This is a genomic window from Pseudomonas viridiflava (assembly GCF_900602065.1).
Taxonomy (GTDB): Bacteria; Pseudomonadota; Gammaproteobacteria; order Pseudomonadales; family Pseudomonadaceae; genus Aquipseudomonas.
The window spans coordinates 401,195-448,799 of the sequence record NZ_UWFN01000095.1 but is presented as its reverse complement, the minus strand read 5'-3'; the positions used below and the strand labels follow the sequence as shown (position 1 = coordinate 448,799).

The window sequence follows — 47,605 nt, the reverse complement described above, 5'->3', positions numbered from 1 at the left end:
ACACCCAGACCGTACTCAAAACCCAGAGCAGTCCGGGCGGCGCAGGTTTTAACGAACTGCGCATCGAAGACCGCAAAGGTGCCGAGTCCATTTCCATCCGCGCCCAACGCGACTGGTCCGAGCATGTGCTCAACGATCAGTCGATTCAGGTGGATAACCAGCGCAAGGTTAACGTCACCGGGCTGTCCAGCCATGAGTTGCATGGCGAAGAACACCATCTCACTCATGGGGCACGCAAAACCCAGGTGCTGGCTGATGACTCGTTGACGGTAGTCGGTAATCAGCACATCAAAGCGTCCAATCATCTGGTCAGCGCAGCCACACAGGTGCATCTGCATTCAAACCTGGATGTGGTGATCAATGCCGGACTTGGCGCAACGATCAAGGCAGGTGGTCACTGGATAAGTATCAGTTCGGCGGGGATTTTCAGCAGCGTGCCTATTCAGCTCGGCGGCGTTCCAGTGCCGGGAATGCCTGCAGCTCCTGGCTTACCTGCGGCGTTGATACCCCAAGTGGCATTGCCCGCGAATCCATCCTTGATTCCAGATGTACAACTCAAGGCTATCGAAGGCGGTACTTCGTTCTGCCAGGCGTGTGCTAACGCCAGGAAGGAATTGTCATGAACGACGAGCGCTCTGTGCAATCCAGGCTGCCTGACGATTTCCATTGGGACCAGACGGTCGGGCTTCTGCTTGATGCCATTCAGGTCAAAAACCTGCTTAAACGCCTGTATCAGTGGAACCCAGCACCTAAGGTGAGCGTGCTTTATCACGGGACCCGGTGGGCTGAAATCAGTCGGCTTTCACCGTGTCTGGTGCGCGTGCATGATGCTGATGACCCCGTTCTTCTGCAGTTTCTGGCCAACACTCAGGCGTTGTGGGGGTATCTGTTGATCAGCGATGGTTCATGGGATGAACTGTTGGCGCACATGCGCTGGCTGACCTGTTTCAAGCCCCCTCAAGGCGAAGACATGTATTTGCGCATCTCTGACCCTGCAGTAGCGCGTGCGTTATTTGCAGCAGAGCGTGATCCGGACCTTTTTGGCCCCTGCCAACAGGTTGTCGTCAGCAACGCGCCCCGAAATGGGTGGACACAAATCAAGCGTCCCGGCGACAAGTACATCCCGCAGTACGACAAACCATTTATGGTAAGCGACGCGCAATGGATGGCGCTTAAAGGCGTGGCTTTTGACAAGTCCATGGGCGCGCTCTACCAGCACATGCAGCGCTTTTTTCCCGACTATTGCGCAGAGCTCACGCCTGAGCTGCGTTTGGAACATATTCATCGGCTTGCTCGCTCCGCCATCGATAAGGGTTTCGAAACCGAACAGGAAATCTGGTTGTACGCCAATGTCTTCGGATTTCTGGGCGATGACGTTCTGGAACAGCATCCGGATATCGCTCAGTTACTTACAGTCCGTTCGCAGATGAGCTCGCTGGAGCGTGTTGATCGTGCAGCGACGATTGCGGCAAAGGTAGCTGAAGCTGGCAACTTGTAGAAGCTCGCGAAAGTTGTGAGTCCAGCTCCTGCAGTGTGGGGTTGTAGGAGCCGTCGGAGTTTACGACGGCCGCGATGGCGTTGTGTCAGATAGAACGCAATAGCTGTCTCGCTGTGCTTTTGAGCACCTACATGGGCTTCGTCTGCTGTACCTCAGTAAACCGCGCTGCAATGTGTTGATCGGGCTTTTGCCTGTGCAGCGTTTTGACCGCTTGGGTCATGCGTTTTAACTTTTCACTGGGCTTGGCCCATTGCTCCTCTGGCAGTGGCTCAGACCAGCTTTGCATCGCTTGCGGAATGACGGCGCGGCCGATGCTTTTGATGCGGCGGATCTCCCACTCGGTGAGGTAGTTTGGCAACGTCCACAAAGTCAGCACGTGGTACGTGTACCACCAGAACGGATAGAAAAAGCCAACCTCGCGATTCTTGCGCCGACGGCGCATGCGCGCTCTTGCGTTGTAAAACGTGTGCAGACCTTCGTGGGGCGGATCGCCGGGGTTTTGCAGGTCCAGCGGGTCCTGAATTTCCTTCAGGGTGTGAACCTCATATTCCATGTACGCTCGAATCGCCTCCCAGTTGCACACCGCCAGATCAAACCCGGCACAGAAAAACTCCAGGCTGTAATGCTCGTCGTGGGGCGGATGATAGAAGCCGACGCCCATGGCATAGCGGATGTCCATGCCGTATTGCGTGACTGATTGTGCCTGAACGACCCAGGCGGATAGCGATTCCCAGGGGACGAAGATGGGCTCTGTGTGGCCTTCAGGGACAAAGCAGACTTCTCGGCGTTGGCGGTTGAAGCGGGTGGGGATGACTTCGTGGTATTTGTCGAGGTGGTGGAAGGTGATAGCGAGGTAGAGGGTGAGGGTAGCAGCGGCGGCCCAGCTCCCGACTTTAAAGCCATAAGGCATCACCTGCATTGCGAACTCTGTTGCGAGCTCCACGCCTTCGCCGTCGATTACTGTCAGTAACCAAGCAAGTGCAGGTCCGACAAGGCCGAAAAACCATATGGCCCAGAAGGGACCCCCCAATGTCATTTGCCAGCCGAACACTGCGGGTAGCCCAACTCCGAAGTCCAGGTAGGTTTTATTAACGTCACCTACGGCATGGCCGTAATCCTGGGCGGGCAATTCGGTGGGCAATGGTAGAGGGGCCAGATACACGACTTGACCGGTTGGAAATGTTTCAACCATTCCGGCATGAGGCGCGTTATGGATCGGAGACGGTAAACTCACTATATCCCCTGCTGTATTTCGCTAAAACGCGCGGCGATATTCATAGCAGGCCTGCGCGCGTGCAGAGCTTTGACGGCCTTGCTCTGGCGCTGTAGCTCTTCACTGGGCTTGGCCCATTGTTCCTCTGGCAGTGGCTCTGACCAGCTTTTCATCGCCTCCGGAATGACGGCTCGACCAATACTTTTGATACGGCGGATTTCCCATTCGGTGAGGTAGTTGGGCAAAGTCCACAAGGTCAGCACGTGGTAGGTGTACCACCAGAACGGATAGAAAACCCCAACCTCGCGATGCTTGCGCCGCCGACGCATGCGCTCCCTTGCGTTGTAGAACGTATGCAGACCTTCATGAGGCGGATCACCAGGGTTTTGCAGGTCCAGCGGGTCCTGGATTTCCTTCAGGGTGTGGACCTCATATTCCATGTAAGCGCGAATCGCCTCCCAGTTGCACACCGCCAGATCAAACCCGGCACAGAAAAACTCCAGGCTGTAATGCTCATCGTGGGGCGGATGATAAAACCCGATGCCCATGGCGTAGCGGATATCCATGCCGTACTGCGTGACTGACTGTGCCTGAACGACCCATGCTGATAGCGATTCCCACGGGACGAAGATGGGTTCTGTTTGGCCTCTGGGTACGAAGCAGACTTCTCGGCGTTGGCGGTTGAAGCGGGTGGGAACGACTTCGTGGTATTTGTTGAGGTGGTTGAAGGTGATGAAGAGGTAGAGGGTGAATGCGGCAGCTGCCGCCCATGAACCTACTTGAAAACCGTATGGCATGTAGTCCAAGGCAAGCTTTGTGGCCATGTCTGCGCCATTACCTTCTGCGATGGTCATCAGCCAGACGAGTGCCGATGCGAACAAGCCAAAAAACCAGATGGCCCAAAACGGTGTTCCTAAACCCATCTGCCAAGCGAACACTGCGGGTAGCCCGACGCCGAAGTCCAGATACGTATCGTTCACTTCACCGACCGCGTGTCCGTAATCCTGAGCAGGTAGTTCAGTGGGCAGTGGTAATGGGGCGAGGTATACGATCTGCCCTGTGGGGAAGGTTTCTCGCATGCCCGCGTGAGGTGCGTGATGAATCTCCGGCGGTGCTTCAGGGGCTATTTTCGCCATCTCAGTTTTTTCCCGACGGCATGGTCGCGGGGTAGATACCGAAGTGAGGGCACTCATCTCCCTGATGCTCAATGTCGACAGAGGGAAAGTCGCCGTTCTCACCGGTAAGTTGAAAACGCACGTCATACGGATGGCCTTCGTACAGGCCTTCCTGTGTCCGATAGCCCAGTAGTATTGACAGCATGAAGTCGCAGCGTCCTGGAGTGGGAGAGGTGAGCAGTCCACTAATATCTGTCAGCCGCAGAATCAACGGTGTTTCTTGATAAAGCTGAAAGCTTTCTTGCAGTCTCTCCTTTAAAGGTGTCCATCGTTCGGGGCTGTAGTCGCGTCCGTGTTGGGCCCGAACAATCTGATAGCCGCCAATTTTGAGCAAGGCTCCGCTGGCGTAGCTGCCGATAGGTAGGGCTAGATCATCGGCGGACAGCTTTGGAAAGTGCAGTAGAAAGAGCCTGGGTTTAGGGTTGCTCGGATCATCATCCGACGGAACAATCTGCATGCGCGGGGCCTGAATATGGCCATGAAGTTCTTTTAGGTACTTGCCTAGAGGAAGTGAGCGACGTCGTTCAGCATCCTGGCTCCAGGGTGTACTGAGCAACCAGCGATCATGGCGGCTGAGGTTGTTGCGGTTGTAGAACCAACTGCCGGACAGTTCTAATGCCGTAAATAAGATCCCGGCTACGTTGAAGCGGAAAAATACAGTGGAGAGGCGTGTGCCTGCCAGAGCCCATGCGGCGGTTCGGGCTGAGGAGCCAGCTTCAGTGGCGAGTACATGCCTGAAGGCTTGAGTGGACTGAGCGAAGCCATAGCTGTTGCTAGCGAGAAAACCACTGTTGCCGAGCATACTGATCGCGGCGCCGGTTTGGGCATCGCTATTGCCATTGCGTACGGCGTCTGACCAATTTTTGTGGGAGCTATACAAGCTCATTGCGGCGGCCACCGTTCCAGATGTATACCCAACCATCCCAAGCCCGATATGCAATTTCCCCATCTGGACATGCACGCCCAACAGTTCAGCTTTCTGCAGATTTTTCGCTAGTACTGTTGCGTGAGCACTGAGAGCCGTGTCTGCAATACCTTGTGCTGCGCCAAAGCCTGCGGCGACGGTGGCTGCAAGCGAACTTACAAATGGCGCCCAGCTTTTAGCGTCTTCTGGTTGCAGGTTCATTTCATGTTTCACCTGCACAAAATTCACCATCTGCGCTACAAACACCAACAACCCGGCCCCATCCCCCAGCAATCCGGCCTTCGGCGCAACCGTCACCCCGCGCCGATAGTTATCCAGCACGGTTTTAACTTCCTGATGCTGCTGCGCCGGAAACACCAACGCCAATCCCGGTTTACCCGATGACGCGGCCTGAAGATGCGCCGTATCTGAAGGCAGGTCGGCCAGTGGGCTCATGGCCTTGGCCAGTTGCTCCTCCAGTTTATTCAACCGTTGCTGTGTGGCTTGCCGGGAGATTTTGAGGTTCTCGGCTGCGGTGCTGGTGTGCCAGAGAGGATGTCTGGCTCGGGATTCTTGTGCTTCGTTGTTCAGATAACGCAGGTATTTACGCTCTTTTTGTACCGCTTTAACGGTCTCGCCCAATACCTTCAGATCTTCGGCACTGGCGATCTGGAAGGCGACGTTCTCTCGTCGTGCTGCGTTGAGGATGGTGACGCCCGTAGCCTTGGGCAGGCTGCGAAACAGGGCCTCCATGTCGGGCAACTGGCCTTTGTCCATCTGTTGCAAAAATACCTGCAAGGCCTGTTGGATGCCCATATGCAGCGCCGGAGCGAGGGTGCCCCAGGCGGCTGCGATGTTGACTTGGGTGCTGGCCGATAGCCGCTCGGTATTGAGCAAAACCCCAGCGCCCCATTGCTGCAGACGTTCGAGCGAGCCAGGGGTATCCTTGATCAGAAGCCAGCCAGCGTTGACGAAGTAGGCAAACTGCACGCCCAGTTCGGTTTGCGCGCTCAGGGGGGCGGCGTAGAACATCGGGCGGGTCATGGCCGGGTTGGTATTGAGCCAGGTGAGGACATTGTCGAGCGCGTAGTCGCTGCGGCAGATGTCTTTCAGGCAGGCGTATTCGGTGATTGCCGCGTGGTCGACCTGGTCGCTGTCCTCGACGTCGTAGTACCAGATGGCGCGATGCAGGCGGTTTTTGATCAACAATTCAACGCGGTCGTGGGTGATCTTTTCCAGTAACTCATTCAGAGGTTGCAGGATGGCGCGTTGCTTCTTGAGGAAGGCATCCATGGCCGGACGGTCAATCAGCTCATTAATGCCCCGCTGGCCAAATTTAGCGCCGTACAGCAGGTCCTTGGTGGGTTTGTCCATCTGGCGATACAGCCGCCACAGCGGTTGGCGATGTCGGGCAATAAATGCCGGGCTGGTCTTGGGAAAGCGCTGCTCAAGGTAATACTGCTGAAGGGTGCGTATCCGATCCGCCTCCCCGGCATACAGGTTCCGTGGATCGTTGCTGGGCGGTATCTGTTTGAGCCTGGCTTGCAGCTCGGCGGGCAACGCTGGGTCATCGACGCTGGGCGCAGGATGCTGACTGTTATCTTCGCTCATCACTTCCCGCAAAGTTTCGCGGGTATCACTGCGCTCCGGCTCGGCAAGTTGCTCAATATCATCGAGCATGGCGGCAAATGCGGGATCAGTCTCGGCCCGCTTGCCGAGGTCAGCCTCGCTGATCTGAGTGAGAGATTCGATGTAACAACCCAGCAGGTAGTCGCGCTCGACCTGACCTTCCTCGGTTCCGCTGTTCGCCCAGGTCTCGATTTGGCCGACCACCTGATCCTGATAATGCGCCAGATCACGCATGACCCCGACGTCATCGCGGACCGCCAGGAACAGAAAGTCACGTTTGTGAGCTGTGGTGATCTGGCTCGTGAATTCTTCAATGATGGTCTGGCGATACAACGGTGTGTGTTCCCAGGCGTAGGGAATCTTCGTCGAGGTATCGTCCGGTTTATCTGCCCAACTGCCGCTGCTTTCCGCCAGCCACACAGCCATTTTTCGGTCGTCGATCAGGTCCCGGGCATCGCCGCGCTGAATACTTTCAAAGCTGACTCGCAGCATGAAGTACTCACGCTCGGCGGCAACCTTCATCACCTGTGCGCATTTGAAGGCTGTCCACTGGACCTCGGAAAAGGCGACGTGCAGCACGCTCCTGCGAGAGAACGCCAGTGCAGGATCCGCTTCGACGACGTCGGCGCGCCGGTCGCCAGTGACTTGATCACCCTTGAACAGCAGCGCAGTCGCTGAGCCATCCGCTATCTGGTACTCATGCAGCAGGCCGGTAGCGCTGTCGATGATGTACAGATAGCCATTTCGCAGCAGACGAAAGCCCAAGGGCAAGGCCTGCAATTTGTACGGCATGGTGATTTCGATGGACGGGTCGAGGTCTTCCACCAGCCCGTATCGCACCGGCAGCAGTTGCAGGGTCTGACTCATCAATGGACAAAATCCGCCCGCATCAGGTGCTTCGGCGGGTCTGGCTTTGGCAACCAGATTGGCCATATGGCCACGCGGCGTACTATGAGGGGCGGTCATGCAGGCTCCTTGCCTTGGGCTGGCGAGTAGAGGCCAGGATCCAGATGGCGGAGCACTAATCTCAAGCCCGACCCTGAGCGAGGGCGGGAGAGTGGCTGATGCGCGGCGGGCCCTCAATGCCCGGAAAGCACTTTGGGAAAAGCCCTACGCAGTATGTCGTAGATTCATACCCCCGCTAACCAACCTGCGGCTTGCGCCAGATTTACTCACAGCCAAGCAAATCCGCGTGTCATTACGCTATAATCCCGCCCTTTAGCTGTTCCTCGCCCCGCTGCGAGGGCACATATTTTTCTCAGGCGTTTGCCGCCTGCATGCAGACTAAAGAGGCTAGACCCCAGTGGCATTGACGATTCTTGGCCTGTCCGGCGCCCTTAGCCATGATCCTTCCGCGGCGCTGTACATAGACGGCAAGCTGGTGGCAGCGGCTGAAGAAGAGCGCTTCGTTCGCGATAAACATGCAAAGAACCGCATGCCCTACGAGTCGGCGAAGTTCTGTCTTGAGCAGGCTGGCATCAAGCCATCGGACGTCGATGTAGTGGCGATTCCTTTCGCGCCGATCAGCTTGTTCGGTAAGGCACGCTGGCACTACGCCAAGCGTTACTGGTATGCCCCGGATCGTGCGCTAGACGCGTTGCTGATGGGTAACCGTCGCTATAAGCGTTATCGCAACAAGATCGTCTGGTGCCTTGAGCAACTGGGCTTTGACCCGAAGAAGATCAAGATCGAGCCGGTTGAGCACCACTTGGCTCACGCCTCCAGCGCCTACCATTGCTCCGGTTTCAAAGAGAAAACCGCGATCCTGGGTATCGATGGCAAAGGTGAGTACGCGACCACCTTCTTTGGCTACGGCGAAAACGGCAAGATCCACAAGATCAAGGAGTTCTTCGATCCGGACTCCCTGGGCGGTCTGTATGGCGCGATCACTGAATTCCTCGGCTTCGAGATGCTCGACGGCGAGTTCAAAGTGATGGGCATGGCACCGTACGGCGATGCCAGCAAATACGATTTCTCGCGTCTGGCGACCTTCGAAAACGGCGAGCTGGTGATCAACACCGAGCTGGCCAACGTCATCGGCCTGCGCCGCTATAAAGAGAAGGGCAAAGGTTTCTACTTCTCGCCAAAACTGATCGAGTGGCTGGGTCCGAAGCGCGAAGGCGACATCGCCGACGAGCCTTACATCCACTATGCCGCAAGCATGCAAGCGCTGTTCGAGAAGTTGGCGCTGCAGATGATGGATCACTACCTAGGTGACATCCTCAAGGAAACCGGCAAGATTGCTTTCGCTGGCGGCTGTGCGCTGAACGTCAAGTTGAACCAGAAAATCATTGCTCGTCCTGAAGTCAAAGAGCTGTTCGTGCAGCCGGCTTCGGGTGATGCGGGCACTGCGGTCGGTGCTGCGGCTTATGTTTCCCACGCTCGTGGTGTGCCGGTCGAGAAGATGGAACACGTCTACCTCGGCCCGTCTTACACCAACGAAGATGTGATCGCGGCCTGTGCACGTCACCCGAGCAAACCGGTCTGGCGTCAGATCGAAAACACCCCGGAGCGCATCGCGCAGATCATGGTCGCAGGCAATCCTGTAGCATGGTTCCAGGGGCGTATGGAGTTTGGTCCTCGTGCATTGGGTGGCCGTTCGATCATCGGTTGCCCGAGCGTGGCTGGCGTGGCCGATCGCATTAACCATCAGATCAAGTTCCGCGAGCGCTGGAGGCCTTTCTGCCCGTCGATGCTCGATACCGTAGCGCCACAAATGATCAAGATTGATCACCCGGCGCCGTTCATGACCTTCACCTTCGAAGTGGCTGAAGAGTGGAAGACCCGCGTGCCTGAGGTTGTCCATGAAGATGGCACCTCGCGCGCTCAGGTCCTTAAACGTGAATACAACCCGCGCTATTACGACATGATGAAAGCGCTGGAAAACCTGACCGGTAACGGCGTGTCGCTGAACACGTCGCTGAACCGTCGCGGCGAGCCGATGATCTGCTCGCCTACCGATGCCCTGAACATGTTCTTTGGCTCGGACCTCGAATACCTGATCATGGAAGATATTCTGGTGGTCAAAGACGGCGTGGAAGCCTATGACACGCTCGGCTGAGCGCCATGTGCTGCAGTTTTGTCACGGTTATGATGGCCCGTTTCTAGACTGTGCCCGGCAATACGCGAGTCTGTTCGTTGGCAAGGGATACCGGGTGACTACGGTATTCCTGACCGGCGCGGCTGATGCTGATGTTGCTGCCGGTTGTGCGTCCGATGAAGTGTTGTTCATGGAGTACCGCTCTGCGGCGATCCGGGGCCTGAAGCTGCGCGCTATTCGTGATTTGCGTGAGATCGTTGCTTCACGCAATTTCAGCTTCTGCATCGCGCACCGCTTCAAGCCGGTATACATCGCGCTGCTGGCTACTCGTTTGCCGGTCATTGGTGTGCACCATGCATTCGCTGACTATCGACGTCGCGGCCGCAAACTCTTTGCACACCTGTTCCGCAGGCGTTTGAGTTTGCTCGGCGTGTCCAACGCCGTGCGTGACGACATGCAAAAAAGTCTGCCTGCATGGCCGACCGGTCGTATTCAGACGCTCTACAACCGTGTAGATATCGAACACTTGCAAGCCAGCCAGCTTAGCGCCGAACAAGCTCGTAATGAGCTGGGTCTGTCGTCATCTGCCTGGATAGTCGGCAACGTTGGAAGGCTGCATCCGGACAAGGATCAAGCCAGTCTGCTGCGTGGCTTTGCGAAAGCGCTGCCAAGCCTGCCATCAAACAGCCAACTGGTGATTCTTGGCAAAGGCCCGCTCGAACAGCAGCTCAAGGCTTTGGCGCTGGAGCTGGGCATTGGTTCTCAGGTGCTTTTCCTGGGGCAAGTGCCTCAGGCAAGCCTCTATTACAAAGCCTTTGATGTGTTCGCCCTGAGCTCCGATCACGAACCGTTCGGGATGGTGCTGCTTGAAGCGATGGTGGCAGGTGTGCCTTTGTTGGCGACATCCTGTGGCGGGGCGAAGGAAGTGGTCGAGGGCGTGGGCGTGTTGTTCCCGCTTGGCGATACTGAACGTCTTGCCCACGGGCTGATTCATTTATCGGCGCTCGATGCCGACCAGCGTCGCGAGTGCGCTGAACTGATGCTGCTGCGTCTGCGCGAACGCTTTTCCGATCAGGCGGTGCGTGAAGTGTTCTGGCGTTTACCGCAGGTCACCAGCCTGGTTGCGGAGTCCTGATGTTTAATCGATTTCAGGGCTGGCGCGAGCGTGGCTGGACGCTGATCGATGCGGCTGCTTATCAGCTGGCATGGCACCGTTATGGCGGTAGCGTGGCGACTCATCCTGTGGTGGTCGAGCGTCTGGCGGGTCTGGCGCAAATCCCGGTGCGTTACCTCGGCTGGGAAAAAGACGGTGAGATAAAGGCGGCGATCCCTACATGGGGTCGGTCGCTTGCATTGTCCAAAGACGTGCTGAAAAGCCATGGTAAGAAAGGTCTTTTTGATCTCGGTAATGCAGAGTTGATATTGCCGATTGCCGCCGATGTGCAGGTACCGGTTCGTCACCGCGGGCGCTATTTTTCTGCCCTCAATAAAGGGCGCATCAGCACCCTCAAGCCTCAGGCCGAATCGTTGGCCATGGCCCGCACACCAGAAGAACTGTCGAAGAAGTTCCGCTACAACCAGCGTCGTGAGCTGCGGCTGCTGGAGGAAGCTGGCGGCGTTGTGCGTCCAGTAACCGATTTCAGCAGTGCCGAGCTGGCCCGTATGTACTGCGACCTGTTTCAGCGCCGTTGGGGTTTCCCGGCTACCGGTGCCGAACGCATGGCCGAGGTCATTGAACTGTTGCGCGACCTGTTGATTGGTTCGGTGGTTTTTCTCAATGATTCGCCGATTGCCATCCAACTGGTTTATCGGGTTGAGGCACCAGAGTGGATCAGCGTCGAGTACATCAACGGTGGGGTTGACCCCGAAACCCGTGAGTTCAGTCCTGGCAGCGTGCTGAGTTTCCTGAACACGCAGAGCGCTTGGGAAGATGCTCGCAATCTGGGCAAGCCGCTGCGTTTTTCATTCGGTCGCTCAGACCGGGAGTACAAGGATCGTTGGTGTAACCCCGTGCCGGTATTCCAGATTTGAGCCGCAAGCAGGCTTTACTCAAGCGCCATCGCCGTAACAAGCGCCTGGCGCTGTTGGTCGGGCTGCTTTTATTGATTGTCGTCGGTGTGCTGGTTGCCTGGTGGCTGCCGCTGCTGTTGGCTGTCATCGGCTGGATCGCCCACGAAGCCTGGTTTGCCGATCATCTGTTCTATTCGCCGAAGGACGATTATCGCTACGACTTTCCGGCAGAGGCGGAGGTAAAGGGGGTCAGTCTTCAGGCTCAGATATTGCACCTGCAAACGCCTCTTGAACTGGTCGGGGATGAGACCCTTGTTCTGGGCGTTGATGTTCAGAGTTCCTGGCTGGGGCGTTTTTTTGATCCTTGCGTTGAGCTGACTGGAACAGATGTCGCGGACAGTCAGGCCTTCGAGCGGGGCGTTGGCGGTATGCGCTACCTCAATCTGACCGGCCTTGGGCGGGCGCTGGCCGAGGGTTCGTTGCGCTTGCGCGGTCGCTTCTGCACCCTGCGCGGTGAGCCTAGGCTTTGGGTGTTCCGGCAGACAGATGCCCGCCAGCAAAGGGTCATGGTCATCGCGCCTCACGCCGATGACGCAGAGCTGGCTGCTTTCGGTTTGTACAGCCAGGCCGCCGACACGTGGATTGTCACGCTGACTGCGGGCGAAATCGAAGCGGGGCATTACCGGCAAATGGGTATGGATCAGGCCCAGGCTGCGCGTATCAAGGGGCGGCTGAGAGCCTGGGACAGTATCGCCGTGCCGCGGTGGGGCGGAGTGCCTGAAACTCAGTGTGTTCAGCTGGGTTATTTCTGTCTGCAGTTGCCAGCCATGCAGGCAGCACCGGACCAGCCCGTTGCTTCACGTGAAGCGGAGCTTGCCGATACGCGGATGTTTCGTCAGTTCAACAGCATGACGCTGCCCGGCGATGTCGACGGCGCGCCGACCTGGCACAACCTGCTGGCAGATTTGCGGGCGCTGCTTTTGCAGGCGCGACCACAGGTATTGGTGATGCCTCACCCGGCCATCGACCCTCATCCTGATCATATTTGCGCTCAGGCTGCGGTACTTGAAGCACTGGAAGGACTGGAGTGGCAGCCTGAAGTGATCCTGGGGTACGCCAATCATTTGCACGACAATGACCGCTGGCCCATGGGGAATGCTTATAATGGTGTCGGTTTGCCGCCATTGTTTGATGCCTCATTGCAGATGATCCCCTACAGCCTTGAACTGTCGGTTGAGCAGCAACGCGATAAAGCCATGGCGCTGGGCATGATGCATGATCTGCAGCCGCCAATGCCGCTCAAGCGGCGTGTGCGCCGCTGGTTGCAAAAAGTGCTGGCCGGGCGGCGCTGGCCCGCCGAGGGCGAAAACGAATTTTTCAGAAAGGCCGTTCGCCGACATGAGCTGTTCTGGCGCAGAGATATCTGATCAGTAGCCTGCGGTACTGCAAGGAAAAAAATGAAAGTTTTACTTTTGGTTCAGAAAGAACAACGAGCCATTCTGGATCGCCTCTATGAGGGCATTGCCGCCAATTGCGAATGTGATGTGCGCTGGCTGACTTCCGCGGAACAACGCAATCTGCGCAGTTATTTCCGCCGCGAGGTGGACGTTACTCAATACGATCGCATTGTGTTCTTCCTGCGCTTCAAGCATGAAATCCGCCAGGTCGGTTTCATTCGCACCATCCCCAATCTGGTGATCCTCGAACACGATGCCTACCAGAACTACATCACCTGCAAGTACACCGGAAAGTTCAGCGCCCACTACCGCAAACTGCCGTGGGTGCGGGTTATGTGCTCCGGCTTCAATGTCAGTGAGCGGCTGCGCGAAGAAGGTTTTGATGCAGTGTTTGTCCCGAAAGGCTACGACCAGAGCCTGCTCCAGTGGCGTGATCGCGAGCGGGATATCGAGTTGGCGTTTGTCGGCAGCACCAACAGTGTGGCTTACAGTGGTCGCAAGGCGTTACTGGACGAATTGGGCCGTGTTGAAAAGCTGGTCGTGACCCGTACCAAGTCAGGTGAGGAGTATTGCGAAACCCTCAACCGGATTCGCTTTTTCGTCAGTGCCGACGTGGGCATGGGCGAATACATGATCAAGAACTTCGAGGCCATGGCCTGTGGGTGCGTGTTGCTCGCCTACGACCAAGGCGCTGAAGAGAATCGCGCGCTGGGTTTTGTCGACATGCACAACATCGTGTTTTACAGCGACATCCCACAGCTTCAGGAAAAGCTGCGACGACTAAGGGACAACCCGGAGTTGGCAGATGAAATTTCGCGTAATGGGCAGACTTTGGTTGAACAACGCTTTACATTCCACGCCCTAGGGAAGGCCATTGTTGAAGAAATGCGTCCGCCACTGCGTGCCATGCCTGCCATGAGCTGGGTGGATCGTTTGAAGTCCCGGTTGGGGTTTTGATCGCCTTTTTCAAATTTCAATGATTGAGTACACATGATGGTGTTAAGCGAAAGTAGCGATATCACACTGGTGGTCACCAGCTGTGGGCGGTTTGATTTGTTAAAACGCACGCTTGAGACATTCGACCGCTTCAATACCGCGCCAATACGCAGTGTTCTGATTACCGAAGACTCGGGCGACGCTCAGGTTGAAGACTGCATCCCAGAACACTGGCGACCATTTACTCGCTTCATTATCAACAATCCGAAGCTTGGCCAGATGCGTTCGGTCGATGCGGCTTATGAGCTGATCGAGACGTCCTGGGTGTTCCACTGTGAAGACGACTGGGACTTTTATCGTCCGGGCTTCATCGAAGAGTCGATGACGCTGCTGGAGCACGACCCGCAGGCTTTGCAGGTATGGCTACGCAGCTTCAATCACGATCTTCAGGTTCACAGCCCTTACGTTTATCTCAATGAGCGTGAAGTGTTTCAGAACATCCCTTTCTACAAGCTTGGCTCGCACAAGCCCGAGTGGCAGGGGTTTTCTTTCAACCCTGGACTGCGCCGCCTGGTTGACTACAAGCTGCATGCGCCCTATGCCTCTCATGGCGGCGAGAAAAAACTGTCGGGTCTCTATGCCGCAGAAAATCGCTACGCATTGATTCTGGAGAACGATGCGGTGCTGCATACCGGTTTTGGAAATCACGTAGAGATTCCACAAGAGCGTGTAGACAAGCAGCGGCGCAAGCGTCGTGATCGCATTAAATTATTGGGGACACTGGTCCTCGGTCTGGTCATAGGTTGGGTCTTAAGTAATGTCGTCTGAGAAGTTCGGTATAAATCCTAAAACGGCAGCCTATTTCAGTGGTGCGCTGGTCCTTTTCCTATTGAGCTTCATACTTGGGGATTCCTCCAAGTTCACCAACAACCTGTTCTATGCCCTGATCGCTCTTCCCGGCTTGATCTTTCTGATTGTTAATCGTGGTGCCAGCCTGTTTTCGGATCGGCTTGGCTGGCTTTGGCTGGCGTTCATGTTGTGTTTTCTGGTGCCTGCTTTTTATGCAGGAGATTTCCAGTTCTATAAGCACATCGCGTACGTCTCGTTGTTTGTTTTTGTTCTGGCCGGGTTGGTCAATGTTGATTTTTTCAGTAGTGGCGTCTTTGTTCGTAGCCAGTTCTGGGTTGTTTTCCTGTACATCCTGCTGTCGGGAGTCTACGGGTGGGTCACCGGAAAGTTCGAGTTTGGCCATCGGGTAGACATCCTTCCCTCACGTCTGGACAACGTCATCTATGCCAGTATCTGGCTGTTCTGTGCGTTGGGGCTGGCACTGCCTGTCCTGAAGAAAGAAAGGCGTTGGGTGGAGTCTGCTGCCGCAGTTGTCTTATCGCTCTTTATAGTGTCTTTTGTCGTCCAGACCCGCACAGCCTTGGTAGGCGCGGTTTTTCTGGGGGGGCTCTGGGCGTTAAATGCGATGCGCCATCATAAGAAGCAGGGTGCAATTGCCGTGGTCGGCCTTGCGCTGCTGGCTTTGCTGGTCATGTGGCTGGTAAAGGACGAGGAGTGGGTAACCCTGCTGTTCAAAAGAGGCGACTCTCATCGTATCGAACTGTTGCAGATCATGGTCGGAGAATGGCGCAATTGTGGATGGCTGATGGGTTGCGGGGTTGATTTTCATACCACCCAAACACTCACCGGCGGCATGCCTATTCAGCATCCTCACAATATCTTTGTCGCGATGGGGCTCTATACCGGTACTGTCTCGCTAGTACTGTTCGTCGCCGTCATGGTCCATACCCTCTGGCATGCGTGGCGCATGCGTAGTGCATGGGGTGTCTATTTGGCGAGCGCGTTGGTCATGCTCAACTTCGACGGTAGCAAGTTGGTCGGCAACCCTGACGAACTTTGGGTGCTGGTGTTGTTCCCTGCGGTAATGATCTACGCCGGTGTCGTGCGCGAGCGCAGGCTTGAACGGCAGTAAACCAAACAGAAATGGCCCTTCGAGGGCCATTTTTTTCATCTGATGAACTGTAGGGAGCGCTTAGCTTATCGCCAGGCTCAGTTCGTTTGCAGCGCAGAGTGTCTGTGCCCCCAGATATCCGTTAATAAACGCCTGATTGTTTTGCCCCAGCAGCCACTCGCGATCTTCGGTATAGCGCAGCATATGTTTGAAGTTGCGCAGCCGAAGACTTTTGCGCAGTGGCCCGCGGAAGGTTTTCATGTCGGCTATGTCGATCAGGCCCAACGTGCCCTCCGGGGTAAGTATCACGTTCCCCAGATGCGCTGAGCGGAAGTAAATTCCTTTCTCGTGCAGCTCGGCGATGAAGCGTCCCAGTTGCGCGCGCAGTTTGTCATCGCTCTCGGGAGCGTGCATGACCTGGCGCAGCGTCAGGCCTGCCAGCGGCGTGTAATGCACAGCATCGCGCTGGATCTGTGCAACTCTGACGACGCTCAGCACTGTGGGGCAGGGGATTGCTCGTGCTGCGAGGGTGATGCAATTGTCAGCAAAACGTCGTGCATACGGGTACCAGGCTGCCGAGCTGATCAGCCGCTTGCGGCGAAACAGCTTCAGCATTGATCCATCGGTCAATCGCAGGACTTTATCACCTGAATGATCTGCTTCGAGGACTTCCGCCCCCGCGACCAAGGCAAGGTAATGTGCATGATCAAGCGCTTGCATCGATACTCCGGTTTCTGTGCCCTAGGGCTTGGACAGCCGCCTATGTTACCGCAGCAAGCCGTAGCAAAATGCGCTTGTGATACAATTCGGCCTCTTTTTATGCATGACGGATTCTCATGACATCCTCCGAATCGTCCAGCCAATCAAGCATGAAGATTTACTTCCGCTTGTTGTCCTATGTGCGTCCATATGTAGGGATATTCCTGCTCAGTATCATCGGCTTTGTCATGTTTGCGTCGACCCAGCCTATGCTGGCGGGCATTCTGAAGTACTTCGTCGATGGGCTCAGTAATCCTGAGGCGGTATTGTTCCCCCATGTTCCGTATCTGCGCGATCTGCAACTGCTTCAGGCAGTGCCGCTGATTATCGTGCTGATCGCAGCCTGGCAAGGTCTGGGGTCCTTCCTGGGTAACTACTTTCTGGCGAAAGTCTCGCTGGGTCTGGTCCATGACTTGCGCGTCGAACTGTTCAACAAGCTGTTGATATTACCTAATCGTTATTTCGATACCCATAATTCGGGGCATCTGATCTCACGCATCACGTTCAATGTAACGATGGTGACAGGTGCGGCCACTGACGCAATCAAAGTGGTGATTCGCGAAGGTCTTACTGTGGTGTTTCTGTTCATCTATCTGCTATGGATGAACTGGCAGCTGACGCTGGTCATGTTGGCGATTTTGCCGGTGATTGCCGTGATGGTAGGCAGCGCCAGCAAGAAATTCCGCAAGCAAAGCAAAAAGATTCAGGTGGCAATGGGTGATGTAACCCACGTCGCGTCCGAAACTATTCAGGGGTATCGCGTCGTCCGCAGCTTCGGTGGCGAACATTACGAAGAAACCCGTTTTGCCGATGCCAGTAACGACAACACCAAAAAGCAATTGCGCATGACCAAAACCGGCGCGATCTATACGCCGATGCTGCAGTTGGTGATCTACACGGCGATGGCTGTGCTGATGTTCCTCGTACTTTATCTGCGTGGCGATTCCACTGCCGGTGATCTGGTCGCGTACATCACGGCGGCCGGTTTGCTGCCCAAGCCTATCCGTCAGCTATCTGAAGTCAGCTCAACCATTCAAAAGGGTGTGGCTGGCGCGGAAAGCATATTCGAACAGCTTGATGTCGAGCCGGAAGCCGACAATGGCACGATTGAACGTGATCGGGTCAGCGGGCATCTGGAAGTCAAAAACCTCAGCTTCACGTACCCGGGTACGGAGCGGCAGGTGCTGGACGACATCAGTTTCTCGGTGGCGCCGGGCCAGATGGTTGCTCTTGTAGGGCGCTCGGGAAGTGGCAAGTCGACGCTTGCCAGTCTGTTGCCGCGTTTCTACCAGCACAGCAATGGGCAGATCCTGCTTGATGGCGTGGAAATCAGCGACTACCGGTTGCGTAACCTGCGTCGCCATATTGCTCAGGTTACCCAGAGCGTGACGCTGTTCAACGATACCGTCGCGAACAACATCGCTTATGGCGATTTGAGTGGCGCACCGCGTGCCGATATCGAAACGGCGGCTGCCGATGCCTACGCCAAAGAGTTTATCGAGCAGCTTCCGCAAGGTCTGGATACTCAGGTCGGCGAAAACGGTGTGCTGCTTTCCGGTGGCCAACGTCAGCGCTTGGCGATTGCCCGTGCTTTGCTCAAGAACGCACCGGTTCTTATCCTTGATGAAGCCACTTCGGCGCTGGATACCGAGTCTGAGCGCCACATTCAGGCTGCACTGGATCACGCCATGAAGGGGCGTACGACGCTGGTGATTGCCCACCGTTTGTCGACCATTGAAAAAGCTGATCAGATTCTGGTGATGGATGCCGGGCGCATCGTTGAGCGTGGTACACATGCGCAACTGTTGGCGCAAAATGGCTATTACGCACGTCTGCACGCGATGGGGCTCGATGAGCCTGCGCCGGTTGGCGCGATCTGACCAAGTCAGGCTGTGTGGGAGCGAATTGACTCCCACACAGCCTGCACAGATAACCGCGTTCGCAATTCTCAATGTTGCGCAATCCCAAGCCTGCGCTAACCCTGTGCTAAGATTCCGCCCCTGTTCATTCTAGTTACGGGTTGTTCGATGAAGTTGTCCATGCCGCGTTTCGATCAAGCTCCAGTCTTGGTAGTGGGCGATGTCATGCTCGACCGCTATTGGCATGGCGGCACCTCGAGGATTTCGCCAGAGGCGCCCGTGCCAGTGGTCAAGGTGGAACAGATTGAGGACCGCCCGGGCGGAGCCGCCAACGTTGCCTTGAACATCGCTGCACTGGGTGCGCCTGCGTCGCTTGTGGGGGTTACCGGTGAAGACGAGGCTGCCGAAAGCCTGTCCAACAGTCTCAAGGCTGCTGGTGTTCTGGCACGCTTCCAGCGTATTGCCAGTCAACCGACTATCGTCAAACTGCGTGTGATGAGCCGCCACCAGCAATTGCTGCGTATCGACTTCGAAGAGCCGTTTGCTACTGACGCTGAAGCCCTGAGTGCCGAAGTGGAAGGGTTGCTGGACGGTATCAAGGTGTTGGTGCTGTCTGATTACGGCAAGGGCGCGCTGAAAAACCATCAGGCGCTGATCAAGGTTGCCCGTGAGCGCAATATCCCGGTGCTTGCCGACCCCAAAGGTAAAGACTTCGCGATTTATCGTGGTGCCAGTCTCATCACCCCGAATCTCAGCGAGTTTGAAGCAATTGTCGGTCACTGCGTCGATGAGGCCGAGTTGGTTGCCAAGGGCGCACAATTAATGGCCGAACTGGATCTGGGAGCCTTGCTGGTGACACGCGGTGAACACGGCATGACCCTGTTGCGTCCGGAACACCCGCCGTTGCATCTGCCCGCCCGAGCCCGTGAAGTGTTCGATGTCACTGGCGCTGGCGACACTGTTATTTCTACCCTGGCGGCCGCCATTGCTGCCGGTGAAGACCTGCCCCACGCGGTGGCGCTGGCTAACCTGGCTGCTGGCATTGTGGTCGGCAAGCTGGGTACCGCTGCCATCAGCGCTCCGGAGTTGCGTCGCGCTATCCAGCGTGAAGAAGGCTCGGAGCGCGGCGTGCTGGGCCTGGAACAACTGCTGCTGGCCATTGATGACGCCCGTGCGCACAACGAGAAGATCGTTTTCACCAACGGCTGTTTCGATATCCTGCATGCAGGGCACGTAACCTATCTGGAACAGGCACGCGCTCAAGGTGATCGCCTGATCGTAGCGGTCAATGATGATGCGTCAGTCAGCCGTCTTAAAGGCCCTGGCCGTCCGATCAACAGTGTTGACCGACGCATGGCTGTGCTTGCCGGGCTGGGCGCAGTGGATTGGGTGATCAGCTTCCCTGAAGGCACACCGGAAAACCTTCTCGGTTACGTTAAACCGGATGTACTGGTCAAAGGCGGGGATTACGGCATTGACCAAGTGGTCGGCGCGGACATCGTTCAGGCCTACGGCGGTGAAGTACGGGTGCTGGGGCTGGTGGAAAACAGCTCTACTACTGCGATTGTCGAGAAAATCCGCGGGCAGTAACTTTGTAGGATCGAGCTTGCTCGCGATTCGGTTTCTGGGTCGACGAATTTATCGCCTGACCTGGCGCCATCGCGAGCACGCTCACTCCTACAGGTCTAGTGGCTTATCCGCGACTTTGCGGCACCACTGAGGCTCAACTCTTGAACGTCACCAGCTTCAACAACTGTCGGGCCTTGCCGGTCAGGCGTTTTAGCCCGGTTTTCTTCGGTGGTGGCGTCATTCCTTGCTGGCGTAGCCAGTCCTTCCAGCGAATTCGTTCGTCGCGCACCACCCAGCCTTCCTGCGCTGCAAAGCTTTCCGCCAGATACAGGCCGCGGGTTCCCGCAGGCGTCAGCTTGTCGCGCTTCAAGGTATAAAGCTCGGGCAGTGGCACACCGTTCTCGAGCGGCATCAGGTAAAGGTCAGGTTTGCTGCGGTTCAGCCGTGCAACCAGTTGGTCTTTTTCCAGGCTTTCATCCACATGGAAAAGGCTGAGTGGCCTGGCCTCCCGAGGGACTTCCAGGCGCATGTCATAAATGAGCTGCAGCGATGCGGTGGGAAGGTGTACATAAGCCCGGGGTCGTTCGATCAGGGTCATGCTCCCGCAACGTACCGGCCGCGCAGCACCCGACAACGGGCTGAGGCGAAACGGCATCGCTTCGCGGTAATGCAAAGCTGCTGCGTAAGGCGCTGGCAGCCAGATGTCATTGAAGCGTCCGCTCAACCAGCCCTGAGGCGTTTCAATGAGGCATTCCTCGGCAACCTCCTGGATGGCCGTATGCAACGGCAGGTTCAGCTCATGCGCCGGGACGTAACCCGAGATCAGCTTGAGCACCACATCACCACGATCCTGACGGCGTTGTCGAACCAGCACCCAGTAATCACGATTTTGCCAGTTCAGCGTCAGCCTTACTGAAACCCCAAGATTGGCAAGCTCGGTAGAGAAGCGCTCGGTATCGGCCACCTCTATCTTGCGGCGGCGCTGCAGGGTTTGTGAGAAGTTCAGCGGCATCCCGATGCTCTGGTAATTCAGGCCTTCGGGAGTGGCTTCAACGAATAACGGCAGGGTTTTGAAGTTGCTGGGATTCTTCCGAATCAAGGTTCGCGGCATATCGGCTCCTTCTTGCGTTGGGGTCGGCCGCCTACATCAGGCTGGACGGCGAATCACGGCAGCGGCAGTCGCTACGTTATGAGCCAGATGTAGCGGATTGATGGTCCCGACAATAGCACTGGCAACGCCCGGATGGGCAAACAGCATTTCAAAACTGGCTTGAACCGAGTCAACGCCAGGGCTCAGGCAGACGTGACCGCTGGCCAGCGCCTTCTTGACCAGAATGCCTTTGCCGTGAGCAGCAGCGTAGTCGAGCACAGGTTTTTCGCCCTGCTCGGTGAGGTTGTAGGTCACCATGGCACAATCGCCGTCACGTAATGCCAGCAGGCCTCCCTCGACCGTCTTGCCGGAAAAACCAAAGCCGCGGATCTTGCCTTCGCGTTTGAGGTCAGCCAGCGTCTGGTAAACATCACTGTCGTTGAGAATGGCCAGATCATTACCGTCTGAATGAACCAGCACCAGATCAATAAAATCGGTTTCCAGGCGTTTCAGGCTGCGCTCCACTGACATTCGAGTGTGGTCTGCACTGAAGTCATGGCTCGACTGACCGCTCTCGAATTCTTCTCCGACCTTGCTGACGATCACCCAGTCCTGACGCTGGCCACGCAACAACGGCCCCAGGCGTTCTTCGCTGGTGCCGTAAGCGGGCGCGGTGTCGATCAGGTTGATGCCCATGTCGCGAGCCATCCGCAGCAGCATCTGTGCCTGCACGTCGTCCGGAATCGTAAAGCCGTTAGGGTATTTAACACCCTGATCCCGACCCAGCTTGACGGTGCCAAGGCCCAGCGGCGATACGTTGATGCCGGTGCTGCCCAGTGGGCGGTGGAGCTCGTGAAGGGTTTTTACGCTCATGGCAGTAGTTGGTCCCATACAGGTATGGCCAGCGGTGGCTTGGGCAGATCTGTCAGCAATGGCTGTGGAGTCGGATGGATTTCCTCGTAGGACAGCGCCGCCAGCACCCGGTCAGAAAAGTCCGGCGCCAAAGCCAGCTTTGTCGGCCAGCCGACCATCAGGCGGTTCTGCACGCTGAGGAACGCATTGTCGGGGCGTACCAGTCCGGATTGCGCCGGCTCTGCCCGATCAACCCGCAAGGTGGCCCACTCGACCTGACTGAGATCAACCCACGGCAACAAAGTGCCCAGTTCTTTTTTCACCGCCGCAATTTGCTGTGCCGGATCCCGGGCGACGCCATCGGCCTCTGCTACATCGCCGCCCACGTACCATACCCATTGACCATTGGCGGCCGGATGAGTCGTGACGGTCAGGCGCGGCTTGGGTCCTCCGCCCAGGCAGTGAGCATACAGCGGCTTCAGGCTCGGACCTTTGGCAAGCACCATGTGCAGCGGTCGACGTTGCATCGCTGGCTGTGCTACACCGAGCTTTTTCAGCAGGTCAGCATTGCCCGCGCCGGCGCACAGCACTACGCGCTGGGCGAAAATATCCAGGCCATCTACCTGCATGCCCACCAGTTCGTCGCCATCCATCAGCGGTTCCAGGTGGGTGCCTGCCAGCAAGCTACCATTGGCCAGTTCAGCCAGACGCTCAATCAGGCTCGGGACATCAATGACCAACTCGGCCAGACGGTAGACTTTGCCTTTGAATTTCGGGTCTTGCAGGGCTGGCGGCAAGTCAGTGCCTTTGACTTGATCAACGCGACCGCGTACGGCTTTGCTGGCAAAAAAACTGGTGAGGTTGCCCGCCAGGGTGCCTGGCGACCACAGGTAATGAGCCTGGGAAAGTACACGTACGCCGCTCAGGTCCAGTTCTCCGGTGCCGGCCAACGCTTCACGCCAGCGGCGCGGCATATCGGCAATCGCTTCCGATGCACCCGACAAGGCGCCATGCAGCGCGTATTTGGCGCCACCGTGAATAATGCCTTGCGACTTGAGACTTTGCCCGCCGCCCAGGCTGGCGTTCTCGACGAGTACGGTCGAGAACCCTTGGCCACGCAGTCGGGCGTTGAGCCAGAGACCAGCAACGCCGGCACCGACGATCAGGACGTCAGTGGAAATAACGGAAGGCATGAGCACCTCTGTGGCCGGAAGAATGCGGCCATTATAGAGGAACGCGTTTTCAATGCCCGGCGGTTTTCGAAAACAACTGAATCACCACGACGCCCAGCACAATCAACCCCATGCCGAGCATGGCCGGAATGTCGAGTTTTTGGCCGTAGATGAAGAACGCGGCAACGCTGACCATGACAATCCCCATGCCTGCCCAGACTGCATAAGCGACGCCCACCGGAATCGTGCGCACTACCAGAATCAGCATCCAGAAAGCGATAGCGTAGCCGCAGATCACCAGCATCAGCGGGATTGGTGTGCTCAAGCCTTTCACGGCTTTCATGGAAATGGTGCCGATGACTTCGGCACAAATGGCGATGGCCAGCAGGTAATAAGCAGGCATGACGGTAACTCCTCTTCGTATGCTGCGCATTTTAGACCGTGGTGAGATGGGGTATAGTCATTACCTATCTTCATTAGAGATAGGTTGGCGGGCGATGCAGTGGAACCTCGAACAAATGCGTTTGTTTGTCAGCGTGGCCGAGCAGCGCTCGTTCTCTGCCGTCGCCCGGGATATGCATCGGGCGCAGTCTGCGGTCAGCAGCGCCATTGCCATGCTGGAGGCTGATCTGGGTGTCAGCCTGTTTGAACGCAGCAGCGGTCGCCAGCCCCGCTTGACCGAGGCGGGTACAGCGCTGCTTGAAGAGGCGCGAGAACTGCTACGCCAATGCGAGCGTATCGACGGCCGCGCCTTGGCATTGATGCGTGGTCAGGAGGCGCAATTGCGTGTGGCACATGATGAGGCCATGCCTTATCAGCCCGTACTCGACAGCCTGGAGGCGTTGGCAGATCGCTTCCCCACGCTTGAAGTCCAGTTAGCCAGCGGTGCGCAGGGCGATGTTGCGCGCAAGTTGCTTGAGCGTCGCGCAGATCTGGGCCTCCTGTTTCATCATGAACAGATGCCTGCCGCGCTTGAGCGAAGAGGGCTTGGCAGTGTGGAAATGGTCACGGTTTGCGCGGTGGGCCACCCATTGGCGAACGAGACGCGCGTTACCCGGCAACAACTTGCGCGCCATCGACAGTTACTGATTGCTCCGCAACAGAGTGGTTATCCCGGTGGTGAACAGCTGAGCCCGCACGTATGGCGGGCCGACAGTTTCTATGTGATGGCTGAATTGCTCATGCGTGGCCTGGGCTGGGCATGGCTGCCTCGGCATGTGGTGCAATATCCAACCTATCAGAGCCAGATGACCGAGCTGGTCAGCGAATGGACACCGCCACCTCTAGTGGTGGAGATGGTCTGGCGTCGCGACGAACCTCTGGGGCCAGCTGCGCAGTGGTTGTCCGAAAGTTTTGCCCGGCATTTGCGGGCCATTGGCTGATAAACTCCGCGCCCATGAATAGAACCTTATATACCTTGCTGTTTCATCTCGGCCTGCCACTCGTGGCCGTTCGGCTATGGCTTCGAGCGCGCAAGGCGCCTGCCTATCGACAGCGGATCGGCGAGCGCTTTGCCATCGGCCTTCCTGCGATGCAGAAGGGCGGTATCTGGGTGCATGCGGTATCGGTGGGGGAAAGCATTGCCGCTGCGCCGATGATTCGTGCGCTGCTGGCACGTTATCCACAGTTGCCGATTACTGTTACGTGCATGACGCCGACCGGTTCGGAGCGGATCAAGGCGATGTTTGCCAACGAGCCACGCGTTCAGCATTGCTACCTGCCTTACGACTTGCCGTGGGCAGCCGGTCGTTTTCTGAATCACATTCAGCCTGTGCTTGGCGTGATCATGGAAACCGAGTTGTGGCCTAACCATATTCATCAGTGCAGCAAACGTGGCATTCCCGTGGCCCTGGCCAATGCCAGGCTGTCGGAGCGCTCGGCGAGAGGTTACGCACGGTTTGCCGGGTTGACCCGGCCGATGCTCGAAGAAATGAGTTTGTTCGCGGTGCAGACCGAAGCCGAGGCTCAGCGCTTTCTTGGGTTGGGGGCGCGCCAGGAATGCGTGGCCGTTACCGGCTCGATCAAATTCGACCTGACGATTGATCCGCAACTGCTGAGCAGCGCCGCACAGCTACGCGAGCAATGGCAGGCGACCGAACGCCCCGTCTGGATCGCGGCCAGCACACATGCTGGAGAGGATGAGGTTGTGTTGGCGGCTCATCGGCAGTTGCTTGTCAGCCATCCCGACGCATTGCTGGTGTTGGTGCCTCGCCACCCGGAGCGCTTTAACAGCGTGCATGATCTCGCCGTGCAACAAGGTTTCGCGACAGTGCGGCGCTCAACCGCACAACCCGTTACCGCTGAAACCGCCGTGTTGGTGGGCGACACCATGGGCGAGCTGCTGTTTCTCTATGCGTTGGCTGACATCGCTTTCGTCGGTGGCAGTCTGGTGCCTAACGGCGGACACAATCTGCTGGAGCCTGCTGCGCTGGCCAAGCCTGTTTTGAGCGGCCCGCACCTGTTCAACTTCCTGGAAATCGCCACGATGTTGCGCAATGCCAACGCATTGATCGAAAGCAGCGACGCGGCAAGTCTTTCGGCTGCCGTGCAGCGACTGTTCGACCAGCCGCAAAAGGCGCGCGAGATGGCACAAGCAGGGTTGGCGGTGATGAAGGCTAATCAAGGCGCATTACAGCGATTGCTGGATGGGCTTGGCCAGCTAGTTAAATAAAGGTCTGTTTGCGATGCACTTTTCCGTGGGGTCAGCTTTTAGCCTGGAAGGTGCGGTACATTCACAGCATCTTTATCGTCAGGAATACTGTCTTCCCGGCTATTGCCGGTCCCACGGCATCGCGATGGATTTGAGGCTGGCGCAAACTCTGTGGGAGCGAATTTATTCGCGAATTCGGTATTTCAATTGATACAGAGGCTGCGGATGTACTGGCCCCTTCGCGAATAAATTCGCTCCCACAGGGATTTGAGCTAGCAGGCATAGAATCTCTCACAGAGACGGCGCTTTCCCGGCCGGTCCTGCAGGATCGCGCCTGCAGGCAGTCACAGATCCTCCGCAGGGTTTTGTAAGAGGCGTCTTAACGCTGTGGCGGCCTTTCGAAGTTCTTTTTCGCAGCCGCTGCCAGATCTGGCGGCAGGAAGTCCTTGTCCGGGTTGTAGTCGGCTTTCAGGTAGCGCGACAGGTCTTGCAGGTCGCCCGGGTTCAACGTTCCCGCAGCTTGCTTCAAGCGCAGGTTATCGAGGATGTAGTCATAGCGGGTGTTGTTGTAATCACGCACTGATGCGTACAACTGACGCTGCGCATCCAGCACGTCGACGATGTTGCGAGTGCCCACCTGATAGCCGATTTCCGTGGCTTCCAGCGCGCTCTGATTGGAGATAATCGACTGTTTGCGAGCCTGAACCTGCTCGACATCGGTGTTGACCGCACGGTGCAGGTTGCGGGTGTTTTCCACTACCTGACGACGAAGCCCCTCGCGGCGCTGCTCGCTCTGGCTCAGTCTTGAATACGCTTCGCGCACTTGCGAGCTGGTCAGCCCACCGCTGTAGATCGGGATATTCAGCTGCACGCCAATGCTGCGTTGCTCGACGTCGCCACGGTAGTTCTGTCCGGTGTAGTTCGGATTGCTGAAGCCCAGCGCGTCGTTATCGCCACGCTGATACTGAGCCACCGCATCAAGCGTTGGGGCGTGCCCGGCCTTGCGCTGGCGTAGGGTTTCTTCGGCGGCGTTCACTGCGTAGTTGCTGGCCAGCAGATTAAGGTTCTGTTGCGCCGCGGTATCGACCCAGGCTTTGGCGTCGTTAGGCATCGGCGCCAGGATCGGCAAGGTGTGGACGATGCCTTCAATGGAGTTGTATTCACGATTGGTCAATGTCACCAATGCCTGGAATGCATCATCCACCTGACGCTTGGCAACGATCCGGCTGGCTCGGGCGGTGTCATAGCTCGCCTGGGCCTGCAGCACATCGGTCTTGTCGGAGAGGCCGACATCGAAGCGCTCGTTGGCTTGGTCCAGCTGACGCCTGAAGGCCGCCTCTTCAGCCTTGGTCGAGGCCAGATTGTCTTGGGCGCGCAGCACGGTGAAGTAACTTTGGGCGCTTTGCAGAATCAGGTTCTGCTCGGTGGCCGATAGCTCCAGCGCCGCCTGCTCATTGACGGCTTCTGCGGCCTGCAACTGGAACCAGCGATCTGCACGGAAAATCGGTTGGCTCAGCGTCGCCTGATACACCGTACCGCTGCGGGTGGCAATGGCGTTGGGCTGGTCAATGCTGGTGCGAGTATTGTTGACGTTGGCACCGCCAGACAGATTGGGCAACAAGCCTGCGCGCGCCTGAGGCACGACTTCTTTTCGGGCTGCATAATCGGCACGTGCGGCCGCAAGATCGGCGTTGTTGTCGACCGCTTCCTGATAAACGCTGACCAGACCGGTTTTGGTCGGCAGCGGCAAGTCGGCTGCCCAGGCAATCGGACTGCAGGCACATGACACGGCAATGGCCAATGAAAGTTTGTGCAGCATGGGGCGTTCCCTGTTCATGATTATTGTGCCAGTCCGATATCCAGGAAGCTGGCTAGCGAGTGTAGAGGCTGGGGGGCTTGGCAACAATCCGTCAGATCGGCCATTTATCCAGCGTTTGAAAACGTGCTTGGCGTTCCGGCCCCGTCCCGACTAGACTGGCGACGTTCTTGTCGGGGTGCCTTGATTTGAGGCTGAGATCGGTTAAACCGGATCCCGTTGAACCTGATCAGGTTAGCGCCTGCGTAGGGAACAAGATTTCTCGTCTCCCGGCGAGTCCTCTTGAGTGTCGTCCGGGGTCGATGGTTCATTTCTGAAACTGAAATGAATCAAACACTCTCCGCTCGATACTCAGCACCAGTCTTGGTGCGTCTTTCCGTCTTCAGGTTCGCTCCGACAATTAATCCGCCGCTGGATGATGTCTGGAGAGCCCGTGATGAGTACAAATCTAAAAAATGCCGCCAACCTGAGTGAGTCCGCACAAGTCGACTCTGGATCGGTGCAGCCGTTTACCCGCTCGCAAAAAATCTACGTTCAGGGCTCGCGCCCGGACATTCGCGTACCCATGCGCGAAATCCATCTCGATGTCACACCGACCGATTTTGGCGGTGAGATCAATGCGCCGGTCACCGTTTACGACACCTCCGGCCCTTACACTGATCCCAACGTCATCATCGACGTGCGTAAAGGCCTGGCCGATGTGCGTTCGCCGTGGATCGACTCGCGCAATGACACCGAGCGTCTCGACGGCCTGACGTCGAATTTCGGGCAGCAGCGACTGGCCGATGCCGAGCTGACTCGTCTGCGTTTCGCTCATGTGCGCAACCCACGCCGTGCCAAGGCCGGGGCCAATGTCAGCCAGATGCACTATGCGCGTCAGGGCATCATCACCGCGGAGATGGAATATGTCGCCATCCGCGAAAACATGAAGTTGCAGGAAGCCCGCGCTGCCGGTCTGCTCACTCAGCAACACGCCGGGCATAGCTTTGGCGCGAATATCCCGAAGGAAATCACCGCTGAGTTCGTGCGCGAAGAAATCGCCCGCGGTCGCGCGATCATTCCTGCCAACATCAACCACACGGAGCTGGAGCCAATGATTATTGGCCGCAACTTCCTGGTGAAGATCAACGGCAACATCGGCAATAGCGCACTGGGTTCTTCCATTGAAGAAGAAGTCGCCAAGCTGACCTGGGGCATCCGCTGGGGCTCGGACACCGTCATGGACTTGTCCACTGGCAAACACATCCACGAAACCCGTGAGTGGATCATTCGTAACTCGCCGGTTCCGATTGGTACGGTGCCGATCTATCAGGCGCTGGAAAAAGTTGGCGGTGCCGCCGAAGACCTGACCTGGGAGCTGTTTCGCGACACGCTGATCGAGCAGGCCGAGCAGGGCGTCGATTACTTCACGATTCATGCCGGTGTGCTGCTGCGCTACGTGCCACTGACCGCCAAACGCGTGACCGGGATTGTCAGCCGTGGCGGATCGATCATGGCCAAGTGGTGCTTGGCGCACCACAAAGAGAACTTCCTCTACACGCACTTTGAAGACATCTGCGAAATCATGAAGGCCTACGACGTCAGCTTCTCGCTGGGCGATGGCCTGCGTCCGGGGTCGATTGCCGATGCCAACGACGCCGCGCAATTCGGCGAGCTGGAAACCCTGGGTGAATTGACCAAGATCGCCTGGAAGCACGACGTGCAGACCATGATCGAAGGCCCGGGCCATGTGCCGATGCAGTTGATCAAAGAGAACATGGACAAGCAGCTGGAGTGCTGTGACGAGGCGCCGTTCTACACCCTCGGCCCGCTGACCACTGACATAGCCCCCGGCTACGACCACATCACTTCGGGTATTGGTGCGGCCATGATCGGCTGGTTCGGTTGCGCGATGCTTTGTTATGTCACCCCCAAAGAGCACTTGGGTCTGCCGAACAAGGATGACGTGAAGACCGGGATCATCACCTACAAGATCGCGGCGCACGCGGCGGACCTTGCAAAAGGGCATCCGGGCGCGCAGATCCGTGACAACGCATTGAGCAAGGCGCGTTTTGAATTCCGTTGGGAAGACCAGTTCAACCTTGGCCTCGATCCGGACACTGCACGTTCGTATCACGACGAAACCTTGCCAAAAGACTCCGCCAAAGTCGCGCATTTCTGCTCCATGTGCGGGCCGAAATTCTGCTCGATGAAAATCACCCAGGAAGTGCGTGAGTACGCGGCCAATCAGAAGATTGAAACGGTCGACCTGGACGTCGCCCAAGGGCTGGCGGAGCAGGCCGAACGCTTCAAGCAGGAAGGCAGCCAGCTGTATAAAAAAGTGTGATTTGAAATAGATCTGCTTGGCGGTGCTCTCCTGTGGGAGCGAATTCATTCGCGAAAGCTCTGTTACAGCCAACAAATATCTGTTGAATGTACCGGCCTCTTCGCGAATGAATTCGCTCCCACAGGAGGCCGACATGCATCCAGCCACCCTGTCGTTACGGCCTCAAATATGACCACCCCCAGCACCTACTCTCCCGATACCCCTGTCCCCGAAGGCAAACGTGTCTTCGGCGGGCGCGATCTGTTTTCTCTGTGGTTTTCCCTCGGCATTGGTCTGATGGTCCTGCAAACCGGTGCGCTGCTGGCGCCGGGGCTGGGCATGTCGGGTTCGCTGCTGGCGCCGGGGCTGGGCATGTCGGGTTCGCTGCTGGCGATCTTCCTCGGCACACTGGTGGGCGTGTTGTTGCTTGCCGCCGTCGGTGTGATCGGCAGTGATACCGGTTTATCGTCCATGGCCGCGCTCAAACTCAGCCTAGGCAGCAAAGGCGCGACGCTGCCCGCGTTGCTCAACCTGTTGCAACTGATCGGTTGGGGCTCGTTTGAAATCATCGTCATGCGCGATGCCGCGAGCTTGCTGGGCTCCCGGGCTTTTGGCGACAACAGCCTGTGGACCAGCCCATTGCTCTGGACCTTGTTTTTCGGTGGTCTGGCGACGTTACTGGCAGTCAGTGGCCCGCTCACGTTTGTGCGACAGATTTTGCGTAAGTGGGGTATCTGGCTGTTGCTGGCGGCTTGCTTGTGGCTGACCTGGAATCTTTTTGCCAAGGCCGATCTGGCGGCGCTATGGGCTCAGGCCGGTGATGGTTCCTTGCCATTTGCCGCGGGGTTCGACATCGCTATCGCCATGCCGCTTTCGTGGCTGCCATTGATTGCCGATTACTCACGCTTCGGCAAACGCGCAAGAAACGTCTTTGGCGGCACCGCGCTGGGCTTCTTCATCGGTAATTTCTGGCTGATGAGCCTGGGCGTGGCCTATACGCTGGCGTTCGCCCCGAGTGGCGAGGTCAATGCCTTATTGCTGGCGCTGGCGGGTGCAGGCTTGGGGATTCCGTTATTACTTATTCTGCTGGATGAGTCTGAAAACGCGTTCGCCGATATTCACTCGGCAGCGGTATCCAGCGGAATTTTGTTAAAGCTGAAAGTCGAGCATCTGGCCTTGGCCATCGGTGTGATCTGCACGTTGATCGCCTGCTTTGCGCCCTTGGCGCAATACCAGAACTTCCTGCTGCTGATCGGCTCGGTATTCGCGCCGTTATTCGGCGTCGTGCTGGTGGATCACTTTGTATTGCGCAGGCGCACCAGCCAGGTGGCTAACGTCGGATTTCACTGGATGACCTTGCTGGCCTGGCTAGGCGGAGTCAGCACCTATCACTTGCTGGCCAATCTATATCCGGATGTCGGCGCAACACTGCCAGCGCTCATTGTCGCTGGCGTGCTGCAGTTGTTGCTGGGTAAGAACCTCAACCGCGACCGGGGAACAGTTCCGGTTTGAGGATGCCATTGAGCTGCGGATAAGGAATCTTCAGCTCGATGTGGCCCATCGAGTAAGGCGCGATAGTGTCCACCTGGTACTTGAGGATGAACGCGCCGTAGGTCAGGGCGATATGCGGCGTGCGTTTGAAAGGCCAGGTCTTCATGAAGTCGGCGTCTTCATTCATCTTGGTCGACAGCAGCCAGCCTTGATGCGCGAGTTCGGCCTTCTGCCAGAACTCGCCTTCTTTGCCCGGTACGATCATGTCGGCCAGGGTCAGCACTTTCTCTTGCTGGCGTGAATAGTTGATGAATGCGCGGCCTGGGGCGCCGTGTGCGCCGCCGGTATCCAGATAACTGGACAGCTCGACGACTACGATACCGTCATGTTGCTCGCGTACCTTTGCCTGCAGATAGCTGGCATTGCGGCCTTGGGAGTCACGCAGGTATTGCTCCTGATAAGCTTTGAGCGAAACGGGCAGCGGTCCGCTGGCGTCAGTGCGAGTCAGTTGCAGCAAAGTCTTCTGCACGATGGCGTCCAGCTTTGGCTCATCGGGGAAGTGCACGGTGTCGATGTTCACCAAGGGGCAGTCAGCGGCGGTGCAGCCCGGTTTGATCAGTTCGGAGGCATCACGCTGCACCTGCAGGGGCGCACGGTAATTGGGTTGGAACAGGCTCTGACAAGCACCCAGCATAAGTGCCAGACAAGCCAGTGAAGCGATCCTCAATAACGACATGTTGATCCTTTGCGGTGGCAATGAAGACGGTTACGTTGTTCGAGTTCAGGCTGCTTGGACTGCAAACGATGACATCGGTTCGCCGCCGGGCGGATTAGAGTTCGTTTCGCTATTGGCCGTCTACCCTGCATGTTCAAGGGGGCTGCATCTGGTTGGCGATGCGCGTTAGGATGGCATCACGTTACGACTTGCCCAAAGCGAGAAACACATGACCGAACAGACCCGATCGACCCCGACTGCTTTTGAAATCACCCGGCGTGAAAACTGCTTTCAGGGCTTTTATAGACTCGACAAAGTCTTCTTGCGTCACGAACAGTTTGTGGGTGGTCTGGGCAAGGAGATCAGTCGCGAGCTTTTTGTGCGTCATGACGCGGTCTGTGTGCTGCCGTACGACGCCAAACGCGATGAAGTGGTGTTGATCGAGCAATTCCGTGTAGGTGCGCTGGAGAAAACTGCCAATCCCTGGCTTATTGAACTGGTCGCAGGTTTGATCGACAAGGCTGAAGAACCTGAAGAGGTTGCTCACCGCGAAGCAGAAGAGGAAGCTGGAATTGTCTTCAGCGCCTTGTGGCCGATCACCAAGTACTTTCCTTCACCGGGTGGCAGCGATGAGTTTGTTCATCTGTACCTGGGGCGCTGTGAAAGTGAGGGCGCGGGGGGATTGCATGGACTGGAGTCCGAAGGTGAAGATATCCGCGTTACCGTCTGGTCGTTTGACGATGCACTGCAAGCGGTACGTGACGGGCGAATTATCAATGCTTCGACGATTATTGCGCTGCAATGGCTGGCGCTGAACCGTGTCGAAATCAGGGGGTTATGGTCGTGAGTCCATTGCGCGAGCGCTATCGTGTTGACCTTGCCGGGCTGCAAGCTGCCTGCGAGGCCAACTACGCGCGCTTGATGCGGTTGTTGCCGGACATGCGCAACGAACAACGCTCACGCCGGGTCGCAGTGACTCAAGGCGATCAAATGCTCGGCGTACTGGCGGTCGAAGTGCTCCTCGATTGCCCGTATACCACCACCCTGCAAGTGCGTCAGGAACATAGCTTGCCATGGCTGCCAGTTCCCAGTCTGGAAGTGCAGGTCTACCACGATGCGCGCATGGCCGAAGTGATCGGCGCTGAACATGCGCGGCGCTTTCGGGGGATCTATCCGTATCCCAATGCGGAGATGCATCAGCCGGATGAAAAAGCCCAGTTGAATCTGTTTCTCGGGGAATGGCTGAGCCATTGCCTGGCGTGCGGGCATGAATTTGAGGCGGTGCGCTAACTGCGGTTAAGTTTCTGCGGGCAATGCCGGGTATGAAGGCCTGCATGTCTAGGTTATGTCGCACCGAATCGTTGTCACCTATCAAGTTTTTTTGCCAGGTCTGTCCTCTTGTACGTCAAAGGTTCCGAGGCACTGTATTGTTTGACCATAAGCCCAAGCGTGATATTCAAATGAACCCTTGATACGGAAGTGCTCTTGATTGCTGTCGTCGAGCGTGATGGTTCCCCTCAGAATATCGAATGAAGTCATATATGACCCATTAGGTCCTTCGCGAATCAGAAAATAATTCGCGAAGGGTGCGTGTCCATCATGCCCAACATTGTAAGTACCGGGTTTGGCATCTAGCGGTAAACCAATTCCCACCCCTCTGCGGGTCAGGGCTTCTACGGGGGTAGTTGCACTTACGCTCATGTAACAACCGGGCGGCGTGCAGCCCATGAAAACGCTAACCTTTCCTACAAACATGGGTTCGCCAGCGATGAAGAACTCATACGTGCCGGTCGCTTGCCTGCCAAAGTCAGGCGGCTGCAACGAATGAACTTCTTTCTTTTCGTCGTTTGTTTTTTTGGTGCTCATTTTTGAAGGTCCTTTTCAAGTTGGGTATCGCCGATTGCCGTCTTTGGTGAGCGGCCTGCCATTCTCGACGAGGTTCAGGTTACTGCAGGTAGGGTCCCTTGGATAACTGTCACTTCTGACAGGTTTTGATTGTTTATTTAGATGGGTTAATCAGAGCATCAAGCCTCTGTCAATCGTCTGCCTGGCTTGTGACTCAGTACTCATCCAATTATTTGCCGAGGACTTCGCTTCACCCCATAATCGCCAGACTCTGCCCAAGGAGATGGCTTTTGCCGAACGTTCCCGTTAAAGACTCAGTCCTGTTGGTCCAGCTGTCCGACAGCCATTTGTTCGCCAATGCGGACGGTACGCTGCTGGGGATGTGTACCCGCTACAGTCTGCAAAAAGTCATTGAGTTGGTGTTGGCCGAACAGCCGCAGGTGGATCTGGTGGTTGCCAGCGGCGATGTTTCCCAGGACGGCAGCGTTGAGTCTTATGAAACGTTCCGTCGGTTGAGTGGGGAAATCGATGCGCCTAAACGCTGGTTCCCCGGCAATCATGATGAATCCCGGGAAATGCTCCAGGCCGCGCAGCAAAGCGACTTGCTCGACCCGGTCATCGATATTGGCAATTGGCGAGTGACTTTGCTGGACTCCTCGGTACCGGGTTCCGTACCCGGTTATTTGAGCGATCAACAGCTGCAGTTGCTGGTCCAGTCATTGAGTGAAGCGCCCGAGCGACATCATCTGGTGTGTCTGCATCACAATCCGGTGCCGATTGGCTGCGAGTGGATGAACCCTATCGGCCTGCGCAATCCCGAGGCGCTGTTTGCGGTGCTGGAGCGTTTTCCACAAGTGCGAGCAGTGCTCTGGGGGCATGTTCATCAGGAATATGACCAGATGCGCGATACCGTCCGGCTGCTGGCGTCGCCTTCAACCTGCATTCAGTTCGCGCCCGGTAGCGTTGATTTCAAAGTTGATACCACCGCTCCGGGCTACCGCTGGTTGCGTCTTTACGACGACGGGAAGCTGGAAACGGGTGTGTCCCGGGTGGTTGGCCTGGATTTTGAGGTGGATTACGGCGGCAAGGGCTACTGATCTTTTTGTCGTGATACACACCGGTGCGAGTCTTTCAGCGTTAGTCCCTGTAAACTGCGCGGCTTTGTACCACTCAGTGATCCAGGAGCGGACGGCGTGACCAGCGAAAACCCTTCACTGCTTTATATCCACGGCCTGAATAGCTCGGCGCTGTCGAAAAAAGCCACTCAGCTGATCGCGCTGATGCGTTCGCTTGGGCTGAGTGAGCAGGTGCGAGTCCCTGAATTGCATCATCATCCGCGCCAGGCCATGGTTCAGCTCGAGTCCGCTATCGAAGAACTCGGGCGGCCATTGCTGGTCGGCAGCTCGCTCGGCGGCTACTATGCGACACACTTGTCGCAGCGCCATGGCCTGAAGGCCGTGCTGATCAATCCGGCAGTCAATCCGCACCAGCTGTTCGACGGCTTTGTAGGTACGCAGCAAAACCTTTATACCGGCCAAACCTGGGAACTGACCCACGACCACGTAAAGGCCTTGGCCGAACTGGAAGTGCCCGCACCCCAAGACCCAAGGCGTGTTCAGGTCTGGCTGCAAACCGGTGATGAGACCCTTGATTATCGCCGCGCCGAATCGTTCTATCGGGCATGCGCCTTGCGTATTCAGGCTGGCGGCGACCACAGTTACCAAGGATTTGCTGAGCGATTGCCAGCGCTGTTGAGTTTTGCCGGATTTGCCCCTGAGTTGTTGCAGGCGGTGGATATTTCCAAGCTTTGAATGTATAGCCGGATTAAATGTAGGAGCTGCCGTAGGCTGCGATTGGTTCGAAAGCCTGGCTTAGGCGGATCGCAGCCTTCGGCAGCTCCTACAGGTTTTCAACTCTGTAACCCCACGAACAACTGATGACGAGACCCCATGGCCAATCCCAGCGCTAGCTCTTATAACGCAGACGCCATCGAAGTCCTCTCGGGCCTCGACCCGGTTCGCAAGCGGCCGGGCATGTACACCGATACCTCGCGGCCGAATCACCTTGCCCAGGAAGTGATCGACAACAGCGTCGACGAAGCTCTGGCGGGTCATGCCAAATCGGTGCAGGTGATTCTGCATGCCGATAATTCGCTGGAAGTGTCCGACGATGGTCGTGGCATGCCTGTGGACATCCACCCGGAAGAGGGCGTTTCCGGTGTCGAGCTGATCCTCACCAAGCTTCACGCGGGCGGCAAGTTCTCCAACAAGAACTATCAGTTCTCCGGTGGTTTGCACGGTGTGGGTATTTCGGTGGTCAACGCGCTGTCGACCCTGGTCAAGGTCCGGGTCAAGCGCGACGGCAACGAATACGAAATGAGCTTCACCGATGGCTACAAGGCCTCGGAGCTGGACATAGTCGGCACCGTCGGCAAGCGCAACACCGGGACCAGCGTTTACTTTGCGCCGGACCCCAAGTATTTCGACACCCCCAAGTTTTCGGTCAGCCGCCTCAAGCACGTGCTCAAGGCCAAAGCCGTACTGTGTCCGGGACTGCTGGTCAGCTTTGAAGATAAAGCCACTGGCGAAAAAGTCGAATGGCATTACGAAGATGGCCTGCGCTCCTATCTGCAGGATTCGGTCAGTGATTTCCTGCGTCTGCCGGACGAACCGTTCTGTGGCAGTTTTGCCGGTAATAAAGAAGCCGTCGACTGGGCATTGCTCTGGTTGCCGGAAGGCGGCGACAGCGTGCAGGAAAGCTACGTCAACCTGATCCCGACGGCGCAAGGCGGTACTCACGTCAACGGTTTGCGTCAGGGCTTGCTGGATGCGATGCGCGAGTTCTGCGAATACCGCAATCTGCTCCCGCGTGGCGTGAAGCTGGCACCGGAAGATGTCTGGGAACGCATTGCTTTCGTCCTGTCGATGAAAATGCAGGAGCCGCAGTTTTCCGGCCAGACCAAGGAACGCTTGTCCTCTCGTGAGGCGGCAGCGTTTGTGTCAGGCGTAGTCAAGGACGCCTTCAGTCTTTGGCTTAACGCAAACTCCGACCTGGGCATGCAGTTGGCTGAACTGGCGATCAACAACGCCGGTCGTCGCCTCAAGGCCAGCAAGAAGGTTGAGCGCAAGCGCATCACGCAGGGTCCGGCATTGCCTGGCAAGCTGGCTGATTGTGCCGGTCAGGATCCGATGCGCTCCGAGCTGTTTCTGGTCGAGGGTGATTCCGCTGGTGGTTCCGCCAAGCAAGCGCGGGACAAGGAGTTTCAGGCGATCCTGCCGTTGCGCGGCAAGATCCTGAATACCTGGGAAGTGGACGGCGGCGAAGTGCTTGCCAGCCAGGAAGTGCACAACATTGCCGTCGCCATTGGTGTTGATCCGGGCGCTGCGGACATGAGCCAGCTGCGTTACGGCAAGATCTGCATCCTCGCCGACGCCGACTCTGATGGTTTGCACATTGCGACGCTGCTGTGCGCGTTGTTCGTCCAGCATTTCCGCCCGCTGGTGGATGCAGGCCATGTGTATGTCGCCATGCCTCCGTTGTATCGCATCGATTTGGGTAAAGAAATCTACTACGCGCTTGATGAAGCCGAGCGCGACGGGATCCTTGACCGTCTGGTGGCCGAGAAGAAACGCGGCAAGCCGCAGGTCACACGATTCAAAGGTCTGGGTGAGATGAATCCGCCGCAGTTGCGTGAAACCACGATGGACCCGAACACACGGCGTCTGGTGCAATTGACCCTGGACGATTTTGAAGTCGCGTCGGAAATGATGGACATGTTGCTGGCCAAAAAGCGCGCTGGCGACCGCAAGAGCTGGCTGGAGTCCAAAGGCAACCTCGCCGAGGTTTTGACTTGATGCGAGGCCCCACGGTGTCCTCGACACCGCGCGATTTCTTCGCTGCCCCTGTAGGAGCGAGCTTGCTCGCGATAGCGTCAGTTCAGGCACTGCATTCAGCGCTTGGCAGACCCCATCGCGGGCAAGCGTACGCTCATCAAGCAGCATGCAAGTCACTGAGTAGATGCGATTTTTATGTGGGAGCGGTGCTTGCCCGCGATATGAACACCGCGGTGTATCCTTCATACCGCGTCGCCTTTATCGCGGGCAAGCACCGCTCCCACATGAAACCGAGTCTTCTGCGCGACAGCACGGCGTCTGGAGGGCGGGTTCATTCTTGCAGGAGATCTGTGTGGGCCGGACTGCTTGCAACTCTGCTGGCGGCTCCGGCATTCGCAGCACCACTGCCAGAACTGGCGCTCGTTTCGGAGCATCCGGTGGACGGTATGGTGGGTGGCAATCTTTCAGGTTTGGCGGTCTGCAGTGGCCAGTTGTGGGCCATCTCGGACCGCGACGACGACTTGCTCTACCGCATGGATATGACCAATACCGTCTGGCTGGCTCAGTCGGAGAAGATTGATGTCCCGCCTGCGCCGCAGAGTGATCTACCGGCCAACTTGCGTTCGCTGGCAAAACTGTCGTCCTTCGTGCGCGGCGGCAGTCTTGATTTCGAAGGCATCAGCTGTGATGCGGCGGGCAATAAGTATGTCGTCAGCGAGGCCCACGCCGAGGTGCTCAAAGTCCCCGTCGAGGGGCCACCCGTCTGGCTGAAATTGCCGAGCGAGCTGGTTGCACAGGCGCGGGCCAAGGGCATGTTGCAACACTTCAACGCTATTTTTGAAGGCTTGGCCATTAGCCCGCAAGGTGACCGTTTGTGGTTGGCTGCCGAGCGCAGTCAACGCGGATTGCTAGTGGTCAGCCGCGACAAGGATGCCTGGCGCTGCAAGGGCAGTTGCGTATTGCGTACCGAGCCCGGCAGTGAAGTTTTGCCACCGCAGGTAGGGGGTAAATCGGTATCCCGTGATTTTGCTGATCTGTCGCTGTTCAACGGCAAGCTGTTTACGCTGGAGCGCTCGGCCTATCGCATTTGCCGGCGCGCCCTGGATACTGGCAAGAGCGAGCAATGCTGGTCGTTCGCCAAAGAGGCGTTGATGCCAAACCGGCTTTACGACCAGCCGTTCGCCCTGACCGAGGCGCTGGTGGTGGACGAGACCGGCGCCTGGGTCGGCATCGATAACAATTTCGATGAGCGCGCCGATGGCGAGAAGCGCCCGATTGTGTGGCGCTTCGCAGCACCTGCTGGCGGCTGGAGTGCATCGAAATGACTCAGCAACCTCCCGGCAGACGTGCGGGCAAGGTGCTGATGATCATGGCCTGGGGCGCTGGACTATTTCTGGCGACGCGCTTTTTTGGCGATTGGGAAGATCGCCAGGAAAACCCTAACGCAGTGGTCACTTCGCAGCATGGTGATGGATATATAGAAGTGCAACTGGTGGGCAATCGTCAGGGGCATTTTGTCAGCTCGGGCAAGATCAATGATCACCCTGTACAGTTTTTGCTGGATACCGGTGCCACAGACGTGGCGATTCCGGGTGAGATGGCCGACACCTTGAAGTTACAACGGGGTGCGCCGGTTTGGGTCAGCACCGCCAATGGCCGCAGCGAGGGCTTTCGAACGTCAATCGAACGTCTGCAACTGGGCGATATCGTCCTGCACAACGTGCGCGCCCTGGTGGTGCCCGGTCTGGACGGGGAGCAGGTGCTGCTCGGTATGAGCGCAATGAAACAACTCGAATTCACTCAGCGCGGCGGCACCATGCTGCTGCGCCAGACCACGAAATAATGAGGCACGCATGAGCGACTCCCTTGACCTCAGTCTGGATGGTGTAGAACGCCGGTCACTGGCTGACTTCACCGAACAGGCCTACCTCAACTACTCCATGTACGTGATCATGGACCGTGCTTTGCCGCATATCGGCGACGGTCTTAAGCCCGTACAGCGGCGCATTGTGTATGCCATGAGCGAGCTTGGCCTGGACGCTGACTCCAAGCACAAGAAGTCGGCACGTACCGTCGGCGACGTGCTCGGCAAGTTTCACCCCCACGGTGACTCGGCCTGTTATGAAGCCATGGTGCTCATGGCTCAGCCTTTCAGCTATCGCTATACGCTGGTGGATGGGCAGGGCAACTGGGGTGCGCCGGATGATCCGAAGTCCTTCGCGGCCATGCGTTACACCGAAGCGCGCTTGTCGCGTTACTCCGAAGTACTGCTCAGCGAGTTAGGTCAGGGCACTGCGGACTGGGTGCCGAATTTTGACGGTACTCTCGATGAACCGGCGGTCTTGCCAGCACGTTTGCCGAATATCCTCCTCAACGGCACCACTGGCATCGCAGTTGGCATGGCCACGGACGTGCCGCCGCACAACTTGCGGGAGGTCGCGACGGCCTGCGTGCGGCTGCTTGATGAGCCGAAAGCCACCGTCGAGCAATTGGTCGAGCATATTCAGGGCCCGGATTACCCGACTGAAGCGGAGATAATTACCCCGCGTGCCGATCTGCTGAAAATGTACGAAACCGGCAAGGGCTCGGTGCGTATGCGCGCCGTGTACCACATCGAAGATGGCGACATCATCGTCACTTCGTTGCCGCATCAGGTCTCTGGCGCCAAGGTGCTGGAGCAGATTGCGGCATTGATGCAGGCCAAGCCTTCCAAGGCCCCGCAGGTCGCGGATCTGCGCGACGAGTCTGACCACGAGAATCCTTGCCGCATCGTCATCATCCCGGTGAACAGTCGGGTCGATCACGAAGCGCTGATGCAGCACCTGTTCGCCAGTACCGACCTGGAGTCCAGCTACCGGGTCAACATCAACATCATCGGGCTGGACGGCAAGCCGCAACTGAAGAACCTGCGTGCATTGCTGGTGGAGTGGCTGGAGTTCCGCGTACGTACCGTGCGCCGTCGCCTGCAGTTCCGCCTCGACAAGGTTGAGCGCCGTCTGCACCTGTTGGACGGTTTGTTGGTTGCGTACCTCAATCTGGATGAAGTGATCCATATCATCCGCACCGAGGAGCATCCGAAGGCGAAGCTGATCGAGCGCTTTGAGCTGAGCGAAATCCAGGCTGACTACATTCTGGACACCCGCTTGCGTCAGTTGGCGCGCCTCGAAGAAATGAAGCTGCGCAACGAGCAGGATGAACTGAACAAAGAACGGACCAAACTGCTGGCGCTGCTGGGCAGCGAGGCCAAACTCAAAAAGCTGGTCCGCACCGAACTGCTCAAGGATGCTGAAACCTATGGCGACGACCGCCGCTCGCCAATCGTGGAGCGCGCTGAAGCCAAGGCCATGACGGAGCATGACCTGCTGCCGAATGAGAAAGTGACCGTAGTCCTGTCGGAAAAAGGCTGGGTGCGTTCCGCCAAGGGTCACGATATCGATGCGACAGGGCTTTCCTACAAGGCTGGGGATGGTTTCCAGACCGCTGCGATGGGTCGCTCCAACCAATACGCGGTATTTATCGACTCCACAGGCCGCAGCTATTCGCTGGCCGCCCATACCTTGCCGTCGGCTCGAGGGCAGGGTGAGCCGTTGACAGGCAAGCTTCAGCCTCCGCCAGGCGCGACATTTGAATGCGTATTGCTGCCTGAAGATGACGCGCTCTACGTCATTGCGTCGGATGCGGGTTATGGATTCGTGGTCAAGGGCGAGGATCTGCAGGCCAAGAACAAGGCAGGCAAGGCGCTGCTGAGTTTGCCGAACGGGGCTAAAGTGATGTTGCCGCGTCCGGTCGCTGATCGTGAGCAGAACTGGCTCGCTGCTGTAACCACTGAAGGGCGTCTACTGATCTTCAAGATCAGTGACTTGCCTCAGTTGAGCAAAGGTAAAGGCAACAAGATTATCGGTGTACCGGGTGATCGGGTCGCCAGCCGTGAAGAATATGTGACTGATATTGCGGTGATACCACAGGGCGCAACACTGGTCTTGCAGGCTGGTAAACGCAACTTGTCACTCAAACCTGATGACCTGGAACATTACAAGGGTGAACGCGGGCGTCGGGGCAATAAGCTGCCTCGCGGCTTCCAGCGGGTCGATGCGCTTTTAGTGGAAAACGCCTCTTAATCCTGCTTTAGAGCTATTGGTCTTCGTTTTGCCATGAAGATCGACGCATAATCGCTGGAGTCAGGACGCATATTCACGGATGATATGACGTCCTGAGGCGCAAGCGTGGCTGAGTGCCTGCACGAATTTGTTGAGTTATACACTGTGGCTTGCCTGACGGCCGCCACCTGGATGGGATGATGAATCTTCTACGCCTTCCCGTTGTTTTGTTGATGACCGGTGTTTTGGGTCTGGCTGGTTGCAGTGTGCATCAGCCGACTGCGCTATATCAGCTGGACAGTGGCACACCCGGGCAACCTACGCACGATAAGGGACTGGCTGTTTTACTGGGGCCAGTCTCAGTGGCTGACTACCTGCAGCGCGAAACATTGCTGCAGCGACAGCCTGACGGTAGCCTGACTGCTTCGACCGATGGTCGCTGGGCAGGTAGCCTGTCTTCGGATATCGATCAACTGCTGTTACGTCAACTCGCCTGGAAGCTGGACAGCCAGCGCGTTGTTCTGGCACCAGCGGCGGCAAACTTCACGCCTGACGTGCAGGTGGTCTTGTCCATCAGTCGTCTGGACTCAGGTGCCAAACAACCAGCGATCCTTGATGCCCAATGGCGTCTGGTGGATCGCAAGGGCAATGTTCGCGACAGTCGCATTGTCCACCTCGAAGAGCTTCACGCCGGGACCTCCGCCGATCAGGTGAGAGCTCAGGGTTTGTTGCTCCAGCGTCTGGCGGATCAGTTGAGTTCTGCGGTCAAGCCGATCTCCTGGCAGCCTGAAGAACCGAAGAAGGCCCCGGTGGCCCGCGCCAAAGAGCCTGAGAAGCCAAAGATTCCAATGGCCTCTCCAATTCGTACTGATCTGGAAGTGTTCCGCTTCTAGGATTGGCCCAAACAAAAAGCCCGCAGCGATGCGGGCTTTTTTGTGGGTTGCTATCCGGAATTCCCTGTAGGAGCTGCCGAAGGCTGCGAATGGTGGTATTTCGGAGAAATCGCTTTCGCAGCCTTCGGCAGCTCCTACAGGCTCTATGTCTTTCAGATGCATCCGCGATTTGGCCAAGGTTGCATACGGCCGTCAATCGCGGTGAGACCGGCGCGTCGCTATCGCGGCCTCGCGGTGCTCGTGCGCTTCAGGTCAGTTGAATCAAACCTTGCGCGCGGTCTCGTGCATGCGTGCCAACTGGCGTTCAAGCATCGAAGGGTAGGGCTCCATCAGGCGCTCTACGCAGCAGGCACCTTCAGGGCTCGCAATCGGGCGGATACGTGCACGCTGACGGATCAAGGCATCGTCATTGATCTTGCGCTCTACCAGCAACAGGTTGCGGCTGTGTTGCGAGAGGGCCAATGCGTCTTGTGCCGTTTCGGTCAGCAACAGGTCAATCTGACTCAGCCCCGCCAGACCCTCACCCAGTGTCAGGCCAAGTTGCAATTGCAGGGTGATGCCGCTATCGGCAACTTCAATCTGCAATGCGTGACTCAGGGCCCGCAAGAGTTCACCACAGCAGATAGCGTTGGTGAGGTAGTCATCCCCGCTTTCCTGACTATGGAACAGCATAAGCGTGCTGCCATCGTTCAGGGTGTGCAGTTCGCCATCGTAGAGTGACGACGCCTGATCCAGGCAATCGCGATAACGCTGTAACAGGTCTGTCAGGCGCGCACGCGGCAAGCGACGCAATTGATCCTGCGAGCCAAGCTGAATCGCTAGCACGGCACTCGGTTGTGGCGTGCTTGGGACTGCCGCCTTGCTGACCTGAGGCGCAGCGCTGGAGTGGTCGCGCAGGTCGGCAAATGGATCGTCCTCGTCTTCTTCATCCTCTTCGGCGACCAGGCGGCGCTGCACCGGTGGGGCTGGCAAACGTGGTTTGGGCGCTTCATCGAAGCCCGGCTCACGGGAGGCCCGGCCTGTGACAGCGGTTTCAACCTCTTCGTCGGCGTCTACATAATGATCGTCCGAGTCATCTTCAGCGTATTCCGGCTCGGGTTCGGGCTCAGGCTCAGGTATTGGCGGCGCGAAGGACGCGCGCAGCTGACGGGCCAGATCACCGATTTCATCCTGGCGTTCAACTGCCGGAGTGTACGGGTCGATGTCGCGCAGCCAGATCCGCAATTGCATCAGCGGAGTGGAAATGTGTCTGCCCAGGCGCAGGCTCAGAGCAAGCGCCAGCGCCAGCAGGATACCCGCGAGGATGCCCATGCTTTGCAGGCTGATGGTCATTGGCTGTTGGAACTGTGACATGTCCAGGCTGATGCGCAGATGCCCGGCCATGGTGTCCTGAAAAGTGATTTTGATCTCGTACAGGCCTTCGGCTTCGCCGAGCAGCCCGTTTTTCGGGCGTTGACCTGCTTCCGCGAGAATACGGTTGTCCACGCTGTAGATTGCGGCATGGGCCACCAGCGGGTTCTTCACCAGGTTACCCAGCAGCACATTGAGACTGAGGATGTCGTTGGACACCAGCAGCTCTGTGGCAGAGGTCGCAGTTTGCGTGGTGAGGGCCTGACCTAGCGCATCAGCCTGCTCGTGCATGGCCTGCTTGAATTGCAAACCCATTACGCCGGCGTAGATCAACAGCGCCAGAGAGACGAGGATCACGTTATGGCTGGCAATGCGCAAAGCAATCGGTACACGGCGATGACGCAATGCCCGGAAGATCAGCAGGAAGAAATTATCGGTTTTAACGGGCGTGGGCCGGTTCACAGAGCACGGCTCTTTCGAAGAAGTTGCCGCGCAGTATAACGACCGACCCAGTGACGGCAAAGCGCTGCCTGTGCCCGATGGTCACTGAAAGTGGTTAGAATGCGGTTTTTTTCCACTGCTGGGGTGTCCCTTGCGCGAAATCGTCCTGATTAACATCACCGGTGAAGACCGTCCCGGTCTCACTGCGGCTATCACTGGCGTGCTTGCACAGGGTGGAGTGAACGTCCTTGACGTCGGCCAGGCGGTGATCCACGACGTCCTGTCGTTCGGCATTCTGATTGAAATTCCTGACTCCGGACAAGACTCTTCAGTCCTTGAGGTTCTCCAGTCCATCGCCCACAAGCTGGATCAGCAGGTGCGTATTACGCCGGTATCCGAGGCGGATTATCAGCAGTGGGTGGACGATCAGGGTAACTCCCGGCATATCGTGACGCTGCTGACTCGCAAGGTCACCGCCGAACAGTTGCAACGGGTCAGTTCGATCACGTCCCAACACGGCTTGAACATCGACAGGATTGATCGGCTTTCCCGGCGCATGCCGCTGGACGCCCCAACGGAACAGGGCAAAGGCTGCATCGAGTTTTCAGTGCGTGGCGAGCCTGCTGACGCCAAAGCCCTGCAGGCTGAGTTCTTGCAAGTAGCGCAGGAGTTGAACGTCGATATCGCGTTTCAGCAGGATTCGTTGTTCCGTCGCAACCGTCGTCTTGCAGTGTTCGATATGGACTCGACGCTTATCGAGGCCGAAGTCATTGATGAGCTGGCCAAGGCTCATGGCGTGGGTGATCGGGTTTCGGAAATCACCGAGCGCGCCATGCGTGGCGAGCTGGACTTCAGTGCCAGCTTCAAAGAGCGTCTGGCCTTGCTCAAAGGTCTGGACGTCAGCGTGCTGGACGAAATCGGTGCTTCGTTGCGTTTGACCGAAGGCACCGAGATCCTTTTTGCTGAGCTCAAGCGTCTGGGCTACAAGACGGCGATTTTGTCAGGCGGCTTCACTTACTTCGCCAAGCAGTTGCAGGCCAGACTCGGTATTGATTATGTATTCGCCAACGAGCTGGAAGTGGTAGATGGCAAATGTACCGGCGTGGCTGTCGAGCCCATCGTTAATGCCCAGCGCAAGGCAGACCTGTTGCGTGAGCTGGCAGCGAAGGAAGGCTTGAGCCTGGAGCAGACCATCGCCGTCGGTGACGGTGCCAACGACTTGCCAATGCTGGCCATTGCCGGGCTGGGTGTTGCGTTCCGTGCCAAGCCGTTGGTCAAGCAGTCAGCCAGGCAGGCCATCTCGACGCTGGGGCTGGATGGGGTGCTGTATCTGCTGGGTGTCAGGGAGCGTGAAGGGCGCGGTTGAACAAGCGCTTTCCTGAAGCCAGCCCATGTCCTGTAGGAGCTGCCGAAGGCTGCGATAGCGGGGTGTCAGATGTCCAGCCTTCGCAGCCTTCGGCGCTCTTATCAAACATCACTTCAATTGATTTGAAACGCAGACCTTGTAGGAGCCAACTTGTTGGCGAAGCGGAATTTCTGACGATGCAGGTCCGACGTCTCGCCAACAAGTTGGCTCCTACAGGGTCACCCGTTTGCTTCGCGACAGCGGTGTGTCTAGGACACAAGGCGCGCTCCTGCAGAAATTACAGCGACGACCACAACGAATCGAATTCCTGATCCGCCTTCGGTGTGCCGCCTCCCGCTGTACCGGGCACTTCGAAGGTCTCGTATTCGAACTGGTTGTAGCTGCCACTGCTGGTGCGCTGATGGCCCAGCAGGCCGCGGTGTTCTTGTCCGGCAATATTGATCATGACGTTGTTGCCCTCTTTGAAGGGCAAGCGCGGCGCCAGCATGGTGGCCGGTTGTTCGATGGCGCGGATTTCGGGCAGCAGCAGCGCGCGCATGTAAGGGCTGTTTTGCTCGGGGCGAATGATCTGCAAGCCGCAAGGCTGCGCAAAAGGAGCGATCAGCTCGATACCCATCTGCGTGCCGCCGCCGCGAACCTGACGGACCCAGCGCACGACCGCAACACTCCAGCCCTGACCGGCATCATCCTGAATCCCGACTAATTCTCCGGCCTGCAGCTGCTGTGGTACTTCCTTGGGCCAGGCCAGGCAGTAACCGCCGGGGCTGTGGTTGACGATGTTCAGGTCAAAGGTCGGGAATGTCTGCTGAGCGTTGGATGCCGCATCACCGCCGTCCGCTTCAGGCTGTTCGTACTGGATTTCCTCATAAGGCAGCATCAGCGCCGAGGTGTTGCCACGCTGTGTGTCAAAAGCCTTGCCCCACGGGTCGTTGGCTTTATCGTCGACCAGTTGCAGTGTGAACTCGGCGGCTTTGGTTGCCGGTACTTGCAGCATGTCACTGAAAGAACGTCTACCGCCCAGATAGTAATGCAGGGCGCTCATGCCAATGCACAGACTCAGGGTGCCCTGGCCGGGTGTGCGCTGAAAGGTTCTTTCTGCGACATCACCCCATGCGGCGGAGAGATGCTCCAGCAGGTCGGGGGTAAAGCCCTGAGGGACCAGCAGTGGCGATTGCGCTCGCTGATCTATAGGGGTCTCCAGATAGCGGCTTATCATGGCTGCCAGTGCCTGGGTGTTAAGACCCAGTAGAGCGGGGTACTGCTCTTCCGAAAACAACGACTTGTAGAGCGGCGGCTTGTCCTGTCTGGCTGAAAGTGCGTAGAGGCTGTTTTCGTCTACCGGTGACTGCAGGCGGACAAACGGGCTCCAGGCATCCAGCACATCGGCAAGGCGACCAATATTGAGCTGGCGCATCTGGTTGCAGCGCGAGCAGCCCATCAGCAACGCAATGATGTAGGTCTGTTCCACTGTCAGCGCGCGGGCGTGACTGGCCTGTTCATCGGTGACCTGCATATTTTGCAATTGATGCTCGCAGGCAATCTGATAGATCTTGTGCAGCTCAAGCCAGAGACCTTCCTGCACGGGGCAATACAATTGATTGGCGCGAATCAGCGGGCCGTTCAGGCACTGCAGCGCACGTTGCAGTGCTGTGGCGAACAGGGGAATCCGGTCTTTATTGA

Annotated in this window: 38 protein-coding genes and 1 riboswitch (1 of these 39 only partly in view); of the genes, 25 read left to right on the top strand and 13 right to left on the bottom strand. The window is 57.3% G+C overall.

What is annotated here, in order from left to right; genetic code table 11:
• On the top strand, positions 1-623 hold a 623-nt coding region (locus EE949_RS04640), incomplete at its 5' end, for a bacteriophage T4 gp5 trimerisation domain-containing protein (protein ID WP_430735940.1).
• Positions 620-1,498: a DUF4123 domain-containing protein gene (locus tag EE949_RS04635; protein WP_122663193.1), complete on the top strand. Its 879-nt coding sequence runs from the start codon at positions 620-622 to the stop codon at positions 1,496-1,498. The genes EE949_RS04640 and EE949_RS04635, both read left to right, overlap by 4 nt.
• A gap of 127 nt (positions 1,499-1,625) precedes the next feature.
• Here EE949_RS04635 and EE949_RS04630 read toward each other — a convergent pair whose 3' ends face one another.
• From EE949_RS04630 to EE949_RS04620, 3 genes are all read right to left on the bottom strand, one after another.
• Positions 1,626-2,660: a hypothetical protein gene (locus EE949_RS04630; protein WP_241152843.1), complete on the bottom strand. Its 1,035-nt coding sequence runs from the start codon at positions 2,658-2,660 to the stop codon at positions 1,626-1,628.
• 71 nt (positions 2,661-2,731) lie between these two features.
• Positions 2,732-3,847, bottom strand: a complete 1,116-nt coding sequence (locus EE949_RS04625) for a hypothetical protein (protein WP_122663191.1) — start codon at positions 3,845-3,847, stop codon at positions 2,732-2,734.
• Position 3,848: 1 nt separating this feature from the next.
• Entirely contained in the window at positions 3,849-7,385 is a 3,537-nt protein-coding gene (locus EE949_RS04620; protein ID WP_122663190.1) for a toxin VasX, read from the bottom strand.
• Between the two features lie 337 nt (positions 7,386-7,722).
• Here EE949_RS04620 and EE949_RS04615 point away from each other — a divergent pair, with 337 nt between their 5' ends.
• Genes EE949_RS04615 through EE949_RS04585 form a run of 7 tightly spaced genes read left to right on the top strand, consistent with a single transcriptional unit; the run spans position 7,723 to position 15,843 of the window.
• Positions 7,723-9,480 (top strand): carbamoyltransferase family protein, encoded by a 1,758-nt coding sequence (locus tag EE949_RS04615; protein ID WP_122663189.1) that lies wholly within the window; start codon positions 7,723-7,725, stop codon positions 9,478-9,480.
• Positions 9,464-10,594 (top strand): glycosyltransferase, encoded by a 1,131-nt coding sequence (locus EE949_RS04610; protein ID WP_122663188.1) that lies wholly within the window; start codon positions 9,464-9,466, stop codon positions 10,592-10,594. The genes EE949_RS04615 and EE949_RS04610 overlap by 17 nt, the downstream gene beginning before the upstream one ends.
• The gene (locus EE949_RS04605; protein WP_122663187.1) at positions 10,594-11,490 is read left to right on the top strand and encodes an antimicrobial resistance protein Mig-14; all 897 of its coding nucleotides are present in this window, start codon (positions 10,594-10,596) and stop codon (positions 11,488-11,490) included. Before EE949_RS04610 ends, EE949_RS04605 begins: the two co-directional genes overlap by 1 nt.
• On the top strand, positions 11,487-12,896 hold the full coding sequence (locus tag EE949_RS04600) for a PIG-L deacetylase family protein (RefSeq protein ID WP_122663186.1): 1,410 nt from the start codon (positions 11,487-11,489) through the stop codon (positions 12,894-12,896). The genes EE949_RS04605 and EE949_RS04600 overlap by 4 nt, the downstream gene beginning before the upstream one ends.
• A gap of 30 nt (positions 12,897-12,926) precedes the next feature.
• The gene (locus EE949_RS04595; protein WP_122663185.1) at positions 12,927-13,883 is read left to right on the top strand and encodes a glycosyltransferase family protein; all 957 of its coding nucleotides are present in this window, start codon (positions 12,927-12,929) and stop codon (positions 13,881-13,883) included.
• A 33-nt stretch (positions 13,884-13,916) separates the two neighbouring features.
• Positions 13,917-14,690: a glycosyltransferase family 2 protein gene (locus tag EE949_RS04590; protein ID WP_122663184.1), complete on the top strand. Its 774-nt coding sequence runs from the start codon at positions 13,917-13,919 to the stop codon at positions 14,688-14,690.
• Entirely contained in the window at positions 14,680-15,843 is a 1,164-nt protein-coding gene (locus EE949_RS04585) for an O-antigen ligase domain-containing protein (protein ID WP_122663183.1), read from the top strand. The genes EE949_RS04590 and EE949_RS04585 overlap by 11 nt, the downstream gene beginning before the upstream one ends.
• A gap of 60 nt (positions 15,844-15,903) precedes the next feature.
• Here EE949_RS04585 and EE949_RS04580 read toward each other — a convergent pair whose 3' ends face one another.
• Positions 15,904-16,542, bottom strand: coding sequence for a phosphotransferase (locus EE949_RS04580; RefSeq protein ID WP_122663182.1), 639 nt, complete (start codon positions 16,540-16,542; stop codon positions 15,904-15,906).
• 116 nt (positions 16,543-16,658) lie between these two features.
• Between EE949_RS04580 and msbA the strand changes: the two genes are divergently transcribed.
• On the top strand, positions 16,659-18,461 hold the full coding sequence (gene msbA, locus EE949_RS04575; protein WP_122663181.1) for a lipid A export permease/ATP-binding protein MsbA: 1,803 nt from the start codon (positions 16,659-16,661) through the stop codon (positions 18,459-18,461).
• A gap of 147 nt (positions 18,462-18,608) precedes the next feature.
• The gene (gene hldE / locus EE949_RS04570; RefSeq protein WP_122663180.1) at positions 18,609-20,030 is read left to right on the top strand and encodes a bifunctional D-glycero-beta-D-manno-heptose-7-phosphate kinase/D-glycero-beta-D-manno-heptose 1-phosphate adenylyltransferase HldE; all 1,422 of its coding nucleotides are present in this window, start codon (positions 18,609-18,611) and stop codon (positions 20,028-20,030) included.
• 133 nt (positions 20,031-20,163) lie between these two features.
• Here hldE and EE949_RS04565 read toward each other — a convergent pair whose 3' ends face one another.
• The 4 genes from EE949_RS04565 to EE949_RS04550 are packed head-to-tail and all read right to left on the bottom strand — an operon-like array spanning position 20,164 to position 23,526.
• Positions 20,164-21,120, bottom strand: coding sequence for a metal ABC transporter ATPase (locus tag EE949_RS04565; RefSeq protein ID WP_122663179.1), 957 nt, complete (start codon positions 21,118-21,120; stop codon positions 20,164-20,166).
• Between the two features lie 36 nt (positions 21,121-21,156).
• Complete coding sequence (locus tag EE949_RS04560) at positions 21,157-21,972, bottom strand: aldo/keto reductase (protein WP_122663178.1); 816 nt, start codon at positions 21,970-21,972, stop codon at positions 21,157-21,159.
• Positions 21,969-23,144 (bottom strand): NAD(P)/FAD-dependent oxidoreductase, encoded by a 1,176-nt coding sequence (locus EE949_RS04555; RefSeq protein WP_122663177.1) that lies wholly within the window; start codon positions 23,142-23,144, stop codon positions 21,969-21,971. Before EE949_RS04555 ends, EE949_RS04560 begins: the two co-directional genes overlap by 4 nt.
• Positions 23,145-23,193: 49 nt before the next feature.
• Entirely contained in the window at positions 23,194-23,526 is a 333-nt protein-coding gene (locus EE949_RS04550) for a DMT family transporter (RefSeq protein WP_122663176.1), read from the bottom strand.
• 94 nt (positions 23,527-23,620) lie between these two features.
• Here EE949_RS04550 and EE949_RS04545 point away from each other — a divergent pair, with 94 nt between their 5' ends.
• Positions 23,621-24,505 (top strand): LysR family transcriptional regulator, encoded by an 885-nt coding sequence (locus EE949_RS04545; protein ID WP_122663175.1) that lies wholly within the window; start codon positions 23,621-23,623, stop codon positions 24,503-24,505.
• Positions 24,506-24,519: 14 nt separating this feature from the next.
• Entirely contained in the window at positions 24,520-25,794 is a 1,275-nt protein-coding gene (gene waaA / locus EE949_RS04540; RefSeq protein WP_122663174.1) for a lipid IV(A) 3-deoxy-D-manno-octulosonic acid transferase, read from the top strand.
• Between the two features lie 358 nt (positions 25,795-26,152).
• Here the strand turns inward: waaA and EE949_RS04535 are convergent, their stop codons facing one another.
• Positions 26,153-27,592: a TolC family outer membrane protein gene (locus EE949_RS04535; RefSeq protein WP_122663173.1), complete on the bottom strand. Its 1,440-nt coding sequence runs from the start codon at positions 27,590-27,592 to the stop codon at positions 26,153-26,155.
• A gap of 161 nt (positions 27,593-27,753) precedes the next feature.
• Positions 27,754-27,858, top strand: a riboswitch (TPP riboswitch).
• A gap of 167 nt (positions 27,859-28,025) precedes the next feature.
• Here EE949_RS04535 and thiC point away from each other — a divergent pair.
• Complete coding sequence (gene thiC, locus EE949_RS04530) at positions 28,026-29,915, top strand: phosphomethylpyrimidine synthase ThiC (protein ID WP_122663172.1); 1,890 nt, start codon at positions 28,026-28,028, stop codon at positions 29,913-29,915.
• A 168-nt stretch (positions 29,916-30,083) separates the two neighbouring features.
• Positions 30,084-31,406: a putative hydroxymethylpyrimidine transporter CytX gene (cytX, locus tag EE949_RS04525; RefSeq protein WP_122663171.1), complete on the top strand. Its 1,323-nt coding sequence runs from the start codon at positions 30,084-30,086 to the stop codon at positions 31,404-31,406.
• On the opposite strand, the gene EE949_RS04520 is transcribed toward cytX, so the two are convergent.
• Positions 31,375-32,121: an RsiV family protein gene (locus tag EE949_RS04520; protein ID WP_122663170.1), complete on the bottom strand. Its 747-nt coding sequence runs from the start codon at positions 32,119-32,121 to the stop codon at positions 31,375-31,377. The two genes, cytX and EE949_RS04520, sit on opposite strands and share 32 nt — an antisense overlap.
• Before the next feature lie 208 nt (positions 32,122-32,329).
• Here EE949_RS04520 and EE949_RS04515 point away from each other — a divergent pair, with 208 nt between their 5' ends.
• Together EE949_RS04515 and EE949_RS04510 are read left to right on the top strand one after the other, a co-directional pair.
• Positions 32,330-32,947 carry an NUDIX domain-containing protein gene (locus EE949_RS04515; protein ID WP_122663169.1) on the top strand — a complete coding sequence of 206 codons (618 nt, stop codon included), beginning with the start codon at positions 32,330-32,332 and terminating at the stop codon, positions 32,945-32,947.
• Entirely contained in the window at positions 32,938-33,390 is a 453-nt protein-coding gene (locus tag EE949_RS04510; RefSeq protein ID WP_122663168.1) for a DUF1249 domain-containing protein, read from the top strand. The genes EE949_RS04515 and EE949_RS04510 overlap by 10 nt, the downstream gene beginning before the upstream one ends.
• Before the next feature lie 81 nt (positions 33,391-33,471).
• On the opposite strand, the gene EE949_RS04505 is transcribed toward EE949_RS04510, so the two are convergent.
• Entirely contained in the window at positions 33,472-33,966 is a 495-nt protein-coding gene (locus EE949_RS04505; protein WP_122663167.1) for a hypothetical protein, read from the bottom strand.
• Positions 33,967-34,265: 299 nt separating this feature from the next.
• Here EE949_RS04505 and cpdA point away from each other — a divergent pair, with 299 nt between their 5' ends.
• The 7 genes from cpdA to EE949_RS04470 all read left to right on the top strand — a co-directional run bounded on the left by cpdA (position 34,266) and on the right by EE949_RS04470 (position 42,768).
• Positions 34,266-35,042, top strand: coding sequence for a 3',5'-cyclic-AMP phosphodiesterase (gene cpdA / locus EE949_RS04500; protein WP_162874470.1), 777 nt, complete (start codon positions 34,266-34,268; stop codon positions 35,040-35,042).
• Positions 35,043-35,138: 96 nt separating this feature from the next.
• Complete coding sequence (locus EE949_RS04495) at positions 35,139-35,756, top strand: YqiA/YcfP family alpha/beta fold hydrolase (RefSeq protein ID WP_122663165.1); 618 nt, start codon at positions 35,139-35,141, stop codon at positions 35,754-35,756.
• Between the two features lie 138 nt (positions 35,757-35,894).
• Entirely contained in the window at positions 35,895-37,799 is a 1,905-nt protein-coding gene (parE, locus tag EE949_RS04490) for a DNA topoisomerase IV subunit B (RefSeq protein ID WP_122663164.1), read from the top strand.
• A gap of 329 nt (positions 37,800-38,128) precedes the next feature.
• Entirely contained in the window at positions 38,129-39,103 is a 975-nt protein-coding gene (locus tag EE949_RS04485; protein WP_240350574.1) for an esterase-like activity of phytase family protein, read from the top strand.
• Positions 39,100-39,621, top strand: a complete 522-nt coding sequence (locus EE949_RS04480) for a retropepsin-like aspartic protease family protein (protein WP_122663163.1) — start codon at positions 39,100-39,102, stop codon at positions 39,619-39,621. The genes EE949_RS04485 and EE949_RS04480 overlap by 4 nt, the downstream gene beginning before the upstream one ends.
• Positions 39,622-39,631: 10 nt before the next feature.
• Positions 39,632-41,896 carry a DNA topoisomerase IV subunit A gene (parC, locus tag EE949_RS04475; protein ID WP_122663162.1) on the top strand — a complete coding sequence of 755 codons (2,265 nt, stop codon included), beginning with the start codon at positions 39,632-39,634 and terminating at the stop codon, positions 41,894-41,896.
• Between the two features lie 179 nt (positions 41,897-42,075).
• On the top strand, positions 42,076-42,768 hold the full coding sequence (locus EE949_RS04470) for a PqiC family protein (protein WP_122663161.1): 693 nt from the start codon (positions 42,076-42,078) through the stop codon (positions 42,766-42,768).
• A 261-nt stretch (positions 42,769-43,029) separates the two neighbouring features.
• Here the strand turns inward: EE949_RS04470 and EE949_RS04465 are convergent, their stop codons facing one another.
• Positions 43,030-44,580: an AhpA/YtjB family protein gene (locus tag EE949_RS04465; RefSeq protein ID WP_122663160.1), complete on the bottom strand. Its 1,551-nt coding sequence runs from the start codon at positions 44,578-44,580 to the stop codon at positions 43,030-43,032.
• Positions 44,581-44,710: 130 nt separating this feature from the next.
• Between EE949_RS04465 and serB the strand changes: the two genes are divergently transcribed.
• Entirely contained in the window at positions 44,711-45,925 is a 1,215-nt protein-coding gene (gene serB / locus EE949_RS04460; protein WP_122663159.1) for a phosphoserine phosphatase SerB, read from the top strand.
• A 277-nt stretch (positions 45,926-46,202) separates the two neighbouring features.
• On the opposite strand, the gene EE949_RS04455 is transcribed toward serB, so the two are convergent.
• Positions 46,203-47,605 carry the 3' portion of a molecular chaperone gene (locus EE949_RS04455; protein WP_122663158.1) on the bottom strand. It continues 382 nt past the right edge of the window, so only the last 1,403 of its 1,785 coding nucleotides appear in the window; its start codon lies off the right edge, out of view — the gene reads right to left on this strand; its stop codon occupies positions 46,203-46,205.

Excerpts from the sequence above, each read along its gene's own strand:
- EE949_RS04520 (WP_122663170.1), bottom strand. The coding sequence starts at position 32,121 with ATGTCGTTATTGAGGATCGCTTCACTGGCTTGTCTGGCACTTATGCTG.
- waaA (WP_122663174.1), top strand. The coding sequence starts at position 24,520 with ATGAATAGAACCTTATATACCTTGCTGTTTCATCTCGGCCTGCCACTC.
- EE949_RS04590 (WP_122663184.1), top strand. The coding sequence starts at position 13,917 with ATGATGGTGTTAAGCGAAAGTAGCGATATCACACTGGTGGTCACCAGC.
- hldE (WP_122663180.1), top strand. The coding sequence starts at position 18,609 with ATGAAGTTGTCCATGCCGCGTTTCGATCAAGCTCCAGTCTTGGTAGTG.
- EE949_RS04550 (WP_122663176.1), bottom strand. The coding sequence starts at position 23,526 with ATGCCTGCTTATTACCTGCTGGCCATCGCCATTTGTGCCGAAGTCATC.
- EE949_RS04560 (WP_122663178.1), bottom strand. The coding sequence starts at position 21,972 with ATGAGCGTAAAAACCCTTCACGAGCTCCACCGCCCACTGGGCAGCACC.
- EE949_RS04585 (WP_122663183.1), top strand. The coding sequence starts at position 14,680 with ATGTCGTCTGAGAAGTTCGGTATAAATCCTAAAACGGCAGCCTATTTC.
- EE949_RS04580 (WP_122663182.1), bottom strand. The coding sequence starts at position 16,542 with ATGCAAGCGCTTGATCATGCACATTACCTTGCCTTGGTCGCGGGGGCG.
- EE949_RS04555 (WP_122663177.1), bottom strand. The coding sequence starts at position 23,144 with ATGCCTTCCGTTATTTCCACTGACGTCCTGATCGTCGGTGCCGGCGTT.
- EE949_RS04505 (WP_122663167.1), bottom strand. The coding sequence starts at position 33,966 with ATGAGCACCAAAAAAACAAACGACGAAAAGAAAGAAGTTCATTCGTTG.
- EE949_RS04535 (WP_122663173.1), bottom strand. The coding sequence starts at position 27,592 with ATGCTGCACAAACTTTCATTGGCCATTGCCGTGTCATGTGCCTGCAGT.
- EE949_RS04510 (WP_122663168.1), top strand. The coding sequence starts at position 32,938 with ATGGTCGTGAGTCCATTGCGCGAGCGCTATCGTGTTGACCTTGCCGGG.
- EE949_RS04635 (WP_122663193.1), top strand. The coding sequence starts at position 620 with ATGAACGACGAGCGCTCTGTGCAATCCAGGCTGCCTGACGATTTCCAT.
- EE949_RS04610 (WP_122663188.1), top strand. The coding sequence starts at position 9,464 with ATGACACGCTCGGCTGAGCGCCATGTGCTGCAGTTTTGTCACGGTTAT.
- EE949_RS04515 (WP_122663169.1), top strand. The coding sequence starts at position 32,330 with ATGACCGAACAGACCCGATCGACCCCGACTGCTTTTGAAATCACCCGG.
- parE (WP_122663164.1), top strand. The coding sequence starts at position 35,895 with ATGGCCAATCCCAGCGCTAGCTCTTATAACGCAGACGCCATCGAAGTC.
- thiC (WP_122663172.1), top strand. The coding sequence starts at position 28,026 with ATGAGTACAAATCTAAAAAATGCCGCCAACCTGAGTGAGTCCGCACAA.
- msbA (WP_122663181.1), top strand. The coding sequence starts at position 16,659 with ATGACATCCTCCGAATCGTCCAGCCAATCAAGCATGAAGATTTACTTC.
- EE949_RS04470 (WP_122663161.1), top strand. The coding sequence starts at position 42,076 with ATGAATCTTCTACGCCTTCCCGTTGTTTTGTTGATGACCGGTGTTTTG.
- EE949_RS04545 (WP_122663175.1), top strand. The coding sequence starts at position 23,621 with ATGCAGTGGAACCTCGAACAAATGCGTTTGTTTGTCAGCGTGGCCGAG.
- EE949_RS04595 (WP_122663185.1), top strand. The coding sequence starts at position 12,927 with ATGAAAGTTTTACTTTTGGTTCAGAAAGAACAACGAGCCATTCTGGAT.
- cytX (WP_122663171.1), top strand. The coding sequence starts at position 30,084 with ATGACCACCCCCAGCACCTACTCTCCCGATACCCCTGTCCCCGAAGGC.
- EE949_RS04625 (WP_122663191.1), bottom strand. The coding sequence starts at position 3,847 with ATGGCGAAAATAGCCCCTGAAGCACCGCCGGAGATTCATCACGCACCT.
- EE949_RS04480 (WP_122663163.1), top strand. The coding sequence starts at position 39,100 with ATGACTCAGCAACCTCCCGGCAGACGTGCGGGCAAGGTGCTGATGATC.
- parC (WP_122663162.1), top strand. The coding sequence starts at position 39,632 with ATGAGCGACTCCCTTGACCTCAGTCTGGATGGTGTAGAACGCCGGTCA.
- EE949_RS04605 (WP_122663187.1), top strand. The coding sequence starts at position 10,594 with ATGTTTAATCGATTTCAGGGCTGGCGCGAGCGTGGCTGGACGCTGATC.
- EE949_RS04565 (WP_122663179.1), bottom strand. The coding sequence starts at position 21,120 with ATGCCGCGAACCTTGATTCGGAAGAATCCCAGCAACTTCAAAACCCTG.
- EE949_RS04620 (WP_122663190.1), bottom strand. The coding sequence starts at position 7,385 with ATGACCGCCCCTCATAGTACGCCGCGTGGCCATATGGCCAATCTGGTT.